This is a genomic window from Propionispora sp. 2/2-37 (genome assembly GCF_001298735.1).
Taxonomy (GTDB): Bacteria; Bacillota; Negativicutes; order Propionisporales; family Propionisporaceae; genus Propionispora.
The window spans coordinates 1-57,671 of record NZ_CYSP01000016.1; the positions used below are offsets into that span (position 1 = coordinate 1).

Sequence of the window (57,671 nt, forward strand, 5' to 3'; positions counted from 1 at the left end):
AGAATCGAGATTTCACCGAAACGTCTATTCAAAATTCTCGTATATGGCTACATGAATGGCATCTATTCCAGCCGCCAACTGGAACAGGCCTGTCGACGAGATGTCAATTTCATGTACCTGCTGGGCCGGGAAAAAGCCCCCGATCATGCCACGATCGCACGGTTTCGCAGCGAGCGGCTGACTGAGGTGGTAGATGACCTATTTACCCAGCTTGTAGGGCACTTGGCCGATGCAGGCGAACTATCGCTGTCAAGCGTATTCATCGATGGAACCAAGCTGGAGGCTAATGCTAACCGCGACAGCTTTGTCTGGAAGAAAGCGACACAAACGAATGAACAAAAGATGCAGGAAAAGATGAAGCTTGAGCTGCCGCCACTGGCGGGCCAGCTCGGGTTGCGTTTTTACGCCGGAGAGAAGATCAAGGCCAAATATCTGAAAAAGCTGCGCAAACGGCTCAAAACGCTACAAGCTCAGCGAAGTATCGTCTTTGCCCGCGGCAAAGGGCAGCGAAAAACGCCGTTGCAGCGGGCGGTGGAAATGGTCGAGGAATATCTGGCCCGACAGAAGAAGTACGACGACTACAACCACAGCTTCGGGGAACGCAACAGCTTTTCTAAGACAGACCGGGACGCAACCTTCCTGCGGATGAAGGAAGACCACATGAAAAACGGTCAGCTTAAACCGGGCTACAACGCAACTTTGGCGGTGGACGCCGAATATGTCGTAGCCGCTAAGATTTCTCAGGAGCGAAGCGACAGCCCAACCCTCATTCCGATCCTCAAGGTGCTCCAAGGACTAGGGTATACCAGGCCCGTAGCCGACGCGGGATTCGAGAGTGAAGAAAACTATGCCTGGTGCGAGGAAAACGGGCAAACCGCGTTTATTAAACCGGCCAATCACGACAAAGCCAAAACGCGCAAGTACAAAAGTGACATCGGTAGGCGGGAAAATATGCCTTACGATGAGAACAGCGACAGCTACCTCTGCTACAAGGGCCACTCCATCCGGGCAACGTATGAAAAGAAGACCCATTCAAAAGCCGGTTGCAACATTGTGACAACGGTCTATACCTGTACTGAATGTGCCGGTTGTCCTTATAAGAGCCAATGCATTAAAGGCAAGAGCAAGACACCGCTCGAAGAGAGAAGCAAGAACTTGTATGTATCGAAAACCTTTCTTAGACAGCGGCAAGAAATGCAGGCGCGCATTCAAAGCGAGGAAGGTATCCTGTTACGTATAAACCGCTCCATTCAAGTGGAGGGAGCCTTCGGGGTACTCAAACAGGACATGGGCTTTCGGAGGTTTCTGCTGCGGGGCAGCGTCAAGGTACAAACCGAGTTTCTTCTGTTGTGCATGGGGTATAACCTAAACAAGCTTCACAACAAAATCCAAAGTGGTCGCTATGGAACGTATTTGCATATTCCCCAAACGGCCTGACAACCACATCCAGACTTTTTCTTAGGGGAAGAGGCTTCCTCTGTTTTGTTGTGCTCGGAAACCGGCGGAGGGTTTCTTTTTTACTTGTTCCCCTATCTATTTTCTGCCTACCCATACAAAAAGAGGGCCGCAAAACGCTTTTTGAAAAAAAGCGTTTTGCGACACCCCCTTTTATGTTTTTTCATAGCTGATTTTGCCAGTTGAGTATTAATAATAGGAAAAATTTGTAGTATTATAAAAGAGATATGATCTAATTGGGGAGGAGAACTTGTGACTAATACCAATGAGAATTCACGTAAGGCAGATATTCAAATGCGGTTGACCGAGTTTGAAATGCCTCCCATGCAGGATGTCCTTATTGTAGGGAAAATGGCTCCCATTGGCCCTGAGGCAGCCAGGCGAATGGTGGACATTTTATCCCCGGATCAATATGAAATCGAAAAAGTGGAGCATGCACTAATTGAAGCAGTGGTCATCCGCAAATCACTTCTTAGCATGATTCGGCGGGACAAACTGGTTGCGCTGATTTTGGAAGAAGCTGAAAAAATCGCTAATGAAAAGATGATTATTAAAGTTCAGATCCAGATTACGCTGGAAGTGCATAAGAGTGTGGAATTATGATTAGAAAGATAGTTGATTTCATGATTACTCCGGAGACCGTCGAGGCAACGGCCGGCCTCCGACAGGTAAAATCTTTATTTTTTGAAAGAGAGCAAGACTGCTTTCCGGTAATTGATGAAGGACAAGTAGTGGGCGTATTGTCTTGGCAAGACACTATGCGGGCGCACCCGAATCGTATTGCGGCCGATGCGATGAGTGGGAATTTTACATATGTAGAACCGGACATGCCTCTCTGGCGTGCTAGGGAACTTATGGAGCAAGATAGATTATCAGCCCTTCTGGTGTGCGAACATGATGTGTTAAAGGGAATTGTAACTCCGACCGTTATAAAGCAAGAATTAGGGAAACATACAGATCTACTTACCGGGCTATATAGGACGGATTATCTTTATTATAACGCGCTGAAACTTATGGCGTCCGGCCAGGAAATATCTATGGTATTTGCTGACATCGATAATTTCGGGGAGATTAACAAGCAATATGGTCACGTTAAAGGTGATCTCATATTGAAAGAATTTGGTGCGCTTCTACAAGCGCATACGCCGCCAGGGGCAATCCTGTGCCGGTATGGCGGCGACGAATTTATCACCCTTATGACATGCTCCCGAGAAGACATTACAACGTTGGCAAATGACTTAAGACAGATTGTGGCCGGGTATCATTTTCCGGATACCATACCGGTGACCATGTCTGTTGGTGTTGCCACCGCAGGCCGGGTAAGTGACCGGTCCCTTTCGCATGGCCGATTATTGGCGTCGTTAATCAACAAGGCCAGCCTTGCATCTACGGCGGCGAAGAAAGACAGTTCCGGACTCAAAACCTTAGAGCAAACAATTGACAGCGAAAGTGCTTGAAGCATTCACCCAAAAGTCTAGTTGCACCTTTACGATGAACAAGATAATACTGGCAAACTTATCGAAAGATAAGGACGCAAAGCCATGGGTCTAAAGATATCTCTACGATCGCCAGGTTGCAACATATTTGTTTATAACCCGGTGTCGATATCCGGGTTTTATTATGTTTACTAGACGAGAAAGGAGATGATCTAAATAATGATTTTTCCTGTAAGTACAAGAAACATTACATCGGGTATGGTACTTGGACGCGATATTATTCTTGACAGCGGAAGAATATTAATCAAAAAAGGTACAATTTTAACTAATGAGCATATAAACTCCTTGATTAACCTGGCTTCCCAAGATATCTATATAATATCTGGGACGGATAAATTGCTTCCAATAGACGAAGATTGCCAAGAAAAGTTCTGTTCAAGACAAAAGATTATTGGCGAACTATTACATGCTTTTGACAAAACTGAGTGCGCGTTAACTCAAATGCCGGTCACACGGATAGTTGGAATCAATAAAGGTAATTCACCATTGATGGAAAGTATAGCTGATACGGCCCATATCATTAACATGGTAAAAAATAGATCTGAGTCTACATACCGCCATTGCGTGAAGGTTGGCGCAATCGCTGCTATAATCGGCAGTTGGCTAGGTTATGACAATGAAGAGGTCGGAAATTTAATGCTTGCTGGGTTGCTACATGACATTGGAAAAGCAATTATTCCGCTAGAGATATTAAATAAGCCAAGTAAATTAAACGGCGAAGAAATGTGCACGATGAGAAGGCATAGTGCGTTTAGCTATAAATATCTATCCGAGATTAAATCAATGCCGAACTCAATTAAAGTTGGAGTCCTGCAACACCATGAGCGGCTGAATGGAAGTGGTTATCCGCTCGGATTAAACACTGAAGATATTCATGACTTCTCGAAAATTATCGCCATCGCGGATATTTACGACGCCATAACATCCGATAGGGTATACCGTCCCCGAATGGCTCATACTGCAGCTCTGAAAATCATACAAGACGAAACCTATGAGGGCAAACTTGACCCTTGGATTGGCAGAGTTTTTCTCGAGAAAGCCACTGGTTGAGTGGAAGTTGTGAGAAGAAAAAGCGATCAATCAAGCGACGAGAGATGAAATTTGCGTAGTTTTATATAAAACTGACTAAAGCCGGAGTCGTTCTCGAGGGCAGGTCAAGGTTTAACTCGTGTTATCTTGATACCAGTGACTGCTTTTGGACACTACTTCCCACGCAGGCCATTAATAAGCTCTTTTTTCAGGCTACAAAGAACATTTGAAAGGTCGACTTTGACGGGATGCGGGTTAACCAGCCTGCGGGATTCGTCCCAGAGAGTTTTCAGTTCACGCGCGGTATATGCCTGAATAGCAGCGAGATTGGTAATCGGGGTGAGCCGTCTACCGCCTTGCATGACAAGGGACAGCATTTCCCGCATTTCATAACTCCCCGCCCTTAAAATCATCTTTTTCCATGGGTGGGTTTCGTCAGCCACTGTCAGGTTTTCTATCTCGCTAAGCGACTCCTGTCTCAGAGTAATTAGTTCAACCTTAATTTTCCCTGCTGCCTTGTCATAAATCCGATAGACGGCTTTTGTCCCCGGATTGGTAACTTTTTCAGGGTTTTCCGAGATCTTCAGTTTTGGGATTTCGTTGCCTGCCTTATCATATTCGGCGGCAAGCTTGTATACCCCGCCGAGGGCTGCACAACCATCGCCGGTAATAAGCTTGGTACCGACGCCCCATTCTGTGATTTTGGCCCCCTGTGTTTTAAGTTCTTGAATGAGCTGCTCGTCAAGGTCATTGGAAGCACTGATAATCGCATTGGTAAACCCTTCGGAGTCCAACATACGCCGGGCTTCGCCAGAAAGGTAGGCGAGATCCCCGCTGTCTAAACGAATTCCGTAACGGGTCAGCTTAATGCCGCGGCTCTTAGCGAGTTGGAACGCTGTTATTGCGTTCGGCACACCCGACGTTAGCGTGTCAAAGGTGTCAACAACCAGTACGGCGTTTTCGGGATAAAGCTCGATAAACCGTTCAAAAGCTTCAAGTTCGCTGGCGAACGACATGACCCAACTGTGGGCCATCGTCCCGACGACCTTTGCGCCGAACATTTTCCCGGCGAGTACGTTGGATGTAGCGTCACACCCGCCGATTATCGCCGCCCGGGCGCCAAACACACCTGCATCCATGCCTTGGGCTCTGCGAAGGCCAAATTCCAGTACAGGGTCGTCCTTGGCGGCCCAACGAACCCGGCTCGCTTTTGTAGCAATAAGGCTTTCATGATTGAGAAAGGTTGAGAGCGCTGTTTCCACCAATTGCGCTTCGATACGACGCGCCTTTACAATAAAGAGCGGTTCACCGGGAAAGGCCACCGACCCTTCCGGCATCGCATAGACATCACCGGTAAATCGAAACGACTGCAGATAGCGCAGAAAATCTTCCTGAAATCCTCCCAGTGTTTTGAGATAGGCGATATCATCGGCGGTAAAAGAGAGGTTTTCCAAATAATCCAGGGCACGATCGACACCGGCAACAATCGTGTATGCACTCCCATAAGGATTTATGCGGTAAAACCTTTCAAACACCGTGATATCGTCGGCTTTACCGGTTTTATAATACCCCTGCATCATCCTGAGCTGATAGAGATCGGTTAAAAGCCCCAGGTTGTTAGATATTGGTCTCACCTCCAGCTCGAAATTTATAACTTCCAAACCACATTTATCAGCTACAGTTTCGGGATGGTTTAGCCTGTTGGTCATTTTCTAAATAAGCAAAGTCCTTTTTACAGTTACGAAAAATTGCGTTTACCACTTCTTGCGAGGATTTTCCACTTGTTCTTTTGGCCCAAATGAGTGTCTGTATAAGCCGGTAAAATCTTATACTTTCTTCTAGGCTTCTCATGGTCATCATACCTCACTGGTCAGAAAATATGAAGTTTTTTGAATACTGCACGCCTTAAAGGCCTTTAGCCATAGCGGCCGGAAAATTACAACAAGCGGGGCAGCAAGCGCCTGCCCCGCAATAAATAATCAAAAATATATTAGTCTACATCATCCCGTCCATTCCGCCGCCAGGCATAGGTGGCGGTTCTTTCTTCGGCTTGTCGGCAACCAAGGTCTCGGTGGTAAGAACCATGGCGGCGATGCTAGCCGCATTTTGCAGGGCGGAGCGAGTTACTTTAACCGGATCGACGATACCGGCGGCAATCATGTCGGTGTACTCTTCCGTCAGAGCATTGAACCCAATTCCTTTGCCGGCTTTTTTGGCGTTTTCAACAATGACCGAACCTTCGAGGCCGGCGTTGTTGGCAATCTGCCGCAGCGGCTCTTCTACGGCGCGTTTTACGATGGCTACGCCGGTCGCTTCGTCACCGGAAGCCTCCACCTTGTCGAGAACAGGCAAAGCATCGATAAAGGCCGTGCCGCCGCCGGGGACAATCCCTTCCTCAACTGCGGCGCGGGTAGCGTTGAGCGCGTCTTCAATACGGAGTTTCTTTTCTTTCAGCTCCACCTCGGTAGCTGCGCCGACACGGATTACGGCTACGCCACCCGCCAGCTTAGCCAAGCGTTCCTGCAGCTTTTCCTTATCGTAGTCGGAGGTGGTTTCTTCGATCTGCGCTTTGATCTGGTTAACACGGCCTTTGATTTTATCAGCGGAACCGGAGCCTTCGACAATCGTGGTTTCTTCCTTGGCCACGCGAACCAACCGGGCCTTGCCAAGGTCGCTGATTTCAACGCTGTCAAGCTTGCGGCCGAGTTCCTCGGTGATCACGTTGCCGCCGGTCAGGATAGCGATATCTTCCAACATGGCTTTGCGGCGATCACCAAATCCGGGGGCTTTTACGGCAACGGCCCGGAAAGTGCCGCGAAGTTTATTGACGACAAGGGTAGCAAGTGCTTCGCCCTCGACATCTTCGGCAATGATGAGCAGTTCTTTGCCTTGTTTGACGACTTTTTCCAGAAGGGGAAGCAAGTCGGCGACCGCACCGATCTTGCGGTCGGTGATAAGGATGTAAGGCTCGTTGAGTACAGCCTCCATCTTGTCGACATCAGTAATCATGTGCGGCGATATGTAGCCGCGGTCAAACTGCATGCCTTCCACGACCTCAAGGTCGGTACCCATCGTCTTGGATTCTTCAACGGTGATAACGCCGTCTTTGCCGACTTTCTCCATAGCTTCGGCGATCAACTTGCCGATTTCCGTATCAGACGCTGAAATCGAAGCAACCTGGGCAATGGCTTCCTGAGTCTCGACTTTTTTGGCGTCTTTCTTAATCTCGTCTACCAACGAATTGACTGCACGCTCAATACCTTTTTTAATGATCATTGGGTTGGCGCCGGCGGCCACATTACGCATTCCTTCGTGAATCATGGCCTGAGCCAGCAAGGTGGCGGTGGTAGTTCCGTCCCCGGCAACGTCATTCGTCTTTGTAGCAACGACTTTAACGAGTTGCGCGCCCATATTTTCGTAGGGATCTTCCAGGTCGATCTCCTTGGCGATGGTTACGCCGTCGTTAGTGATAGTAGGTGCTCCGAATTTTTTGTCCAGCACGACATTGCGCCCTTTGGGGCCCAAAGTAACTTTTACGGTGTTCGCCAGCGCGTTGACGCCTCTTTCCAGGGCCCGGCGTGCTTCTTCGTCAAAAATAATCTGCTTCGCCATATTGCTTTGCCCCCTTATCTATTCAACAATAGCCAGGACATCCCGCTCGCTGAGGATTAAATAGTCCTGTCCATCGATTTTGATTTCGGTACCCCCGTACTTAGAGAAAACAACCTTGTCGCCTTCTTTTACGTCGAGGGGCACGCGCTGACCGTTTTCCAAAAGTTTGCCGGTACCTACCGCGACAATTTTGCCTTCCTGGGGTTTCTCCTTGGCAGTATCGGGAAGGACAATACCACTCTTTGTTTTTTCTTCTCTTTCCAAAGCTTTGACAACAACTCTGTCGCCCAACGGCTTGATCATATGCATAACCTCCTTAGTGTAATTTGTGTTAGCACTCCGGGCTAATGAGTGCTAACACTTTTAATTATAAAAATCTGCCACCGCAAATCAAGAACGAAATCGCTCAAAAAGTTGGATTTAGAGCGGGTTTAGCGAAAAAAATCCACTATTTCTTCAACACGCAGACTGTGGCTAGGGAAAATTCCCTTGCGCTTTTTTGTAATAAGTCATATGAGACAGCACAGCCTTTACTGTTATCGTGGTTGTAGCCGGGTCTGCCAGAACTAGAAAGAGAGTCAATGAGGTATACTGCGTCACGAGTTGAGAAAAACAAATTTTGTTATAAAATTAGTTTTCCGGGTTCTTGACAGGTATATTTTGGGTCGCTAAAATAGAGTTAAAATTACGTTAGCACTCACGTTGCCTGAGTGCTAACACAACCTCCACTGATTTTTTGTGTGATCCATTTACATTCAAAATTGGAAGGGGTTTTTTTATTGACGACGCATTTTCAATCAAGACTACGAAGTGTAAGCAATGACTCTAAGGATAATAGTTATAGGGAATTGTTCAGGCGCCACCCCCAAAATCCTATTTTAACGATAAAAGACTGGCCATATGCTGCGAACACCGTGTTTAACCCGGCGGCAACCAAGTATAATGGAAAGACGTTGCTTCTTGTGCGGGTGGAAGATAGACGAGGCTTTTCCCACTTTACAAAGGCTGTTAGCGAAAACGGGATCGACAACTGGCAAATAGACAGTATGCCCACATTGGAGCCGGACCCGGCAAATCATCCGGAAGAAATTTGGGGGATTGAGGACCCCAGAATTACCTGGCTGGAAGAGCTAAAAAAATGGTCGGTAGCCTATACGGCGTATTCCACGGGCGGTCCGCTGGTTTCGCTTGCGTTGACGGAGGACTTTACGCACTTTGAGCGCTTAGGGCCCATTGTGCCGCCGGACGACAAAGACGCGGCGCTTTTTCCCCGCCGTTTCAACGGTAAATGGTATTTGATTCACCGGCCCATTCCTGGACATTACGGTGCCATTGGCCATATCTGGGTTTCTTGTTCTCCCGACCTAAAGTATTGGGGCGATCATCATATTCTTTTAAAAGCCCGAAACGGAGGCTGGTGGGATTCCCAAAAAATTGGTCTGTCAGCTCAACCGCTCGAGACTTCGGAGGGTTGGCTAATGCTTTACCACGGGGTGCGGCAAACGGCGGCGGGTGCAATTTACAGGCTGGGCTTAGCGCTGCTGGATCTGGAAAATCCATCCCGTGTCCTGAGACGAAGCGACGAGTGGGTCTTTGGTCCGTCGGCACCTTATGAGCGCGAGGGAGATGTTGACGATGTGGTCTTTCCGTGCGGGTGGGTGCTGGACGACGATGGCACTGTAATGATGTACTACGGAGGCGCCGATACGTGCGTTGCGTTGGCAACAGCGTCACTGAGCGACTTGCTCGAATACATAAAGAGCTGTCCTGAATTTGATGCAGAAGGCTTTTAACTGGATAAGGTTTTCGAGGCGTCATTGCAAGGAGGGATTTTAAGTTGAAAGCACTTTTACTGGCTGGAGGGCTGGGGACGCGCCTAAGGCCCCTCACAGACAATATTCCTAAACCGATGGTACCAATTTTGGGGCAACCCCACCTGAAGCGGCTAATCAATTATCTTGCCCTAAGCGGGATTGATGAGGTTGTTGTAACTACGGGTTATCGCGCAAAAGATATAGAACTCGCGTTGGGAGACGGTTCGGATCTAGGTGTCGCGATCCGCTATGTGAATGAAAATACGCCGCTGGGAACTGGGGGTGCCATCAAAAATGCCGAAAAACATTTTGATGGTACTTTCCTTATTTTCAACGCCGACATACTGAGCGAAATCGATGTACAAGCCATGCTAAAACATCATAAACAGCACAATGCGGCTGCAACGATTGCCGTGAAGCAAGTAAATAACCCGTCACAATACGGGGTGATTGAATATGATGCCGATTACAGAATCCGTTCCTTCAAGGAAAAGCCGCCGCCCAGCGAGACTAGCTCAAACTGGATTAACGCCGGCGTTTATGCCTTTGAGCCCGCGATCCTGCGGGAAATTCCGGCCGGTCTGACCGTATCGGTTGAGCGGGAAACCTTTCCGGCGTTACTATCCCAAAACCACAAATTAGTCGCTTACCGGTATGAAGGTTACTGGTTGGATATAGGCACAACGGACAAATACCTTCTTGCCCACCGGGATATACTGGACGGCAAGTGCAGGACTGTCGCCGGACACAGCGGGAGTTATATAAGCCCTACCGCGACCGTTAGCCCCGAAGCTACTGTTGTCGAGCCGGTCTATATTGGCGACAAGGCCATCGTCGATGACAAGGCCGTAATAGGTCCCCATGCGGTTTTAGGTTGCAGCGCTTATGTGGGTTATGGAAGCATGGTCATCGACAGTATTTTGCTGGACGGTGTAAAGGTTGGGCAAAACCTTAAGGTCATAAATTCAGTTGCGGTAAATAACTGCCGCGTTTACGACAATCTAATTAGCGATACATGTTGTGAATTCTGAAAAACTAATAGCTATTTAATAAATAAAACAAAGGAGGCATTGTTTGGATGGGTACCGCCAATCGTATCCGCAACGTAGCCTTTCTGAGCACTTATCCTCCGAGAGAGTGCGGACTGGCTACCTTTACGCAGGACCTGGTACAGGCATTGGACGCTTTTGACGATCTGATCAAGACGAAAGTCATTGCTGTCAGTAACGGGGACTATTATAACGACACGAAGGTAATGACGGTGTTGTCCCAGTATGACAAATGGAGCTACTTGGACCTTGCGAAAAAAATCAATGAGTCAGATATAGACCTGTTGGTAATCGAACACGAATACGGCATTTTCGGCGGATTCTGCGGCGATTACATTCTGGAACTGATTAAGAACCTTCGGGTTCCCTTCATTACCACCCTTCATACGGTGTTGCCAAATCCCACCTTTAAGCAAAAACAGGTACTGACCACATTGGGTGCGGCCAGTGTCAAGGTTGTCACCATGGCCAGAAACACCGTGAAAATTCTCCAAAATGTTTATGGAATTGATAGCGGCAAAATCGAGGTCATCCATCACGGTGTGCCGTTCCGCCTGCTTGAGTCAAGGGATAAGTTAAAGAAGAAGCACGGCTATGCCAATTTAAATATTATTGCCACCTTCGGTCTTATCAGTCCGGGGAAAGGACTGGAATACGGGATCGAAGCGATCGCGCAGGTCGTGAAGGATCACCCCAATACGCTATATCTGATTCTCGGGAAAACACATCCGGGCGTCAAAAGTGAACAAGGGGAAAACTATCGGCAAAAACTGGCTGCCATCACCGGGTGGCTGGGAATCGAAAACCATGTGCGGTTCATTGATAAATACCTTACAAAGGAAGAAATCATCTACTACCTCCGGCTATGCGACATTTATCTCACCCCGTATCTTTCAAAAGACCAGGCGGTCAGCGGCACCCTTGCCTATGCCGTCGGTTCCGGCAGGGTAGTGGTCTCTACTCCGTACTTATACGCGCAGGAGCTATTAGGAGAAGGCCGGGGTCTTCTGGCCGAATTCCGCGATGCCAATTCCATCGCAAAGTGTATCAAGCACGTGTTGGACAACCCCGACAAAAAAAGTGAGATGGAGCGCAGGACGGCGAAGCTGGGCCAAAATATGCTGTGGAACGCAGTGGCCTCCGAATATTTCGAGCTATTTCTTAAACTAACTGGTGACAGCAAAGACACCGGGGCTAAGGTGAGCTGATAATGGGTAATATTTCAGCGCCACCTTTCAATAGCGACCACATTTTTCGGCTGACGGACGATACCGGAATGTTCCAGCACGCAAAATTCAGCGTTCCCGATCCCACTCACGGATATACCACGGATGACAACGCCAGGGCGCTGATCGTGGCGATGCTGTTATGGACGGTATATGAACAGGAAGAATACCTCGATCTAGCCTATAGATATCTCTCTTTTGTTTTGCACGCGCAAACTGAAAACGGGAAGTATCGGAACTTTATGTCTTACGGCCGCCTATTTCTGGAGAAGGAAGGCTCGGAAGACTGCTTTGGCCGGTGCCTCTGGGCACTGGGGTATGTCGTGGCGAACCCCAAGACGCCTGATGGCATGAAGGAAGCTTGCAAAATGCTTCTATCAAAAAGTATGCCTAATGTGCCGAACTTACACTGGCTTAGGGCTAAGGCCTACAGCATTATCGGCCTGAGGTATGTAGCAACTACCCAAGCCTACGACTGTATTCGGGATTTAGCCGGGTCCTTGGCCGACAGCTACAAAAAGCACGCAATAAAAAAATGGCATTGGTTCGAGGATGTTATGACATACAGCAATGCCGTTTTGCCCTGGGCGATGTTTATTGCCGGCAAAGTAGTGAGCAATAGTGAGTGGCTGTCGATAGCCGAAAAAAGCCTGGCGTTTCTGGAAAAGGTAACCTTTTCCGAAGGATATTTCAAACCTGTCGGGTGTCACGGCTGGTACTCGAAAGACGGTATTCCGGCAAAATATGACGAGCAGCCGGTCGAAGCTTGCGAGACAGCGTTGGCTTATCTTGAAGGATATTCCGTTATCCGAAGGATCGATTATTTATCGAAAGCCAAAAAATGCCGGAATTGGTATCTGGGGCAAAATTCCCTGCAAAAAAGCCTGATTGACCCACAGACCGGCGGCTGCTACGACGGAATTACGCCAACCGGCTTAAACCTGAATCAAGGGGCGGAAAGCATTATCTCCTATTGTATGTGCAGCTTAATTATTGATGAGATGAATTATGAAGGGGGAGTGAGTAATGGGTTTAGCCAGTCCGGGAATTTTCCGGCACTATGACATACGAGGAGTATATGGCCATGATTTAACTACTCACGATGCCGAATTGATCGGAAGAGCGTTTGGCACGTTTTTACGCAATAATGGGGAGAAAGCGGCGATTGTCGGACGGGATAACCGAGCTTCTTCTCCGGAGCTTCGCGAACAAATTGTAAAAGGGCTGCGGGAAAGCGGAATTGACGTAATAGATATCGGGGTTGTCGTATCGCCCGTCTTTTATTACTCAACCCATTTATTCGATATATCCGGCGGCGTGATGATTACCGCCAGTCACAACCCTTCGGAATATAACGGGTTTAAAATCCAGTACGACGGCCGGACGCTATATGGCGATGAATTGCTACATTTGAAACGGATTATCGATAAAGGAGAATTTGCCCATGGCGATGGGAGCATTTCTCTGGCCTATCCGGAAGACGACTACATAAGCCATTTAAAAGAGAAGCTTTTACTGGGGGATAAACGGCTAAAAGTCGTTGTTGACTGCGGCAACGGAACCGCCAGCCTCTTCGCGCCCAAGCTTTTTCACGAATTGGGTTGCGACGTGATTCCGCTGTACTGCGAGTCCGACAGCTCCTTTCCCAACCACTTTCCCGACCCGGTCAAGGTTGAAAATCTTCAGCAGCTTCAAAAGAAGGTGCGGGAAAACCGGGCGGACGTCGGACTCGGCTTCGACGGCGACGGGGACAGGCTAGGAGTTGTGGACGAACAGGGAAATATCATCTGGGGCGATATGCTGATGATCCTGTTCTGGCGGGAAATACTGCCCAAATATCCGGGGACCGACGCACTGGTGGAAGTGAAATGTTCGAATCTGTTGTTCGACGAGATAAAACGCCTTGGAGGCAAACCCTTCTTTTACAAAACGGGGCATTCCCTGATTAAGGCCAAAATGAAAGAAATCAAGGCGGTCTTTGCCGGCGAAATGTCGGGGCACATGTTTTTCGCCGACGAATATTACGGCTTCGACGATGCCCTATATGCCGCGGGCCGGCTGCTGAGGATACTCTCGCATAGCGCGGTTCCCTTGAGCCAATTATTGGCCGATGTCCCCAAAACATTTATAACGCCGGAACTGAGGGTGAACTGCTCGGACGAAGATAAGTTCAGGTACGTTGAAAATGCCAAGCGTTATTTTTCAAAAACCGGCCATAAATTTATTGATATTGACGGAGTAAGAGCAATCTTTGAAAAAGGTTGGGGGTTGGTCCGCGCTTCGAATACCGGCCCGGAAGTGATCATGCGCTGCGAAGCGGATTCGGAGCTTGAGTTCACGCGGATTAAAGACGAACTGTTTAAGGCAATAAACTATGTTTAAATATGTTCAAAAATGGCATTATGCTTTTTTCACTCTAAATAGAGACTTTTTGCAGAAGGAGGTAGTTAGTCATGAGTGAATGCATAAGGGCGATCCCCCGGACGGAAAAAGTGAATAAGGTAAGAAAAGACGGATTTGTACCAGGAGTAGTATACGGCGGGAATTTGGCTGGGTCTCAGCCGGTAAAGTTCGAAGAAAAGCGGCTGAAAAAACTGCTGCGACATACCTATGATCCCAGGCTTCAGGTAAAAATTAATAATGAAATTACGCCGTGCGTTATCCAAGAAGTCCAAAGAGACTCGATAACCGGCAAGTTAATCCATATAGCTTTGCAGGTTATAAATGACAAAACCCCCTTGAAAATAAACGTTCCTGTCGTATTCTGCGGTCAAGATGTCCTGCAAAGGAGAAGGCTCGCATTACAGATAACAAGACCGGAAATCATGATCCGGGGAAGACAGGAAGCGCTGCCGGAATACGTGGAAATTGATGTTAGCACCAAGCGGCTAGGAGATAAAATAACGGTTGCCGACGTAACTCTCAAGAGCAACATAAGGGTAATAAATGCCGCAAATGAAATCCTGGCAGTAGTAACCATAGCCAAATTGGGGTTGGCAAGTTAACTTTAAGGGGGATAAATTTACGAGCTTTATCTCAAGGCTCAAGTTTAGCCCCCTTATTCATAATATTTTGGAGGAAGGATCATGTTATATCCGTTAAAATTGACGCCGATATATAAACATTCACTCTGGGGCGGCCGCGCGCTGGAAAAACTCGGGCGCAAGTTGCCCAAGGGCCAGGTTGGCGAAAGTTGGGAAGTATCCTGTCATCCTGACGGAGTAAACGTTATTGCAAACGGCAAATATATAGGCATACCGCTCACCGATTGGATCAAAGCATATAAGGATAAGGCAGTGGGGCGTGATATTTATCTCAAATATGCAACCCGTTTTCCCATACTGATCAAGCTTATCGATGCCAGCGACAAGTTGTCGGTGCAAGTGCATCCTTCCGACGAGATGGCCAAGCAATTGGAAAACGAATTCTACGGAAAGAATGAAATGTGGTATATTCTCTCGGCAAAACCCGACGCCAAGGTTATATGTGATTTCAAGCCGGGATTTAAGCGGTCGGCGGTTAATCGGTGTATTGAGGAAAATCGTTTGGAAAAATGGCTGAACTATATTGATATTGAAGCAACCGATGTTGTATATGTGCCTGCCGGTACGGTGCACTCCTTGGGTGCGGAAATCGTGGCTTTGGAAATTCAGCAGAATTCGAACATAACATATCGCATCTACGATTATAACCGGGTTACCCAATCCGGAAAGCAACGCCAGTTGCATATAGAGAAAGCACTGGAGGCCATGAGTGACCGACCTAATGCTGTGCACGGGAAGATTCGCGGGTTACGGCGGCTGGATGATTCAAACTTGTCGGTGACATTTTTAGTGGCAAATGACCATTTCGCCGTAGAACTTTATGAGCTGCACGGCAATATGGAAGAAACCACCGACGGCGAGTTTTTCATTTTTTCAATAGTCGAGGGGGAAGGTGAACTTGTTTTTAATAAAGATTCCCTACCGATTCAAGCTGTCGAGACGGTTTTAATTCCGGCCGCATTAGGCAAATACCAGTTTTGCGGTAAACTAACCATGCTAAAGACATATGTTCCAAAAATCAAGGCACATATCGTAGAGCCGCTGATACGTGCGGGCTACACCTATGCCGAGATAATGAAAAATGTTCATGGTTGCAAGCTATCGGCTTAGCAAGGTCAGCTCCTAAGCCCAAACAATCAACTACAGGAGGTTGTCCCGTTGAGACTCCTTCCACGGCTGCCTGCCAAAACAATTGTTTCGTTAGTTATATTCCTGCTTGCCCTACAAACTGGTGTGCAGGCAGAAATGGTAGAACTTTCGCCGGACGAATGTGTTGCCCTCGCATTAAAGAATAATCCCGCCGTCAAAATTGCCGAGGCCGATAAGGAGAAAGCTTTCTGGGCCGTCAAAGAGGCCGCAGCCGGTAAAGGGGTTAGCTTCACATATACACACAGCGATACCCGGGAAAAATACCCGCCTTCGACGCTTAGGCCATATTATACCTTTAGTACGACATTTGATAATAACTTCGCGCTTAGCCTGCCGTTATATAGTGGCGGCAGATTGGAAGGATTAATCGAAAAGGCGAGAATCAATGCACAAATTGCTGATCAAGAAGTTAGCAAAACCAAACAGCAAATCATGCTCAATGCCATCACTGCCTACTATAACGTTTTGCAAGCCCGTAACATGCTGCAAGTTAACCAGGAATCGGTAGACAGCCTGGCGGCCCATCTCAAAAATGTTGAACTCCAGTACGACGTTGGTACAGTGGCCAAATCCGATGTGCTGCGATCCCAGGTGGAACTGGCCAATGCCCAACAAAATCTCATCAAGGCCCAGAACGCCTATGATCTGTCACTGGCAAATCTCAATAATGTCATTGGATTGCCGCTGGATAGCCAGATCAAAGTCAAGGAAGAGCTGACTCACGAACCATATACGCTGTCTTTGGATCAAAGCGTGGAATATGCGCTGGCAAACCGCCCGGAATTTTTTCAGGTTAAGGCCACAATCGACAGCGCCCGTCAGGGCGTGAGGGTCGCCAAGAGCGGATTTCTGCCTTCCCTTACTCTGAGCGGCTCTATGGATTGGAACGACCACGATTTTCCCGGCGCGAAAAATAATAACTGGTCGGTAGTTTTGGCCGTTTCATTGAATGTTTTTGACAGTGGGCTTACCAGGGCCAAGATAAACGAAGCGCAGATGGATGTTGATAAGGCAAGAGAGCAGGCAAGACAAACCAAGGATGGTATTGCTCTTGAAGTGCGCCAGGCATATCTCAACATGAAAGAAGCGGAAAAGCGTATCGACACCAGCGGGGTAGCAGTAACCAAGGCGGAAGAAGACTTCAAAATTGCCCAGATTCGTTACAGTGCCGGAGTCGGAACCAATCTTGACGTTATTGATGCACAGGTGGCGCTAACACAGGCTAAGACTAATTATGTCCAGTCGCTTTATGATTACAATACAAGCAGAGCAAATTTAAACAAGGCGATGGGTATCGGTATGAGAAAATAGAACGGACGGTTGTTGCTGCATCATTAGGCAGGAATTTACAACAAATACAAAAAGGGCAAGGGGCCTGGTACTTATTCCAGGCCCCTTGCCCTTTTGCCTATTGCTCTTTTTCGCCGGCCGCTGCCATTAGGGCGGCAACCTTGTTCGCGAAACCGACGGGATCTTCCGGGGCAAGCCCTTCCATTAATAGAGCCTGGCCGTACAGCAGTTCACAGTAATCTTTGAAGGCTTCGGAAGCGGGATTTTTATCGTGCAGTTTTTTCAATACCGAGAAAACTTCATGGTGCGGATTCAACTCCAAAATCCGCCGGGCCTTGAACGGGGCTTTGTCCATTTCGGACAAAATCTGTTCCATGGAAAGGCTGATGCCGGTTTCGCCGCTGACCAGGCAAACGGGGCTGGACTTCAGGCGGCTCGATATCTTGACCTCGGCGATCCTGCCGGATAGCTTCTCCTTGACGGCGTTCAGCAGCGGCTCGTTTTCCTTGGCCAGTTTTTCGGTCTCCTGCTTGGCTTCCGGGGCGTCGATGCCGTCCAGTTTCAGGTCGCCGCGGCTGATGGACTGGAACTTCTTGTCTTTATATTCGCGCAGGGCGTCGATGGCGAATTCGTCGACCCGGTCGAGGAGGTAAAGGACCTCAATTCCCTTTTCCCGCAGGAGTTCCATCTGCGGCAGGCGTTCCGCAGCGGAACGGTCCTTGCCGGTAGCATAATAGATAACCGTCTGCCCCTCCCGCATCCGGGAAACGTAATCCGCCAAGGTTGTTAAAGCATCCTCGGAATTGGAGGACGGAAAGAGCAGAAGATCCTGCAGCTTTTCGCGGTTTTGGTAATCGGAGTAGACACCGCTCTTGATGGCCTTGCCGTATTCTTTCCAGAAGGTTTCATACTTGGACCGTTCTTTGGATAACAGATTTTCCAGCGTTTTCAGCACGCTTTTTTCCAGATTCTTGCCGACCTTTTTCAATTGGCTGCTGTGCTGCAGCAGTTCCCGGGAGATGTTGAGGGAAAAGTCGGGCGAGTCGACAAGGCCGCGGACGAAACGCAGGTAATCCGGCAGAAGGTCTTTGTAGTTGTCCATGACGAAAACGTTTCGCGAATAGAGCCGGATGCCGGATGTGGCTTCCCGCTGGTAGAAATCGAAGGGAGCGTGGGCGGGGATGAAAAGCACCGTGGTGTATTCAACCGCACCCTCGACCTTGGAGTGGATGATCTCCAGGGGGTCTTCCCAGTCGTGGAAGAGGTTTTTGTACAGCTGGTGATACTCTTCCTTGGTGATCTCGTTTTTGTTTTTCGTCCACAGGGGCGCCATGGAGTTTAAGGTCCGGACCTCGACGGTCTGGGTGGCGGGGGCGTCTTCAATGATTTTGCCGTCGGGGTCGCGTGGCTTTTCTTCTTTGACGAAGTTCATCTTGATGGGGGAGCGGATGTAGTCGGAATACTTCTTGACCAGGCTTTGCAGCGTGTAGCGGTTCAGGAAGTTTTCCGCGGGGTGATCGGCGGCGCAGTGTTCATCGTGCAGGGTCAGGATTATCGTTGTGCCCCGCGCTTCCTTTTCGCACTCTTCAATGGTGTAGGCGCCGTCGCCGGCTGACTCCCAGCGCACGCCTTTGGCCTGGCCGGGAGCGCGGGTGATCAGTGTCACTTTTTTCGCCACCATGAAGGCGGAGTAAAAGCCGACGCCGAACTGACCGATAAGGTCGGAGGCGGAGCCGGAGCCGCTCTCTTTCATTTTTTCCAGAAAAGCTTTGGTGCCTGACTTGGCGATGGTGCCGATGTTTTCAACGACTTCGTCATACGTCATGCCCATGCCGTTGTCCGAGATGGTCAGGGTTTTCGTACCTTCGTCGGGAAGAAGGAAGATTTCGAAGTCGGCATTGCCTTCGAGCAGATCCTGGTTGGTCAGGGAGGCAAACCGTATCTTGTCGATGGCGTCGGAAGCGTTGGAAATAAGCTCCCGCAAAAATATCTCCCGGTTGGTGTAGATGGAATGAATCATCAAATCCAGCAGTTGTTTGGTCTCCGTTTGGAATTCGCGCGTTTCCTTGACGGGGGGTGATTGGGTCATGGGAAACCTCCTTTTTATTGAATCAATTCCTAAGCAGCCGTCAGTTCGGCATCTCCGCGACCACCGCGCTGATAGTGCGTTTTTGCCCGTCGCGGATAATAACTAAATTTACTCGGTTGCCAACGGAAACGGTATCAAGCGCTGCCCGCAAGTCGGCCACGCTGTTGACCTCCGTGCCGTTGACCTGAATGATTACGTCTCCAACGTGAATATTAGCCTGATCGGCCGGCCCGCCTTTTTCAACGCGGGCCACATAGACTCCCTGGTCTACGTCCAGGTTATAGCCATACAAAGCCGCCGATTTACTGTCAAGCACGCCGACGCCGAGATAAGCCCTGACTACCTTGCCCTTGTCTATAAGTGATTGCAGAATCGGCCGTGCGGCATTAATGGGGATGGCGAAACCCATACCTTCAACACCGGTAGCGGCAATTTTGACGCTGTTAATGCCAATAACCTGCCCATCGGCGTTGACGAGCGCTCCGCCGGAGTTGCCGGGATTGATGGCGGCATCGGTCTGAATCAGTTTGAACTTGCGGTCGCCGACTTCAATTGTCCGGTTTAAGGCGCTGACGACGCCGACCGTAACGGTGCCGCGAAATTCGAGGCCCAGCGGATTGCCGATGGCGATCGCAGGTTCACCGACCAATAACGAATCGGAATCGCCGAATGTAACTGTCGGCAGGCCGGAAGCTTCCACTTTGACAACCGCCAAATCGGTCGCCGCGTCCGCACCAAGCACTTTTCCGCTCATTGTCCGGCCGTCTGGAAGCGACACGACAATTTCCTGCGCCCCCTCGACAACGTGGTTGTTTGTCGCTATATACCCGTTGGAATCAAAAATTATTCCAGAACCTACCCCTTTTTCGATAAGTACTTTCTGATTAAAAAAATCCCGCACATAGGCCTTGTTGGTAATACCGACAACAGCCGGGCCAACGTTTTTTACAGCTTGCACGACAAATGTATTGCGGGCGGTTGAAGGAACATTATCTTGGATTGGTGGTGGTGACAGATTAGCTACTGATGCTGCATTCCCATTGTTAATCGTCGCCGTTGCGAAAGCCGCAAGTGTGATAAGAATGACTGGCAAGAAAAACTTTTGTTTCACCATTTTTCCTCCTTTACTCAGTAATAGGAATCTAAAAAAAAACCTAGAGATAATTCCAGATCGTTTAAAGGGCAATTAATATACTATTTGTTTTGGACTCACAAGGCTCGATTTCGGAAAGCTTGGATCTATATCAAACTTCCGGAAGTGTTGTTTTAGCACTCGGGCCCCTGGAGTGCTAACAATTTTATATTATTCATCTTCGGCGATTCAATCAACCGTGAAAAAAAACGATTATATAAAAAATTTTAGCGGCTTGGACGATGAAGGTGAAAATTCTTAACTATACACAATAAGATGCGATTTTTCTTTGGTATTGTTACGATCTTGATCTTGAGCCACCTGTACGGTGAATAGCCGGCTTTATTCGCATAGGGAGTATGTGTTTTTACTTTCTCCCAAATAGTCAGAAGCAGGTACAAACGGAATGTTGAGGTTGTACCCCTGCCTGTTTAAGATAATGCCCTTGATAATTACAAGCTCTTCATGAACTTTCAACTCGGCGGCAATCTGGGCATAGGTATATTGCTTACTCGCGCAATCTAAAAAGGCGCTGCTGTCAATAAGCAGCTGGGCGGCGAAATAATTTGCCTCAAGCTCGTAAACATCTATTGTATTATATATATCGTAATCACTCATCAAGCCGGCTTTGGCTTGGCTACGGTGCAACTGATCGTGGCCTAACTCATGGGAACAAACTATTTTTTGCTCGGTTTCGTCCGAGCGGGAACTGATGGCGATAAACCTGTTTCTGCAAATATATTTGTAAAACCCCTTAAGATGTTTAAAATCGCCATATCTTATTGAAACGTTAAGATTCTCGGCGATTTCAAAAGGGTTTCGTGTTTTAAACCGGCGGACTAGACCATCGGCGTGCCTGATTATGTTATCCATAATGCAATCACTCAAAAGTCCAACACTGCTTACTGCTTCAACCTTTTGCGCCCGTACTTCTTATTATTTTTCTTGGCCTCAAAGTACATTTCGGTAACTGTCCGGAAAAAATCGTCCTTGTCCGCCTCGGGAAGTTCGCCACCGGCAAATAATGCTTTTACATCACTTAATATTTCCTGAGCCTGGCGCTTTCCAGAATAACCATACTGCTCGTCGGCCTTTTGGATGAAGCGACCATCCGTTCCGACCAAATAATCAACGGATACATTGAAGACTTCGGAGATTTTGCGGAGCGTTTCTTGCTTTTTGGGGAAACGATTGTTGGCTTCATAATAGCCGACAACCCGGTCCGAAACGCCAATTAAACTACCCAGTTCAACCTGAGTCATATTAGCCGTCTCACGAAGATTTTTTAGTCTATCTCCGAACAGCACATTCGCACACCTCCTTAGAATGGCTGATTTGAGTATAACAAATTGTTCGATAATGGTCAACAAAATTCGAACAAAAAGTTCGATTGACGGGAAATGTCATGTTCGTTAGAATAATTTATAGAACAAAACATTCGGGGGTGAAAGCAAATATGCGCGTGAAAAATGCCAAATTTAAAGAACTTAGAAAAAAAGCCGGGTACAATCAAGCTGAATTAGGAAGGGAGCTTGGCATAACCAAGGATTACGTCAACGCTATTGAGAACGGAAGGCAGTCGCCGGGATTTGCCTTGGCTAAACGTATCGCCGATTTTTTCAGTGTTACGGTGGACGAACTCTTTTTTTGCCAATTTGCCGAACAAAACGTTCGACAAGAGATGGGCGATTTTTGCGCGAATGGGAGGTGAGGTCATGCTGCGTCTGAGGTCAGAAGCCGTAATCGCGCTGACGAATCATCGCGGTTGGTCGCAAAATGAACTAGCCCGCCGAATGGGAGTATCCAAAAGCGCGCTCAGCCGTGCCTTGAGCGGCAAGTCTGGCGCGGGAAGAAAAATAATCGGCGGTCTTTTGCGCATCTTTCCCGGTGAGCCGCTAGAAAGCTTGGTCGCCAAGGAGAAGGTGGAAGATAAGTATGCGGGCAGTTATTGAAAGCGGGCTGATCCACATATTTGACACCTATCTCTACCGCGAAGCCATCAAAGAGATTCCCGGCCATTACTGGGACCAGAACAAAAAGGCGTGGCTGGTGCCGGAAAACACTGAAAACATTGCGCTGCTAAAAATTATCGGCTGCCAATTCATGAACGAGTCCGGCGTACAAGTTAATAGCCGCGAGTACCCAGATATTGATGGCTGGATTCCGGCTGATCCGATTGAGTCCATGCCAATCCGGGCAAAACCATATCGACATCAGGTACAAGCCTATAACTTTGTCGGGCAAATTTTAGGCCTGTTTAAACGAGGTAACGATATATGTCCGGCGCGGGGCTTTTAATGGAAATGGGTACCGGCAAGACGCTTACCGCTATCGGTATAGCTGGCCGGGGCTATCTCAACGGACGGATCAACCGGGTACTTATTGTCGCGCCCAAATCGGTGGTGGCCGTTTGGCAGGAAGAGTTTACCAAATTTGCCGCTTTTGATTATGTACTGGCGGTCCTGGAAGGCGACGGCAAAAGGAAAGCCGGCGTCTTGCAGCAGCTAAAAGGAACCGGTCTTCAGGTTGCCGTTGTTAATTACGAAAGGGCCTGGCGGCTGGAGCCGGAGTTGGCAAAATGGCAGCCGGATCTCATTATTTGTGACGAATCCTCCCGCATAAAAAATCCTCAGGCAAAACAGTCCAGGGCTTTGCACCGGCTGGCTAAGACGACAAAATATCGGCTGATATTGACCGGCACGCCGATCCAAAACAATCCCCTGGACTTTTTCAGCCAGTATAAATTCATTGATGAACAAATCTTCGGGCCGAGCTACTATGCCTTCCGAGCCAGGTATGCAGTCATGGGCGGCTATGGCAACCACCAGATAAAAGGCTATAAAAATCTTGCCGAACTGGTGCGAAAAGCGCACTCAATAGCGTTTCGGGTCACCAAGGCTGAAGCGCTCGAGCTTCCTGAAACCGTGGACGAAATCCGCTATATTACGCTGGAAAACCGGGCCGCAAAGGTCTATACCGATCTTGAGAGAGATTCCTATACCGAACTTGCCAAAGGCGAAGTGACGACGCGAAATATTTTGACCAGGCTTTTGCGGCTGCAGCAGGTTACCGGCGGTTTTATCCGCGACGACGCGGGCTGTGCGGTGGAACAGGTGTCCGACAGTAAATTGCTGGCGCTTGAAGATGTTATTGATGATATATTGGATGCCGGTAAAAAAGTAGTCGTTTTTGCAAGGTTTATTCCCGAGATCGACGCTATCTGCCGGAAGCTAGAAAGGAAAGGCTTGCAGGGGGCTGTCATTACCGGTGCGGTTAAAAACCGCGCCGAACAAGTGCGGCGGTTTCAGGAGGAGGCCGATTGCCGGGTGTTCATCGCCCAGATACAGACGGCAGGGCTGGGGATAACTCTTACCGCGGCGGATACGGCAGTATTTTATTCCCTTGATTTTAATTACGCCAATTATTCGCAGGCGCGCGCCCGAATCCATCGCATCGGCCAGCGCAACAACTGCCTGTATATCCACCTGGTGGCCAAAAACACAATTGACGAACAAATTCTTCGTGCTTTGCAGCGCAAGGAGGATATTGCCAAAACGCTGGTTGACAATTGGAAAACACTGTTTGCGAAAGAGGATGTTGACGTTGGATAACAACGAGATTTTCGAGTTGGCCGATCGCCTGAAGGTTTTCAAAGCTAAGAAAAGTAGCCTGGAAGCTGAGATCAAAGCTGTCAATAAAGAAATTGAACAAGTCGAAGTCCGAATGATTGAACTCATGACTGAGGATGAGCTGCAGTCCTTCAAAAGGGCCGGCAACCTGTTCTATCTTATGGTCAGCGAATATCCGTCTGCCGTCCCGGAACGTAAAGACGAATTGTACCGCGTGCTGAAAGCAAAAGGCTATGACTATCTGTTTACCATCAATGCGCGGACATTGGCTGCCAACATAAAAGAGATGACCGAGCAAAACGACGGCATATTGCCCGCGTGGCTGGAAGGCTTGATTCAGGTTTACGAAAAAACGTCGATCGGCATACGTAGAGCTTAGAAGACTGGAGGAAGGGAACATGAAAAATCAGGAACAGGGAAATAAAGAACTGGTTAAGACTGGCAAAGGATACCTGGCAGCATTGAATGCGGAGATCCATGAACTGATGAATGAAGAACTTGAAGGTCTAAATGTCCGGTTCGACAGAGTAAAAATTCCCGCCGGGGGCGGTTTGCTATTCGAAATGCCCGGCGAAGACCCGGAACAGCCTGACAGCGTCAAGGAAATTACCGGCGTAATTCTGTACCATCACGCCGTAAACAGCTATTACCGCGAACGGTACGCGGGCGGTAACTGCCCGCCCGACTGCGGCAGCATTGACGGCAAGATCGGCCAGGGCAGCCCCGGCGGCGAGTGCCGCATCTGTTTGCTCAACCAGTTCGGCAGCGGCGAAAACGGTAGCAAGGCCTGCCGGAACAAACGGCGCATATACCTTCTCAGGGAAGGCGAGGTCTTTCCGCTGCTCCTTACGTTGCCGACAGGTTCGGTAAAGGTTTTCACCGATTACATTGCCAAGCGCATCGTCGGCCGAGGCCGGCATTCGTATGACGTGGTCACCCGCATCACGCTAAAAAAGGCGACTAATTCCACCGGCATTGTTTTCAGTCAGGCAGTTTTTAGTGTTGATCGCGAACTTGACGCACCGGAGCGCGAGGGAATGAAGATGCTGGCCGGCAGGCTCAAGGAGACCAGCCGCAGGGTTGCGGTGGATTTTGACGCCGATGAGCCTATGTAAGGGGTTGAGAAACCGAAAGGGGCCGGTAAAACGCCGGCCCCGCCATTTAGATTTTTTTAATTATGGGAGATGGAAGCATGCAGGACAGAAAGCTAATTTACATCGCGTCGCCGCTAAAAGGAGACATTGAAAGAAACATCCGCCGGGCTACCGGATACTGCCGCTATGTATATGCGCAGGGCGGCATTCCCCTAGCCCCGCACGTCATTTTCACACAGTTTCTGGAGGACGGCATTCCCGCCGACCGCGAAGCCGGCAGAGCCATGGGCTTGACGCTTCTAGCGAAATGCCAGGAACTGTGGGCATTTGGCGAACCCGTGAGTGAAGGTATGAAGGCAGAAATAGCGGCAGCCGAGGCCAAAGGCATCAAAGTAAGGCGGTTTAACAACAGGTGTGAGCCATTGGAGATGTGATCGCCCGTGCGGCCAGACATCGATCGTCTCATAGATTGGGAGAGTTTTTATCAAAAGTTTATTCCCAGCCTTAAGACCAAAGGGCAGGAGCTCATCGGCCTTTGCCCGTTTCATAACGACCGCAGTCCGTCACTATATATCAACAGGAAGACAGGACAGTACAACTGCAAAGCCTGCTCGGCTTCCGGTAACGCCTGGACCTTTCTCGAAGAACACGCGGGGCTGAGTAAGGACGAGGCCAAGGCCTATTTATTGAATGCGGCGGGCGTTTCGGCCGGGAAGAAACAGAAAAGACCGCAGTTAACCCTTGAAGAATATGCCGCCGCAAAAAAACTGCCGGTAGAGGAACTCAAAAAGCACGGCCTTGTAAACGAAAAGAACAAGCTCGTTATTCCCTACAAAGACGAGGCAGGGCTGGAGGTTGCCAAACGGTTCCGCCACTCGATGCGGGGCAGCGTGAAATTCTCCTGGGTCAAAGGCGCCAGTGTGCTGCCGTACGGGCTGTGGCGGTTGAGCGTCGCCAGGGAAAAGGGCTACATCGTATTGGTCGAAGGCGAAAGCGACTGCCACACGCTCTGGCATTACGACATTCCGGCGCTGGGAGCTCCGGGCGCCGATACCTTTGCGGCCAAACACGCGGCGTTGCTTGGCGGTCTTACCGTCTATGTCTTTAAGGAACCCGATGCCGGCGGCGAGACTTTTGTGAAAAAAGTATGCAGCTCGCTGCTTGCCGTCGCCTTTTCCGGGAAGGCCTACTGTATGCAGCTTCCAGGGGTTAAGGACCCGAGCGAACTGCACATCAGGGATGAGAGCGGATTTTTGGATAAATGGAACACCGCGCTTAAAATGGCCACCCTGCTTGATTTAGAGGCGCTCGGCGCGGTGGCCGGTGAAGTGATTCCCGGCCAGCCGTTTATTCCGCGCAAACCGGACAACTGGTATTATTCCGCCGATGGTGTCTTCGGCTACGATTCCGAGGGCAATGAAAAAAAGATCTGCCCCGTGCCGGTCATCCTTACAAAGCTGCTGCTTGACGTTGACAACGAAACGGAAAAGGTTGAACTGGCGTTTAGGCGAAGCGGCGGCTGGCGAAAAGTCATCACCGAGCGCAGCACGCTGTTTCAGAGGACTAAAATTACGGGCCTGGCGGATACCGGGCTGCCGGTCTCCAGCGAGAACGCCAAGGATTTGGTCCGCTACCTGTTCGACATGGAAGCGGCCAACATGGGATTTCTGCCGACGGCACAATCGGTGTCGAGGTTCGGCTGGATCGGCAAGGATAAGTTTTTGCCGGGAGTCGGCGAAGGTATCGTGCTGGATATCGACTCGAAAAGGAGTATGGCCAAACTGGCAAATGGTTTTAGTGAAAATGGGAACTTTGAAGACTGGAAAACCGCCATTGCCCGGCATATACGAAGAAACCCGATAGCAAGGCTGATGCTGGCGGGGAGCTTTGCCTCGCCGCTCTTGTCGCTCATAGGGCACAGGAACTTTATCCTCCATGTGTGGGGCGCCAGCCGGGGCGGAAAGACTGCTGCGCTGAAAGCGGCCTTGTCGGCCTGGGGTCATCCCGACAGCATCATGGTTTCGTTTAATACCACCATGGTGGGACTGGAGAGAACCTGCGAATTCATGTCCGCCTTGCCTGTCGGCGTGGATGAGCGGCAGCTCGCCGGCGACCGGCAGGAGTATCTCGACAAGCTGACCTACGCGGTCGCCTGCGGCCAGGGCAAGGTAAGGGGCGCCAAGTCCGGCGGCATACAGAACCGGGGCAACTGGAACCTGATCGTCTTAACAACAGGCGAAGAATCCCTGTCAGGCGATACGTCGCATGCCGGGGTCAAAACCAGGGCGTTGGAGCTATACGGCGTGCCGATACCGGACGAACATTGCGCTAGGGAAGTCCACACCTTGGTCAGTGAGCACTATGGCTTCGCCGGGCCGGAGTTTATCCGGCGGTTCATTGCCTTGCTTAAAATAAAGCCGCAGGTTTTGGAGCAGGACTTTAAACACGTGCTTGGCGTGTTGGAAAAGTCCTACCCGCAGCTTATTCAAAGCCACCTGTCGTATCTTTCCGTGTGCGCCGTGGCCGATTTCTACGCTAGCCAGTGGTTATGGAGCTGCAGCTACGAGCAGGCGAAGCTGGAAATGACCGAAATGATCATGGCTGGCATCAAAAGCGCGTCGACATCGCAGGAGGAAGCAGATTACGCGCAAAAAGCCCTTGACTTTACTCTGGGCTGGATTGCTTCAAACTCCGAGTATTTCAAGGATAATGGTTCGACGACGCAGCAATACGGTTTTTTCAAGCCTTCGGGGGAGTGCTGCATCGTGCCGGAAGTGTTTAAGGACGCGCTCCGGAAAGCCGGCTTAAGCGTTAGCCTGGTGCTCAAGGAATTCGCGGAGCGGGGATGGATTGAGACGGAAACGGCCGGCAGCGGCAAGGCGACTTATTCCGTTCGCTGCTATTGGAAAAACAGCCGTGTACGGATGATCGTTTTTACAAGTTGTCGGGAGATTGAAGATGCATTTTGAGGTGAAAGTTGTCCCGTTGTCCCAAATGGGACAACTTCAAAAATGGCTCAAAGCCGCGTGATATATGGGGTTGGCCAACCAGGACAACTTGGACAACCAAAAATCAGCAATGTTATATATGCATCAATATAAATCCCTGGGTTTCTAAATCTTGGCGCCTATATAAAGTATATATTTAAAAATAGTTGTCCTAGTTGTCCTATAAGGGTTCTAAGCCGCGGATTTATTGGATTTTTACCGGGACAACTTATGGGACAACTTTGGGACAACGGGACAACTTTTTTGAGAAGGAATGATATGTAAATGGGTTTAGCCTCACAGGGCAAATTGTTTAATTCAGGAGAATCGGCCGAACTCCGAAGAGAGCAAAGCTCGCGGCAAAATAAGCCGCTGGATACTCCGCTGACCGTGCTGCAGCGTGTCGAACAGCAGGCCCTGAAGCAGCTGAAAATGGAAACTCCCGAACTGGCAAAGCTCGCGTCGAAGGTCATTATTGATCCCGGCGCGGACATTTCGCCGGAAGACAGCGAACTGTGGCTGTGGCTCCTAACGGCCGCAGAGAAGAGGGATACTGAACTGCACGCCAGGCTGTTCTATATCCGGGGCGCCGGCGCAAAGCTTGAAAGACACGCGACATACGGCTATTCGATCAAGCCGATCATCGACCCGGAAGGCAAGAAGGGATGGACAAGCCTGGACGAATACCAGCGGGAGCGACAGTGCCTTGTGGCGTACCGGATGAAGCTTATCGAACTGCTGCAAGAGCTTTGGGCATGGCGGAAAAGAGAATCGTGAAAGGCATTCTGGATTACCTAAAGACGCTGGATGACTGCTTTGCTTGGAAAGAGCACGGCGGCATGTACGGCACCGCCGGGATTCCCGATATTATCTGCTGCTATAAGGGGCGCTTCATCGCCATCGAGGTGAAGCAGCCCGGCGGAAAGCTGACAAAACTTCAGGAGATTACGCTCCGGGATGTTAAGCGGGCCGGCGGCGTGGCGATGGTCGTCTATTCAGTGGCTGAGGTGAAAGCGGGATTTGAGAAAATGGGTGAATGATGGCATCGGGGAAGGGGACAAATCATGAACATGCTGCCGATTAATGCCGAATGGAAACGCCGACGGAGGTGGGAGGAGAAACGGAGAAAACGGCAAAAACCGGCCAAAGCCGTAGTCAAGAGGGATTCGCGTGAAAAGTGATGGTATGGCAGTGAATCAAAAACATTACCAATTCGCGCCAGTGGAACCAATAGAGATTCTGCAGATGTATCTGGACCCGAAGGAATTCCAAGGGTTTTTACTCGGCAATGTCTTAAAGTATTTGCTCCGACTTGGCCGCAAGGATGAGGCCGAGAAAGAAGTTGACAAAGCCTTTCAGTATCTTTTGTGGCTCCGGCAGGCAGTTAACGGTGAGAACATAAATCCGAGAGAGAAATGAAGCAGTTGGGGGAGGGGACTATGAGTATGGACGATATCGGAGCCAGAAGGCTCATTGCCAGTATTCTGAAAAAAGCGTGTGATGATTATGCGAATAATAGAGGCTGCCCCGACTGGTGTCCGTTTAAAGAAACTTGCGAAAAAAACGTGACCGATGCGGTACATTGTGATGCCAGGAGGTTTATCCATTCTGCGTGGTGTGCGACGCTTTGCGACGGGCTGAATATTGATTATGAAGAGTATGTGGCGGTGTGCATTAAAAAGCAAAGGCTGAGTAAGAACACTTTCAAGTATATAGAGCAAGAAATTCGCCAGTATAAAAACAACCTCAAGGAACTTAACCGCCTGAAGAACGATATTATCCTGGCAACTCCTGAAAAGCAAGAAGGAAGGAGCAATTCCATCGGCAATACCACGGCCAGTAAAGCGGTTAAACTGAGCATGGACAAGAAAATCATCGAGCTTGAAAAAACGAAGAAAGCGATTGAGACCACATATCATCGCTTATGCCAGGAAAAGAAAGCCGTAATGGAAGAGTACTGGCAAGGCAGATACACGACTGCCGGGTTAGCTTACCGAGTCGGGGTCAATGAGCGCACGATTCGGAGATGGAGGCAGTATATCGTTTATTCTGTAGCGGTAGAGTTGAATTATTTGTAAAATGTCCGCCAATGTCCGTTTTGAGGGGTTTTTATAATTTACAATATTATCGTGGGACAGTAACACAACCGCCAACACCGAAGGTAGACTTAGCACTTATCGTGAAAGCCGCTCTCAATTCGGGGCGGCTTTCAACTTGAGAGGGATATTATGCCTGTTGTAGTATGTAGCAGGAAAGATTGTCTTAACAATGGTATACAGGTTTGCACGGCAAATCGGATTGAGTGGTATAGCGGCCGCTGCAGCGGCTACATCACCAGCCGGGAGGCGATGAAAGCCAACGTGACTCCGGTCGAGCGGAAAAACGGAATTATAACGCAGAAGCACGGCAGGTTAGTGCGATAGCGAGGTAGGCTCGAATTTCTTGGATTTTCCATTGATTTGGTAATTTATTGCGGTTATATTTGAAGTAATGATGTTTACATGGTACTTTGTAAGCTCGATAACGAGCAGTCGCACGAGGGGGACTTGAAGTGGAAACTAAAGAAGATTCCATAGCCGGGGTGATAAAAGAGATGTACGGCATAGCCAGCGAGCTGTCTATATCAAGGGATAAGGAAACCAAGGTGCTGGGGATGCAGCTCAGGAAACTGATCGAACAGCTGGAACAAAAAATCGGATAACGAGATGAACATGATGAACTCCTGGATAACCGGGAGTTTTCTTTTTGAGATCAAGAATCTGGTTGAGTAGTGGTAACAAGAATCGCAGTGCTTTAAAAAGTTAGCCGGCAGGGGTAAACCTGCGGTTAACCTTCCGGAAAAATAATCACAGGTTATTCAATACATTATTACCTCTTATCCACAGGAAAAACCAGGTGATTATAGATTGATAACAAGTTTATCCACATTATCCACAGGGCCTTTCGCGAGGCCCCCCGGGGTCGTTAGTGGCAAGTGCCAAGATCCGGACCGGAGGCGGGCCACAAATTTTGCGCGTCATATTATTCACGGGTTTTTTGGAAAGGGGAAAGGCGAATGAAAATTAAAAACATGAAGATTGCCGACTTAAAGCCGGCGAAATATAACCCGCGCAAGGATTTAAAACCTGGCGATGTGGAATACGAACAGCTCAAAAAGTCCATCCTCGCCTTCGGTTATGTGGACCCCATCATTGTCAACGGCAGGAATAACGTGGTGATCGGCGGCCACCAGCGGCTCAAGGTATTGGCTGAACTCGGGAACACGACAGTGGATGTCAGCGTTGTCGATCTGGACGAAAAAAACGAGAAAGCATTGAATGTGGCGCTCAACAAAATAAGCGGCGAGTGGGACATGCCGATGCTCCAGGATATTTTGCTTGAACTGAATACCGATGGGTTTGATATGGATGCGATTGGCTTTAGTCTGGACGAATTACCACAGTTTCACTTGGAAGAAGATGAAGGCGAAAGCGAAGCGTCGGAAGATGATTTTGACGTTGACAAAGCTGTTGAGAATAGTAAAGAGCCGGTCAGCAAGCCCGGCGATCTATGGCTGCTCGGCCGGCATCGCCTTCTCTGCGGCGACGCCACCAGGGCGGAAGACGTCCGGCGCCTCATGGACGGCAAGCGGGCTTCCATGATTTGGACCGATCCGCCTTGGAACGTGGATTATGGCGCGAGCAAACACCCCTCCTGGAAACCGAGGCAAATATTGAACGACAGTATGACGCCAGAAAAGTTTCACGACTTTTTGCTGGCGTCTTTTCGTAATATGCGGGCCGTCAGCGAAGCCGGGTGTATGACTTATGTCGCAATGAGCGCCCAGGAATGGGGAAATCTCATGTCGGTTATGCACGAAGCCGGTTATCACTGGTCGTCAACAATAATTTGGGTAAAAGACTCGCTAGTGCTTTCCCGCAAGGACTATCATACTCAATATGAACCGATTTGGTACGGCTGGGTGGAAGGAACACGGCTTTGCCCACTGGAGGACAGAAAGCAAAGCGATGTGTGGGAAATTCCCCGGCCGAAACGAAGCGATGAGCATCCGACCATGAAGCCGATATCCTTGGTAGCTCGGGCTATTCAGAACAGCAGCCGGGCCGGGGATATCGTGATTGACCTCTTTGGCGGTTCCGGTTCCACGCTAATCGCCGCCGAACAGGTCGGGCACACTTGTTATACCATGGAACTCGATCCGGTATATGCCGACGTCATTGTCGCCCGATATATAGCCCAGGCCGGCGACGACAAGGGCGTGTTTTTACTGCGGAACGGGGTAAAGAAGAGCCATGCGGATGTTGCTGAGGAGAACTCAGCGGCATGATGACATTCCTCGATCTTTGTTCCGGCATCGGTGGCTTCCGGCTGGGGCTTGAACTCGCCGGTCATAAATGCGTCGGTTATTGTGATAACGACAAGGCCGCCGTGCGGTCCTACCGGGCGATGTACAAGACTGAAGGGGAATGGTACGGCGATGACGTTACAAAACTCAAACCGGGAGACATCCCCCGTGCGGATATCTGGTGCTTTGGCTTCCCCTGCCAGGACGTCAGTTGTGCAAATGCGAACCGAAGAGGCCTCGCCGGTGAACGAAGTGGAATCTATTATTCGATTATTAACCTCGTCAAAGGCAAAGACGAAGAGGATAAGCCCACATACCTTCTCATTGAAAACGTTAAAAATTTGCTGCACATTCATGACGGCTGGGACTTTGCCGAAGTTCTCGCTGAACTGGACGAGGCGGGGTATGATGCAATCTGGCAGGTTCTTAATTCTAAAGACTTTGGAGTCCCCCAAAGCAGAGAACGTGTGTTCATTATCGCAAATTTTAGAAGCCGAGGTCGACGAGAAATACTACCTGTCGCCGGAGAGAACGGCAATGCTCTTAAGCAAATTGTCGCCGGAATGCAAGGATACCGGGTCTATGACCCAAGCGGGGTAAGCGCTACTGTGACGAATGCCAGCGGCGGCCTTGACAAAGGGGCGGGACTGTATTTGGTCAGGCCGGTTATAGGCATTAACCGGCCTGGAAAACGCCAAAACGGGAGACTGTTAAAAAATCCGGACGAACCGATGTTCACTCTTACCGGGCAGGATACCCACGGTGTGGCGATAGCGAACCCGGATTTCAGAATAAGGCGGCTTACGCCCAAAGAATGTTGGCGGCTGCAGGGCTTCCCGGATGAATTGTTCGAAAAGGCGTGGACCGTAAATCCGGAATCGCAGCTTCGCAAGCAGGCTGGAAACGCGGTGACGGTGAACGTCGCCTATGCAATCGCAAAAACTCTTCCTGAAGCACACAATTGACTTGCTTTCTGCGTGCGTGTCGATCTAACATGTCACTGACAGACGCACAAGGAGGGATTTTACATGAAAAAACACAGTTTTAAGTTTCAAATGCAGGTTGCCGGACGGGAAAGAAAAGAGGTTGCCGGAATTATCGCCGGCCACTTTGGTACCCAAGCTGCCTACAAGGGCGCGCCGGGGTTTGAGTATCTGATAGCAGAACCAACAGGTCGTGAATGGCTTGTCGACAAAGCCGGAATGATTATTACTCAAGGCGCGGAAGAAGATCATGTGGCGGAAATGTTTGCAGTGTTCAAAGTACTCGAAGAGAACTGCGTGACGGTTGTAGGCCAGGCGGCGGTTAACATACCCACGGAAGGCCACAGCGGCGTGACACTCCGTAACCTCGTCAATATCCTGGCAAGCAAGGAGCGACTAATCGCCAAAGCGATGGGTACTCCCGGCATGGTCTTTATCTCGCGGGAAATGGTCGAGGCGGTTAATACGGTGCGGTTGAAAACCGTCGAGGATTTTCTTGAAGCGGCAGGAAGTGAAGCCTTGCCGGGCCTTGTGATTACCAAGGACACCATCGCCTTACGCTGTTTCGCCGCCACGCTGAATCCGGAGGCTATTCAGGCATATATCCAGTTTGTCCTTGCAGCGAATAAAATGGCAATGGCCCAGAAACATTCCTCGCCACGCGAGATGGAGCCGGATAATGAAAAGTACCATTTTCGCGTCTGGCTGCTGAGGCTTGGCTTTATTGGCGACGAATACAGCGTTGCCAGGAAACTGTTTTTGGACAGGTTATCCGGCAATACAGCCTTCAAAACGGTTGAACAAGCCGAGGAAGCAGTCAAAAAGCGTAAGCTGCGGCGGACTGAGAGCTCCATAGGGGAGGTGGCGGGATGAAGTACGCCAAGGGAACGATTTTTGAGGCAAACGACGAGACATACATGCTGGTCGGCAAAATGTATTGCGGTCTCGGGGTTGACGGGTATGTACTGGCCCCTCAAGACGCTAAAAACACCGAGGTTCTGGTTTACACGGCAGAAGAGATCGAAGAAGGAATTGAAGCAGGCTGGTTAACGATAAAATGCTAAGTAATACAAAGCAACACTAGGAAGCCGAACGGCTTCCTAGTGTTGCTTTGTTTTGTCGGGAAAAAAGGCGGCGTGAAAAAATGCAACAAAAAAGATTAAATCTAAACGAGCAGGCGGCTGAGATTCTGCGGATCGCCGAGAAACACGGCGTCGAGCAGAATTTCTTTTTCATAACCACGTTTAAGCGTTATCAGGTGCAGCTTAAGATTCTGAACGAACTGGAAAAAACGATCAACGAGGATGGCGTGCTGGTGACTAAAGAGTATGTGAAAGGCCGTGAAAACGTCTACAGTCACCCGGCCATCGCCGACTATAACAAAACGGTTGACAGCTCGAACCGGACGGTGGCCACGCTGGTTAAAATCATCACCACGCTCCGGCATGGCGATAAAGAGGAAGAGGACGAACTGCTCGCGTTCCTGCGTAAACATTAAAGGTGGTCGCCTATGACCTACTTGGAGGAATATGCAAGAAAGGTTTTGTCAGGTGAAATCGTCGCCTGCCACCGAATCAAACAGGTCTATAGGCTGCTGCTGGACAAGCTGCTCCAGCCGGAGAAATACGATCCCTGGGTTTTCGATGAAAAGCTGACCGAGAAGCCGATCGACTTTATCGAAACCTTTTGCAAGCAGGCCCAGGGAAAGATGGGCACGCCGATCAAGCTGGAACTGTTCCAGAAGGCAAAGCTCCAGGCCATCTTCGGTTTCGTCCATAAAGAAACCCGGTTCCGTCAATATAACGAATGCCTGACGATTGAGGGACGGAAAAACGGTAAATCATCGGAATGCGCGGCCGTTAACCTATACCTATTGATGGCCGACGGCGAGGGCGCTCCGGAAATCTACAACATCGCCACCATGCTGGACCAGGCCAAAATCGGTTTTGAATACTCCTATAAAATGGTGAAACAGTCGCCCATGCTGCGGAAGCATATCCGTAAGCGCATGAGCGACTTATATTTTGCCCACAACATGGGCATCATCAAGCCCCTGGCCAGCAATAGCAACAGTCTGGACGGCCTGAACGCTCATGGTGTCACCATCGACGAACTGTCGGCCATCAAAAACCGCGACATTTATGACCTGATGAAACAGTCCATGTCGTCCCGGCAGCAGCCGCTGCTTTTTTGCATAACGACGAACGGCTTTGTCCGCGACAGCATTTTTGACAGTCAGTATGAGTATGCCTGCAATGTCCTTGACGGGAAGGTTGAGGATGACCGGTTTCTGCCGTTCATCTACGAGCTTGACAGCAAGGATGAATGGGACAAAGAGGACTGCTGGATCAAGGCCAATCCGGGACTGGGAACCATCAAGTCCATCCAGTTTCTCCGCGAGTGTGTTGCCAAGGCTAAAAATGACCCGGCGTTCAAGCCTACCGTCATGGTCAAGGACTTCAATATGAAGGAGAACTCCTCCTCGGCATGGCTGACCTGGGATGAGATCGACAGCCAGGAAGAGTTCGATTTTCGCGGCATGGGATTCCGTTACGGTGTTGGCGGATTCGACGCTTCCGAGACGACCGACCTGACGGCGGCCAAGGTTTTGTGCATGCGGCCCGGCGATAACAAGATCTATGTGAAATCAATGTACTGGATTCCGGAAGAAGTCCTCCGCCAAATGGATGCGGACGGCAACCGGCGCGAACGCGACAACGTCCCCTACCTGCTCTGGGAAAAGCAGGGCCTGCTCCGGACGACGCCGGGCAATAAAATCGACAAGCATTGTATTCTGGAATGGTTTATGGAACTGCGGGACAAGGATGACGTCTACGTTCCGTGGATTGGCTACGACCCGTGGCACATTGAGGATGCGCTCTTGAATGAATTCATAGCCGAGTTCGGGCGGGAAAGCATGATCAAAATCCGGCAGGGCGTGCAGACCTTGTCCTATCCGATGAAGTCGCTTAAGGGCGACCTGGCGGCTAAAAAGATAGTGTTTAATAAAAATCCCATCGATATGTGGAACCTTTCGAACCTGGAAATCAGGACCGACATAAACGGAAACATCCAGCCGGTGAAAGGCAAGGACAACCGCAAAAGAATCGACGGCGCCATGGCACTTATCGATGCCTATATTGTGCTGCACGACAAGATGGACGAATACAGCAATCTGATTTGAGGTGATGTCTATGTGTGATGAACTGATCAACCGTTGGGCCAGGCGCACCTCTTTTTCGTATGGCCGGATTTCGGCATATGTCGCGCGCGCCGGCGCCGGTGCTCCTGAAGAGGTGCTGGTCTATAACATTATAGAAGCTGCCGCGGTGAATATTGACCCGGATATCCTGGGGGCTGCGCAGCCGGTCCTGGAGGATTCTCTTGGCACAGGAGTTTTCTAGGGCTTTTTATCGGTCGGCAGCCTGGCTGAAATGTCGCGCGGCCTACATCGCGTCGGTGTTTTATTGCTGCGAGCTTTGTAAAGAGGCGGTTGGAACAAGCGGAATTTTACACCATAAGATTAGCCTCTGTCCTGAAAATATAAACGACCCCAATATCACGCTTAACTGGGATCATCTTGAGTATTTATGCGTTCGGTGTCACAACCAAACCCACTCCGACAACCTTCCCGTCCGGGGCGACGTCAAGTTCGACGACCAGGGGTATTTAGTGAGGCGGTGATGAATCGGGAATGCAATTAAGGAATATGTTCAACGCTGTTTTTGGGAAAAAGCAACCGCCCACGAATGTGACCCAATACAGATTCTTGAATGACTTTTCGCCGTTCTTTTCGTCCGTTAACGGCAATTATTACGACAATGATGTTGTCCGGACCTGTATTGACGCGATCGCTCGGAACGCTGCGAAGTTGAAGCCTAAACATATCAGGCGGGCCAACGGCCAGGTCCTGCAGGTACCGGACGGGCTGCAATGGCTCCTGGAGGTTCGGCCTAACCCCTATATGTCGTCTTACGACTTCATTTACAAAGTGGTTAGCCAGCTCTACACCAACAACAACTCTTTCGTCTACATTCAGACGGATGCCATAGGCAAAATAACCGGCCTATACCCGCTGTCGTATTCTTCAATTGAGTTTGTGGAGTATGAAGGGGAGCTATACTGCCGGTTTTATTTTTTGACAGGCTTTCGGATGACGGTGCCATACACCGATCTCATTCATCTCCGGCGCCATTTCAACTCCGACGACATCTTCGGGGAGAGCAACCAAAGACCTTTCAAGCCGACCCTGTCGCTCATCCAGACGGTCAACGAGGGGATCATCAACGCGATAAAATCCAGCGCCCGCCTGCGCGGTTTTTTAAAGTTTACTCAAACGCTCCGGCCGGAGGATTTGAAAGCACAGCGGGACAGGTTCGTCGCCGACTACCTGTCGATCAACAATGACGGCGGCATCGGCGCCATAGACGCCAAGGCCGACTTTACGCCGGTCGAAATGAACGGCAAAATGGTGGACGACAAGCAGATGGCCGTGATTCGCGACAATGCCTACAGGTATTTCGGGGTAAACGAGAACATCATCAAGGCCGATTATACCGAAGACCAATGGAACGCCTTTTACGAGAGCGTCCTGGAACCCATCGCCATTCAGCTTTCGCTGGAGTTCACGGAAAAGTGCTTCACCGATCGCGAGAAGGGATTCGGCAATGAAATCATCTTCGAGGCCAACCGGCTCCAGTACGCCAGTAACCAGACGAAGTGCAACCTGGTCCAATATCTGATGCCCATGGGCATCTTTTCTGTTAATGACGTTCTGGAAATGTTCAACATGCCGCCGGTGGAAGACGGCGACCGGCGCATCTTTTCGCTCAACTACGTCAATGCCCGTCTGGCCGACATGTACCAGACCGGGGCGCCGGCGGACCAAAAACCAAACACAGGAGGTAATACGGATGGGGGAAAAACGGCAGAAGGAAATCCGGCTGGCGGAGGTGCGGGCGCTTCCGCTGGATGATACCCAACAGGATATGATCGTCGAGGGCTACGCCATTGTCTTTGAGCAGCCCACAGTGTTGTGGGCCGACCCGGACACCGGGAAGGAGTATAAGGAAATCATCTCCCGCGGCGCCCTGGATGGCGTCGATTTGTCGGACGTTCCAATGAAATACAACCACTCCGACAGCGTGATGATCGTGGCACGGTCGCGGAGCAAGACCCTGACCCTTATCCCGGACGACGTGGGGCTAAAAGTCATCGCAAACCTGGCGCCCACGACCGCCGGCAAAGACCTGTACACGCTGGTTCAGCGGGGCGACATCAACAAGATGTCGTTTGCTTTTTATGTGGCGGACGACGAATACGACCGGAACACTTCCACCCGGCGGATCAATAAGTTTGCCGCCATCGGCGACGTTTCGGCAGTGGACGCGCCGGCGTACGAACAGACAACACTCTCGGCCCGGTCTTATTGCGAGGGTCGGAAAGCCGCGGACGAACTGCTGGAAAAGGAACAACAGGCGGTTGAAAAAAAGAAGCTGCTATTCCAGAAATATTTCGAGAGCCGTCACGCCATTCCGTATGTGAAAACCGGGACCGTGGATGAACCATGGGATGGGGCGAAAATGCGGGCGAACCTCAAAACCGGCCCGGACGTTAAGGCCGATTATTACCGGCAGGCATTCGCCTGGGTAGACCAAGATGCGAATCCGGACGCCAAGGGTTCCTATAAATTCATTCACCATGATGTTTCGGACGGCGGCGCCATCGGTCCGGCCAACATCAAAGGCTGTCAGACCGGCATTGCGGTCCTGAACGGCAGCATGGGCGGTTCGAAAATCTCCGACGAGGACCGTCAGGGCGTCTATGAACACCTGGCCGCACACCTTCGGGACGCCAAGGTCGAACCTGACGAACTCAGGAGTACGGGCAATTGCAATAACGAAGACGAGGACATGAACATGGACCTTCGCCGGAAATTGTTGATTATAAAAACCTATCTGTAAAACTGCGGCCGGATGGCTGCTTTTTTAATGCCTTAAACCGCGAAGCTGGATAGCCTAGCGGGCGCGCTGGACAGGGCGTGGCGGATTCGATCCGATTCGATAACAAAATCGCAACTTGGAGGTAAGCACTCAATATGGACAAGAGAATGAAAGAGATTCTCGCCCGTAAAACTGAAATCCGCAATCTGCTTCAAACCGGCGACGAGTGCGACCTGGATGCCATCCAGGCCGAACTGGAGGCCCTGGAGCAAGAGGAACGCGGTATTCAAAAGCGGCTGGACATCGCCAGCAAACTGAATACCGGCGATGTTCGCGGCAGAATTATCCTGCCTCCGGGTGCCAAAGTCGCCCCGGAAGAAGAGCAGCAGCGCTCCGGCGTTGACACTACTTCCATGGAGTACAGAACCGCCTTTATGAACTATGTTCTCCGCGGCACTCCGCTTCCGCAGGAGTTCCGGGCCGACGCCACCACCATGACCACCGGTGCTCCGATTCCGGAGAATGTCCTCAATACAGTTGTGGACAAAATGCTGGCCAGCGGCATGATTCTGCCGATCATCACCCAAACCAACTACCGGGGCGGCGTGGCCATTCCGAATTCCAGCGTCAAGCCGGTAGCTACCTGGGTGTCCGAAGGTCAGGGCAGCAGCAAGCAGGCCAAGACCACCGGCTCCATCATTTTCGGTTACTATAAACTGCGCTGCGCCGTTGCCGTCAGCCTGGAAGTTGATACCATGGCCGTGCCCGCGTTCGAGGCCATTCTGATCAACAATGTTTCCCAAGCCATGGTCATTGCGCTGGAGCAGGCGATCATTTCCGGCTCCGGCAGCGGCCAACCTACCGGTATTATTTCGGCCGGCACACCGGTCAACGCCGGCCAGGTAATTACCGGCACCCCTTCGCGGAAGTCCTTTATCGCCGCCGAAGGCGCTTTGGATATCGCCTACGAGGCAACCGCGAAATGGTGCATGACTAAGCAGACATGGAACGCCATGCTGGGTGAAACCGATACCGCCGGTCAGCCGATCGCCCGCGTGAACGAAGGTATTCCCGGCAAAACTCCCCGCACTCTGCTCGGTCGCGAGGTTGTGCTGTGCAACTACCTTCCGGCCTTCTCCACCAGCCTGACCGCCGGCACCGTGTGGGCGTTTTTGTTTGATTTCAGCGACTATGTGCTGAACACCAACTACAATATCAACGTCCAGCGCTATCAGGAGATCTGGGTTGGCGACGACTGGGTTACCAGGGCGGTTATGATCGCCGACGGCAAAGTCGTCGACCCCAATTCCCTGGTCACTCTGGTTAAGTAATAACGGGGCGGCATAGTCCGCCTCTACTTTTTCAAGGCGGTGAAACACAGATGAGAAAAATTGACCGTGTGGCAGCGGCCTTTGCCGATCTGAACCACAAAATCATCACCGATATTCTTGCGCGGGGTTATTCACCGACCGATGCGGAAACTCTGGCCACGGTCCGGGAGAATCTCAAAGTCTTGAAGGACTTCGATATTGAGTCCGATCCGGCGCCGGAAGTTCCCGCCGAGGCTCAGGCAAAAGCCAAGGCTGGTGACTAATCATGGCCACGGCTCTCACGCTTGACGACGTCAAGCTTTACATTCGGGTCGACAGCAATGACGAGGATGCGCTCATCCAGGACCTTATGGAAGGCGCCATCGGGTATCTGCAGCGCATGACCGGCAAGGTCTACGACCCGACCGACGGCGTTTGGAAGATGGCGGTCAAGTACCTTTGCGCGCATTGGTATGAAAATCGGGACGACACGGTTGTCGGCCGTGACGCCAAAGTGGACCACACCATTGATGCGCTCATAAACCACATTTCACTTTGCGCGGATTATGCGGACCTTCCCGCCGGTGACCCGGACAATCCGCCAGTTCCGCCGGTGTCGCCATGATTATCGGGCGGATGAAATGGCGGATTACCCTACTTCGCCCTGTTAAAACTCCGGACGGAATGGGCGGCTCGAAAACGACTTACCAACCTGTCGGTAAGGTGTGGGCGGAGTTTAGGAATCCAAACGTCAAGGAGATTCCAGCCGTCGGCACGGTCGTCGGCGATTTGGTCAGGCTGATGTCCATCCGGCGTCGGACGGACATCAAGCGCGGCTGGCGTGCCCAGAATGAAGGCCGAACCTACGACGTGCTGCACACCTATGACATCGATCGGGAAACCACAGTGATTGTTTGCCGGGAGGTTGTGTACTGAGATGGCTGTTTTCACGGTAAATCTGGGCATCAACGATCTCCAACGGTCCCTCGGAGCTTTCAAAACTTACGACGCCCAGACCCAGGCAAAACTGCGTTCGGCAGTTCAAACCTCAACGTCGAACATCATGCTGGGCGCAAAACGGCGGGCGAGGGTGAAGTCCGGAGGGTTGGTAAAAGGCATTTCTATGTCCTACGACGGCATTCGAAACATCGGCATTGTCCGGGCAAAATCTTCGCACGCCCACCTGGTGGAGTACGGCGCCAGGGCCGCGGAAGAGCGGCCAAAAAACAAGAAGGCCCTGCACAGTAGCGCATTGACAGGAAGCGGTTTTGCCGCTGCCGCGAACATTCCGGCGCGGCGGGAGTTTCCTTTTATGCGACCTGCATTCGAGGACGAGAAACCGAACCTGGTCAGGTCGGCTGAGGCGGCGATCAAACCATGATTATCATGCGGCGCATACCCATGACAGCCCTGCAGACAGGGCTGTTTAGCTTATTGTCTGCCGGGCAGACAACGCCAGTATATGACGACGTCCCGGAGAATGCTGTTTTCCCGTATATCACAATCGGCGCTTTTACCTGTAAGCGGCTGCCCGATAAAACATCGGATATCTGGGAGGCGTCGATCCAGATACACATCTGGTCGGATTACAACGGCAAGGCGGAGATCAACGCGGTCGCCAACGACATTGCCACGGTGGTTTCGTCGGCCTCGATCGAGGCGCCTGGCTTTTTTGTCATCAGCCAGGACATCGATTTCTTCGAGGCGTTTGCCGAGGAAGAGTTCGGCTATCACGGCGTTCTCACCGTCGTCATAAGCATTCAAAACACTGGAGGCTGATAACATGTCCGTGAATCTACCGACTAATCCGTCACCGGCCCAGGCTACGGTCGGCAAGGATTATCTGCTTTATATCAACACCGGCACCGCTACGGTTCCGATCTGGACGCTCATCGGCGGACAGCGGGCAGGCACTCTGACCCGGAAAGGCGACACCATCGACGCCTCTGACAAGACCACCGGCGGCTGGAAAGCTTCGCTGGTCGGGCTTCTGTCCTGGTCCATCTCTCTGGACGGCCTGGTGCTGCTCCAGGACGCGGGCATTACCGCCTTGGAAACAGCTTTTAACGCCGGCAAGCAGGTCAACATTCAGTTCGTTTATCCGGACGGAAAGTATCGTACCGGCTGGGGCTCCATCTCCGAGTTGACCATCGACAACCAATACAACCAGGCCGCCACGCTGAAGGGTACCATTGACGGCGTAGGCCCGCTCTCCGATCTTACCGACCCTTCCTAAAGGAGGAATAAAGAAAGGCCGGCCGGGGTCGCGCTATGCGGGCATGGGCATATGACAACTCCCACCGCCTATAGGCGATGGGAGTTGTTACCCCTTAAGGTCTTTTGAGGGTCATGTCATGTTCCCCAATATTCCGCAAATAGACCGTATCAGGCTTGATGTATTGGAAAGAGACACGGACACTCATGTTCACCGATGCCTCAAAAATGTCCGCAGTCCCCTGAATCTTTTTGATGCGTAATGAAGGATGCCGTGGATTCTCTTCGATGAGCCGCAGGAACTTTTCGACCTGTTCGATGGTGAGAACACCCTTGCCGACCAATTTCCGGAGTTCTTTTATGAACTTGTCACTGCGGCTAATCTTGGGCACGTTTGATTTCCTCCAAGAGTTCGCCCGCCGAGTATTCTTTGCCGTGCCCCTTTTCGGCTATTTCCTGTTCCACTTCCTTCTCAGCGGCCTGCCATTCCTTCGACCAATACCATGCTTGCTCCTTAGGAACAAGGGTCTTCGGTGTGATGATGATTTTGCCGTTCTCGATAGTGTACTCCAGTATGTCGCCCTCACGGATTGCCAGGGTCTTGGTTAGTGATTTGGGCAGGGTCACTTGGTTCCGGCTACGTACCTCAATGCGGCCTGTCATTTTGACGCCCTCCGCTTTCTGAATTTCTTACTTTCAGTATATCCGAATTTCACACAAAAAGAAACCCTTCATCCACAATTATTAATCAAGGAGGAAATTATGAAAAAGATAATTCCCTTTGACCACTTTGAGGCCGGGCAAACCATTTACTTCGACATCGTTCGCCTTGCCGAGCTGGAGAAAGTGCTGGGCGATTCCATCATAAACGTGGTCCGGCGCCAGGACGCCGGCATTAACTTCTGCATCGCGGGCTGCCTGGTCGGCCTAAAGCACCACTATAAGCGGCCGACAGCGGCGCTCATGGCTGAGAAGATCGAGGAATATCTCGACAAGGGCGGCAACCTGGACGAGCTGGCGCTACCGATCGTGCAGGCCATCCTGGCCACCGGCATCTTCGGAAAGGTGGATCAGGAAAGAAAAAACGCGGAAGAGCCCAAGGCGTAACCTTCGAGTCTTTTGCGGAGTGGGTTGAATGGGCGGAGCCTTTGGCCTACGGTCAGCTGGAGTTGAAACCTTGGGAGTTCGGCCGATTGCAGCCACAAGAATTCATCTTGCTCCTGGAAGGCTACTCTTGGCGCCGGAGACAGCAGGAAAACATGATCGCCTACTTCGTCTGCCAGTTGATGAACATCGAGGGCAAATACCTGGCCCAGCCGATCGGCGTTGCCGATCTTCTTGAGCCGATCCGGGGCGAGCGCAAGCAAAAACGCAGCGACGATGAGGAATATCTGCGCGAGCAGTTCAAGGATATCCTAAGAAAGGAAAGGGTGTGAGGATTGTCGACTATCGCTGAACTCCTAGTCAAAATCGGGGGCGACAACTCCGGGCTGAAGAAAACTCTGGACGACAGTCAGTCCCGTGTACAAACCGCCTTCTCCACAATCCCCATCACGAACTTCACCGGCGCGATCAGCGGGGCGGCGGACGGCATCGGCGGCATGATCGGCAAGCTTACAGGGTTGGCCACACTTGCCGCCGGCGGCTTCGGCCTGGGCGCCATCGTCGATAGTGCCGTCAACGCCGGCGAGGCTGTTTATCAACTTAGCACCCGGCTCGGCGTGGGCACACAGGAGGCCGCAAACCTATCCAGGATTCTAAAACTGACCGGCGCCGACGGCGATTCATTCGCGGGCGCCATGCTGCGGCTCGATAAGAACTTTAATGCGTCAGGGCAGGCCGGGGAAAAAACCCGTGCCACCCTGGCGCTTTTTGGTGTATCTCTTACCGACAGTGCCGGTAAACTGTTGCCGTTGAACCAGCAGTTGGAGAACCTCAGCAAGGGCTACAAACTGGCCGAAGCCAACGGCCTCCAGCAAGAATTCATCATGGAAACGCTGGGCGTGCGTGGCATGGCGCTCGTCAAAACGCTAAAAGACTACGGCGAGGCTGCCGAAAAAGCCGCCCAAATCCAGGGTATCGGCCTCGACCCTCAAAAACTGCATGATCTGAAACTGAATATGGAAGTCGTGTCGATGCAGGCCGGCCAGATCGGGCTGGCGCTTGCCGGTGCCTTAACGCCGGTAGCGCAGGAGTTGTTTCCGCCGATCATGTCTGGCCTGCAGACGACGGCTGCCTTCCTGAGTGAGAATAAAATCCGAATCGTTGAACTGACAAAGGACGCCCTGGAACTGCTTGCCGCGTATAAAGGCATCCAGCTGGCAGGCGGCGCCGCCAGTGCCATCGCCTCCTTATGGCAGACCGCAGCTGCACAGGCAGCCGCGTCGGCTGCCACGCAGGCTGCCGCTGCCGATGGACTTTCCGCTGCACAGGAAAGAGCTATCGCTCGGGCCGTCGCTGCGAGCGATAAAATGTATGCCAAGATGCAGGCCGACGCGGTAAGAACCGCACAGCAGGCGGGCCTGAGCGCGGAGGAAACCGCTGCGGTTATCTCCGAGAAGTGCGTCGAGATCGCCAATGCCGGCGCGACCGCGGCCGCGAAAATCCGGGCGGATATGACCGCCGCCTTTACGGCTCAGGCCGAAGCAGCCCGAATCGCCGCAGCCGAGTCTGTTGCTGCTAATGAAATGAGCGCCGCTTCCGCGAGAGTGGCCGCAACAGCCGAGGCGGAGTTGACAACCGCAACGGCTGCACGGGGAGTTGCTGCGGTGGCCGCTGGCGAGCAAACGGTCGGCGCGATGGCAACGGCAAAAGTGGCCGCCGGCAACTTCCTATCAAGCCTTTGGGCCTTGGCCGGCGGCTGGGTCGGCGTGGCTGTGGCCACAGGCTTCGCTATAAAAGCCCTGGTCGAGTATTTGGATGGGCTTCATAAGGTTCAGAGCTACAACCCCAGGGCGGAGGTCTGGGACGATCCCAGCCGGCCTGGAAAGCACCTGGTCGGCCGCACCGTAGCCGGCCACTGGGAAGAGGCTCCTGGCACCGAAATGGGCGGCTATTGGGTGCCCGAACATACCGAGCGGGTTGCCATGACGGACGCTGAGGAAGAAGAACATGCCGCCTACACCGCCTGGCGACAGAAACAGGAAAATAACAAGCCCTGGCTCCAGGACGGCAGCAATATTGACCCCACTCTGGCCGCCCAGATGGCCGCCATCGAGGCGGCCGGCCGGAAAAATCCGACCCATTCCGTTCACGACCACCTGGCGCAAATCCAGCGGGCCAACGAGCAGGCGGCCCAGCTCATGGCCGATCTGAATAAACGGATCGCCCAAAGCACCAGCATTGCCTACGAGGCCGGGATGGCGAACATCACCGATGAAGTCCAGCGCATGAACAACCAGGTAGCCGAGATCACCAAGAACGGCGGCGACGCCTCGGGCCTCTCTGAGAAAATCACCCAATACCAGAAGGTCGCGGCGGAAAAAGTCAAGCGGGTTTGGCGTGAAGCGTGGCAGGATGTCAAGGATCAGGCGGCTCTGATGAACGCTCAGTTGCTGAATGATAAGAATGCGGAAGCTGATGCCGAGTATCAGATCGCGCTGACCAGGATCGAGAAGGAACGTCAGGCCGAAATCAACGCCATCGCTCAGAATGGCAACGATCAAGAAGCTATAAACCAGGCGAACGCGGACGCCGAGGCCAAGAAAAAGCTGGCCGCCCGAAAGCGGGATTACGCCAAGGGCGACAATCTGCTCCAGCAGGACCGCGACGCCCTGGAAAGCGCCCAGTTGCAAGTCGCCATTGCCGGCAAAACGCAGGACGAGATAGACGCCATCCGTCAGCAGGGACTCAATCAGTACATTGCCGATCTAAATGACCAGTATGCAGCCGCGACTGGTGATGCGGAGCGCCAGCTCGCAATTCAGCGCCAGCTCGCCGATGCGATTTCACAGCAGCACCAAATGGCCGCCACCAATGCAAAGACGGCCTGGGAAGTCGCTTTCACGGAAATCCGGGATGAACAAACCAACTATGCCGACATTATCGTCGATGCCTGGCACGATATTAAAAGCACCACGACGGACACCTTCACGAAGATGGTCACAGAGGGAATGTCCGCCACCACGGCGCTCCGGAACATTTTTCAGTCCGTCGTTCAAGACATCGAGAAAATGTTCGTCAAAATGTGGGCGGAGCAGTACATTCTGGGTCCGCTGCAGCAACTGATCGGCAGTATGGTCGGGACGCCGGCCGCCGGCGCCGCCAAGACCGCGACAACCGGCGGCGCGGGATTAACTTCCATCCCGAGCCCGTCGGAGGCTTCCGGCCTGGGCTTTGCCGCTCTGGGCGGCGACGTTTCAGGCTGGACAATCGTCGGCGAGGAAGGCCCGGAACTGGCGTATTTCGGCGATACAGCACACGTCTATACGGCCGGCGAGTCGGTGACCATGGCCAACTCGTCTGTCGTACCGACCAGCCCGAACGTAAACGTGAATGTCATAAACCGGAGCGGTCAACAGCTCACGGTATCGCAGCAGGCCCAATACGATCCGGCTACCCACACCACCTTGATGCAGATGTTCGTCGACGGCGTGAACAAAAACCTCGCGGGGTCCCGCGACCTGCTGTTCGGGAGGGGTTAATATATGGACTATCCTTCTTTTCCGGCTATCGCGCCGCCGTCGCTGTCGCCATCCGGGCCGCAGGAGGATGTCTTTCAAGATAACAGAATCAACTCTCCGGTGGACGGCGGCTACATGGTTAGCCGCCCTCGCTATACCCGGAACGTCATGGGCAAGAACTTCACCTGGGTCGCGATGACGAACGCAGATTACGCACTGTTCAAAGCCTTTGTGTTGGCGAACTACGCCAACATTTTTGTTTGGACCGACCAGGACACCGGGCAGCCGGTGAACATGCAGTTCGTTTCCCCGCCTAAAGCCGCGAAGACGCTGCTGGGCTACTGGCATGTGGAAATATCGATTGTGGAGGCCTAACTTATGCCGTTACCGTTTTCGAGCGCCGGCCTGATCGAAAAAAATAAGCTTGCCAATGACAAGCCGTGGATTGTGCTGTTCGAAATTCAGCTGCCTGATGGGACAAGCGCCTATCTGGCGAAAAACAACGAGGTTGTGATCTGGCGGAATATTGTCTGGGAGCCGATTCCAATGCTGCTTTCGGACAACAGTCAGGACATGAAGTCGATGTCAACATTCACCGTTCAAGTATCGAACGTTTCCGGCGTCGTCCAGGCGTACCTTGAGGAATATAACGGTCTGGTTGATTGCGTGATTGTCATTAGGCTGGTCCATGCGGCGCATTTGGACAATACGAATCCGGAGATTGAGGAATCGTTCAATGTGCAAAGTACCTCCTACGATGAAGAGTGGGTCACCTTTACCCTGGGGTCGGATTTCTGGATGTACTACCGGGCTTTGGCGGACAGGTATTTGCCGGACTTCTGCTGCTGGAAGTACGGTTCGATCAAATGCGGCATACCGGCGGCAACACTGGCGCAGTACCCGACCTGCAGCCATACCCTGGCCGACTGCAAGCTGCGCGGCAACACGACGCGGTTCGGCGGCTGTCCTGGCATGGGAGGTTTCTATGCATCTAATATCTGACCTGGTTGGAAGGCGTTTCAAAGAAGGTGCAACTGGACCTGAAGAGTGGGATTGCTGGGGGCTTGCCGTGGAGATATTTCGCCGTTTTGGCATTGAATTGCCGGACTACCGGCTAAATTGCGAGTCGGTTGCCAGCGGGTTCGTAGAAAACCGTGGGGGGTGGTTGCGGTGTGCCGGGGAGATTCCGGTCCCCGCGCTCATTGTTCTTACAACGCAGGGGATATGTGACCATATCGGCGTTTACCTCGGCGCCGGCAAGTTTATTCATGCTCATGAATCAGCCGGCGTGGTGATCGCCCGGACCGACCATGTTTTCTGGAAAAAACGGATCGAAGGCTATTATGTGCCGGGGTGGCTGCCGTGAAGTTGATTTTCGTCCGTAATCCGGTCGCGCCGGACAAGCGGGAAATTAAATACGTGGACGCCGGACCAACCATCGCCGAACATATCGCGCCCATCATCCGTCTGTGGCCGGATACCGACTTTTCCGTCAGCGTAAACGGCCACCGGCTGGAAAAAGAGGAATGGGGCACTTTAGTTCCCGGCGATGAGGACAGTGTGGTTGTGCACCCTGTGCTTGCCAAGGGGTTATCCAACTTTTTCCGGGCTGTTTTCGACATTGCCGTGATGACCTGGTTCGGCAATCTGTTGGCCCCTCTCGGCGGCAGCAGTACGTTCATGCAGGGCTTGTGGCGGGCTGTCGGCACATATATCGGCGGTCGCATCGCCAACGCCATCCTGCCGCCGCCGAAACAGCAGGAACAACAGCAGTCCACCACCTATGGCTGGAACGGCCCGCAGCCTACCGCCAAGCCGGGAACGCCGGTGGCGAAAACCTACGGGACGGTCCGGATATCGCCTGTTTTGCTGTGCCGGTTCGTCACGTCCGACGGGAATAGCCAGTACCTGAACCTGCTCTACTCGGGCGGCGAAGGGCCGGTTGACTCCATTGACAACATCCTGATCGACGGCAACCCTATCGGAAACTACACAAACGTTACCTACGACATCCGGTTTGGCACCAACGATCAAACGCCGATCCCCAACTTCAACGACACGGTCACCGACTACGAGCTTGGCTATGAACTGGATACCGCCGGCGACTGGTCGACTCAGCAGACGATAGGGACCGCAGTGCAAGGTTTGCAGATTACGGTCGAGTTCCCCTATGGCCTTGCCCACATCAACGACGACGGCGGCCTGGGAACGGCTTCGGTAACGGTAGAGGCGCAGTACAGGCTGATCGGCACGACAACCTGGACCGAGTGGCCGCTGACAAACGGCGGCACAACTTCTAACTCAAAAAACACCTCCCTTTGGACGACCTACAGAATAGATAATCTGACGCCAGGGCAGTATGTCGTCCGGGTGCGCTGTGCGGGGAAATCCGGCACATCAACAAGGGACTTGACCCGCGTTTTTTGGATTACCCTGTCCGAGATTATCTATGACGATTTCGCCTATCCCAACAGGGTTTTAGTCGGCATCAGGGCGCTGGCGACCAACCAGCTGTCAAGCTCCGATCCCACCGTAACCTGGGAGCAGACTCGTTCTACTGTTTATGTTTTGAATCCCAATACCGGCCAATACGAGCAGAAGCGGGCTTCAAACCCGTACTGGGCCTGCTACGACCTGATTCACGGCTGCAAGTATCTGAAAAACATCCACACCGGCAAGTACGAGTATTGCATTGACGGCAACCCGGCCAGCCGAATTGATTACAACGCCTTCACAGCCGCTGCCGTCTATGCCGACGGGAAGGTGAACGGGGATTACCGTTTTAGTCTCAATATTTATCTTTCCGAGGACCTCTCATTCTGGGACGCCTTGGCGCGGCTGGCGATTGTGGGCCGGGGCGCGGTCATCCCCAAGGGCACGCTGTACAGTTGTATCTGCGACATGCCCGGCACGTCAACCCAGCTCTTCACCGTGGGCAATATTACGCAAAAATCCTTCAAGGGCCAGTTCGAATCCACCAAGGACCGGGCTACCAGCGTCGAGGTGACTTTTTACAACAAGGAGAAAAACTACGCGGCCGACGAGGCGGTTTACTACGGTCCGGGCTATGAGACGTCAGCCGTTGTCAGCAACCCGGTGCGGACGACCTACTATGGCATCACCGACTACCGACATGCCTACGCCGAGGCGGCGTATTTGTCACGATGCAACCAGTACCTTGTAAGAACCGAGAACTGGGAAGCCGATATTGACGCCATAGCCTGCACCCTGGGCGATATTGTCGACGTGCAGCACGATATCCCTAAATGGGGTGACGCCGGGGGCCGGATCGTTTCGGCGACGGAAACCACGGTTACGCTGGATAAAGAGGTCACGCTGCTTGCTAATCAGCCCTACGCTATCAAGATTCGGCTGTACACCGACGAGATTATCGATGCGCCGGTAAGCATCTGCGGTGAAGATATGACCACGGACAAACTTACAGTAGTGACGCCGTTCGCGGCAGTTCCGCGGCGGTACGATGTCTATGCTTTCGGTCCGGTCGGGCGGGAAACCAAGCCGTTTAAAGTCGTCGGCATCGCTAAAAGCGGCGACCAAAAGGTCAAGATCACCGGAGTGGAGTACGTCGCGGCGGTTTACGATGAGGAAATTGGCGCGCCGGTTGTTAACTACAGCTCGTTTGACACCTCCCCTGTTGAAGTCACCGGCCTGAGCGGCGGCGAGGAAACGTACATGCAAACGGATGGAACCATCGTCTCCGTCCTCCATGTTTCCTGGGCCGCGCCGAAGAACAGCTTCGTCGCGGGATATTCCGTCTGGTATAGCAGCGATAACGGCGGCTCCTGGCTTTTATGGGCGGCTGGCATCCGGTCGGCTAATACAACGATACTCAACGTGAAAGCCCTTGCCACTTACCTTGTGAAGGTCTCAACCGTAAACGGCATCGGCGTTGTATCACCCGGCGTTATCTCCAAACCCTTCTACATCGCCGGCAAAATTACTCCGCCGGCGAGTGTAGAGGGGTTCGCGTATCAGGAAGTAACGGGCGGCTTCTTGCTCTTGTGGCAGGCGAATAGCGAAATTGATCTCGCCGGCTACAATGTCTATCAGGGCGCAAACAACGTCTCAATGGACGCCAGCGTCTTGATCGCCGATAAAATCATGAATACCTGTCTGTTTGTGCCGGTTACTCAGGCGGGTCAATATGCTTTTCACATTGTAGCCATAGACACCAGCGGCAACGTGTCGCCAGCGCCGGCCACCATCCTGGCCTCGTTTAGCGTACCGCCTGATGTGCAGGGGTTTGATGTGGTTCGTATCGGTGACGATTTGGATTTCAGATGGCAGCCGGTTTCCGGGGCCAATATCACCTACGAAATCCGCCGGGGCGCAAGCTGGGAACTGAGCCAGCGTATCGGCAGGACGACGAGTCCTTACTACCGGTGTCTGTTCCCGACGCCGGGTGATCACAGCTTCTGGATCAAGGCCATCGACAGCTACGGCAATTACAGCGTAAACGCGCAAAATAACAGCGTGGTCATTGTGGATTCCGGGAACCGCAATGCCGTGATCACCATCGACCAGGCGGCGAATGGCTGGACTGGGGCGTCGCTGAATACTTATGTCCATGACGGTGGCCTGCAACTCGCCGACGGGGCCATACGCGGCCAGCATATTGTCGAAGTGGATCTCGGAAAATCCTTCACCGCCAGAAACACGATATTGGCCGACATGATTGGCGTGAAGGACACCGGTATTACCTGGGGCAGCGCCAATTTTACCTGGGACGACGCCGAGGCGCAAACCCCCTGGGAACCGGACGGCGACATTACCGGCATTACGCTGGATCATCAGATTTCGCTATTTAAGGGCATCCCTCCGAATATCATCGAGTCCCTCCCCCTTGACGGCACAGCAGATGGCGACCTTGGCACACCTGCGCAGGCGGCCGCGCAAGTTACTTACGCGAGCGGTCGTTTTCGGCAGGGAGCATTTATTCAAGACCTGACGAAGCTTTCCTGGGGAATAAACATACCGGCGATATATAATGTAGTTTTTTATATAAACGTTACCCAGCCAATTGTTGACAACGTGGTCTATATGACCTTCAAGGGGGCGGGCGGCCGCCTGATGGTCGGCTACGACGCGAGTAAGGGAGTTTTTTATCTTGCGGACCATCTGGGAAATCGAAATGAGGCAAGGGTAGAATTCAAAAGCATCGACTGGCTGACGTTTGGAATTGTGCAAACCCAGACCACGAGAAAATTATATGTGTATTCGTTCAGCGCGAATGCGGCAGGAAACTCCGAGGCGGCTTACGGGCCGGTTGGAAGTTTCACAGCCGTTTTTTTGTATCCGAAATTAAACTGATGGAGGCAGATCACGTGGAGAAAAGCGATGTAAAAGTCAAAGGCAGCCTGTGCCTAACCTTAAAAAAAGAAGACGGCACAGTGGAAGTCCGTCGGAAAGATAACATCATCGTAGCCGGCGGCTTTGATTTTATCTGCCAGCAGATCGCCGGCACGCCGGCCAACGTCATGAACGCCATCGCCTTGGGAACCGGCACGAATACCCCGGTGGCTTCGCAAACCGCGCTGACGGCGGAAGTCGCCCGCCAGGCCGCAACCTATTCTCATACCGTCGGGACGCAGGTATTTACCCTGAGTGCGACCTTTAACCCCGGCGTAGCCACCGCCGCCATTACTGAGGCCGGCGTGTTCAACAGCACAACCGCCAACTCCGGCACGATGCTGGACAGGGTTGTTTTTTCGGTGATTAACAAAGGCGCGAACGACACCCTGACGGCCCAGTTCCAGTTCACTTTAAGTTGAGGAAATAGCAATGGCGACAACGGTTAACGTGACTTCATCGCCAGGGAGCGCCTACACCTGGGGAACCGCCAGCTTTGCCTGGAACGATCCCGATGGCGGGAAAACCTGGGATACCGTTTATCCTGTCGGTTATACCTTGAGTGTGGGCGAAGGCTGGGCAACAGCGGATGCCTGGAACCAAGGATACAGCCTGAATCCGCGTGAGAACTGGCATGCGGCGGAACTGTGGTCACAGGCTTTTGCTCACAACAACAGCGAGGTATGGCGAATCAACGAAGGCTGGGCCGATATCTGGCTGCCCATGCTGCGTATTTTTGAAGGGTGGACAACGGTGGAAGCGCCTGTGAAATCCATGTCCATGCCCTTTGCCGAAGGCTGGATGACAGCGGAAACGGCTTGGCGGATGCCTAAAATTCTTAAAGCCGAGGACTGGGCGGCAGATGAGGCCATGAGCCGTGAGGTGATAAAGGTGAACCGCGAAGGCTGGGCAACAGCGGAATTGGCTTCCCGGCTGACAGCGAAGATCAGCCAGGAATTCTTCCAAGCTACCGACAACCAGCCGGTATGGAGCGTAATTCTTGCTGCACTTGAGGCATGGAGCGCCGCCGAGACCTATCATGAAATCACCGAGTTCAATTACCGGGCGATAGAGCATATCGCCTGCGGGGAAACGTCGATGAATAACAGCAACAAACCATTTTTCGAGTCTTTCACCACGGCCGATTCCTATTCCCAGAACGCAAGGAAAGGGCTCGGGGAATTGCTTGCGATCACGGAAGCCCAGAAAAACACCGCTCAGTTCCAGCGAATGCTTTTAGAAGCCTTACATACTGTGGACGCCATCGCCAGCGTGTACCACCTCACGCAAGCGGAGGCGTTTTTTGTTGTCGAGGCCTATTTGCGAAACGCCAACGCCGTTCTAAGCGACATTGCCTTCGGTACAGGCGACCTTTCCCTGGAGGCCTTTCTGAACCTGAATTCGCCTGTCGGCTATACCCCGTTCACCAAGTTTGTTCCCGGCGAGCTGGAATACCAAAAAGCGCTCATTGCCCTTATTCTCACAGGACCTTTGACCACCGGCAGACCGCAGATTACCAACTGGCAGCTTACCGTGGACGTGCCTGACCAAAGAGACAGCGGAACATGCGCCATCCCGGCGGAAAACACCTTCGTTCCGTATAACGTGCGGTTTTTTGCACCTCCCGAGGTACTGGTCCAGCTTCGGGGCGGCAGCATCGGGACGCCGGATATTACCCGGATCACGGACGAAGGGTTTTATGTGCAGATTCAAGACAACGACGGCCAGCTTATTGCCGGGACAATTGTCTGGTCTGCCGACGGCTATTAAAAGGGGAGATGCGAATGCAGCAATTTGTAAATATCCAGAGTACGGAAACGCTGACCAACAGCCGCCAGGAAATACTGAATAATGATTTCACGATCATGTCCTGCAATTCCGGCACTTCTTTCCCGACCACGAATCTTCAGGTCGGGATGCTTTGTTTTCGGACCGATTTAAACCAGATATTTGAGTTGAAAGATTTAACACCGACCTGGGTCTTAATTGCCGACCTGACTAAAACCTATACCAATAAGGAATATGTTGACTCCCAGGTTGCTGCCCGCCTTGCTTTAACCGGCGGCACGCTGACTGGGAATATGTATTTTGATGTCGCGGGTGCCGAAAAAGACATTATCTTTAGCGTAAGCGGCGCAAATAAGTGGGGCATTTACGGGAACAACGGCGGTATCGGTCTGTATGACTGGGTTAACAACCGGAACGTCCTGCAATATAACCCCGTAAACAATAGTTTAAACACTGTCTCGACGCTCCAGGTTTCCGGGAATACCGTTTGGCACGCCGGTAACATGGGGACAGGAAGTGGTCTGAATGCTGACACTTTACAGGGATTAAATCCGGCAAACTTTCTTACCACAGGCGTTCCTATCGGCGGTATTATTCCGTGGACCACAAGCACTTCAATTCCTACTGGCTACTTGGAATGCAACGGGCAGGCGTTAAGCCGTACCGTTTATTCGGAATTGTTCGCGGTGATCGGCACGAATTACGGAGCTGGCGACGGTTCGACTACCTTTAACCTACCCGACCTGCGGGGCGAGTTTTTAAGAGGTTTTGATAACAATCGAGGCATTGACGCAGGGCGTGCTATGGGAAGCTGGCAGGCCGACCTGTTCAAGAGCCATAACCACATTATGCCGTGGGGTGAAACGAAAAATGTAACTACCCCTCCCTGGGGGTGGGCCGCTGGTTATGACGGAGACAATCAAAGGGGCTCCGGCAGTACGGATGCGAATAACTCCTGGTATTATACGTCTTCCACCGGCGGCGCGGAGACCCGCCCCCGCAACGTCGCCCTGATGTTCATCATCAAGGTGAAAAATGTGGTTGGGTCCGATCCAGCCGTGCTGAACGGCAACGCCAACTATTTAGGCGGCGTTGCCGCTGACGGATACGCGCTGGCCAATCACACCCACCCGACGGGCGTGGTGACGATTCTTTCCGGCACCATCGCCCATGGCGGCACGATTCCGCTACCCACCGGCTACACCCAGGCGCAATGCGCCTGGATTGTTTCGCCCTATAACTTCAATACGGCGGCATTTGACGTAAACGAAGGCGGTACTTGGCCAGGTTTCACCTTTCAGTGCTACGCCGACCCGACAACGAGGGTCGTGACGGCGACACACGGCTTTAACGTACAGAGCGCGCAGGCTTGCACCGCCTACTACATGATTATTGGGGTGAAATAATTTGAAATACTTTTTTGACGCCAACGGCCTTTGCAAAGGCGGGGCCATTATCATTCAGAACCCTCAAAATGACGATCCGCCGCTAGGAACATTTGCCTGGGGCAGCAACCCCTTTGCTGCCAAAATAGACGGTTCGGCCGGTTATGATCCCTACAATGTGGTGAATGAAAGCGGCGCGCTCCGCAACAGGAATACGTTTACCCTTGTTGGCGACAGCACGACCAATACAGGAGCAGTCAAGTTTCACGTTTCGTCAGTATCGTACTACCCCGCCAGAGTGTTAGTAAATAGCGTCGCTTATGTCCTTAACAGTACAAGTCCCCTGGAGGTTGGGGGCTTTGCAGCGGGGGCCGCGGTTACGGTTGCGCCAAACAGCAACTATTCAACAGGGAATACGTTAACGCTGTACGCGTACGACCCGTGTAGCTGTTCTTGCTGCAACGGGTAATTTTATTTTAGGGAGAAAACAAATGATAAGTGCTCCAAGATATTCATTCAAGGAGGGGCTGTTCTTTGCCCCTCCCTACAGAAAATATACCTTCCTGGTGACGGACGACTGTAACCTAGAGTGTCAATATTGCTACGAAAAATATAAAGCCCCTAATAGCATGTCATGGGAAGTGGCCAGGAAATTTATCGACCAAATCTTTGCAAAAGATATTCATACCCATCCTTTTCCCGAGACGACTTTTGGCTTCTGCGGCGGCGAAACCTTGCTGAAAGCGGACTTAATCGATCAATGCATTACTTATATCAAAGAAAAAATTGCCGAGGGCGGAGGCGAACAAAACTTCAAACCGATCCGCTACAAGCTGGTAACGAATGGCACCTTGTTTGGCGATGCTAAAGTGAGGAAGCTATTTGAAAACCATCGAATCGAATGCGGCGTTTCTATCGACGGCCTGCCTGCAACCCATAACAAACTGCGCTGCAATTCTTACGACAGGATCGCCCCGCAGGTCGAATGGTGGAAATCGACACAGGACGGCCGTGCTACGGCGATGGTTACCGTATCGAGCGAAAATGTGAGCGATTTGGCAAAAGGCATCCGGCATTTAGTCGAGGATTTGGGGATTTATAATCTATCGCTATCCATTGTCTTTGACGACGAGAATTGGCGGCTAGATCAATACACCGAGATATTTTACGCCCAACTCATCGAAATCGCTAATCTTATGCTGCAGTCCGAGTACTTTTCCAAGGTATGGTGCAATGCCTTTGATATTGGTTCGTTCATGCCGGTGCATGACCGCTACCCTGCTTGCCCGTCCACAAAGACAGGACTTTCGGTGGACTATACCGGCAAGCTGTACGTTTGCTTCCGGTTCAAAAATCCCGAAATGCGCCGGGACTTCAGTGTCGGCGACGTGGATAGCTGGATTGATGAAAGCAAGATGGCGGTATTTCAAAACTGTACGACTAGCAACATACAAGGTTTTGAGGATTGTGCTACGTGCGATATAGGCAGCGGCTGCAAGCGGTGCCCGGCATTAAACGCTGAAAAGAACGGTGGTTTATACTGCGGAACCATTAACCTTTGTAAAGTACACCATGCTCGCTTTTTTGCCACGCAATACCTCATAAAACGGAGGGAAG

At 51.7% G+C, this 57,671-nt stretch carries 63 protein-coding genes and 1 riboswitch (1 of these 64 running past the window's edge); of the genes, 54 read left to right on the top strand and 9 right to left on the bottom strand.

Annotation, left to right across the window (positions count from 1 at the left end; genetic code table 11):
• The 4 genes from P22_RS15865 to P22_RS15880 all read left to right on the top strand — a co-directional run.
• The coding region (locus P22_RS15865) for an IS1182 family transposase (RefSeq protein ID WP_054261212.1) at positions 1–1,437 on the top strand (1,437 nt) is incomplete at its 5' end.
• A gap of 270 nt (positions 1,438–1,707) precedes the next feature.
• On the top strand, positions 1,708–2,058 hold the full coding sequence (locus P22_RS15870; RefSeq protein WP_172675861.1) for a hypothetical protein: 351 nt from the start codon (positions 1,708–1,710) through the stop codon (positions 2,056–2,058).
• On the top strand, positions 2,055–2,912 hold the full coding sequence (locus tag P22_RS15875) for a GGDEF domain-containing protein (RefSeq protein WP_054261213.1): 858 nt from the start codon (positions 2,055–2,057) through the stop codon (positions 2,910–2,912). The genes P22_RS15870 and P22_RS15875 overlap by 4 nt, the downstream gene beginning before the upstream one ends.
• A 41-nt stretch (positions 2,913–2,953) precedes the next feature.
• Positions 2,954–3,036, top strand: a riboswitch (cyclic di-GMP riboswitch).
• A gap of 74 nt (positions 3,037–3,110) precedes the next feature.
• A complete protein-coding gene (locus P22_RS15880) occupies positions 3,111–4,001 on the top strand; it encodes an HD-GYP domain-containing protein (RefSeq protein ID WP_054261214.1) in 891 nt (296 codons plus the stop codon).
• A gap of 152 nt (positions 4,002–4,153) precedes the next feature.
• On the opposite strand, the gene P22_RS15885 is transcribed toward P22_RS15880, so the two are convergent.
• The 3 genes from P22_RS15885 to groES all read right to left on the bottom strand — a co-directional run bounded on the left by P22_RS15885 (position 4,154) and on the right by groES (position 7,895).
• Positions 4,154–5,641 (bottom strand): nicotinate phosphoribosyltransferase, encoded by a 1,488-nt coding sequence (locus P22_RS15885; protein ID WP_216598094.1) that lies wholly within the window; start codon positions 5,639–5,641, stop codon positions 4,154–4,156.
• A 334-nt stretch (positions 5,642–5,975) separates the two neighbouring features.
• On the bottom strand, positions 5,976–7,592 hold the full coding sequence (groL, locus tag P22_RS15890) for a chaperonin GroEL (protein WP_054261215.1): 1,617 nt from the start codon (positions 7,590–7,592) through the stop codon (positions 5,976–5,978).
• Positions 7,593–7,610: 18 nt separating this feature from the next.
• A complete protein-coding gene (gene groES / locus P22_RS15895; protein ID WP_072169816.1) occupies positions 7,611–7,895 on the bottom strand; it encodes a co-chaperone GroES in 285 nt (94 codons plus the stop codon).
• 545 nt (positions 7,896–8,440) lie between these two features.
• On the opposite strand from groES, the gene P22_RS15900 reads away from it, so the two are divergent.
• From P22_RS15900 to P22_RS15935, 8 genes are all read left to right on the top strand, one after another.
• Complete coding sequence (locus tag P22_RS15900) at positions 8,441–9,385, top strand: glycoside hydrolase family 130 protein (RefSeq protein ID WP_235814686.1); 945 nt, start codon at positions 8,441–8,443, stop codon at positions 9,383–9,385.
• Positions 9,386–9,429: 44 nt separating this feature from the next.
• On the top strand, positions 9,430–10,437 hold the full coding sequence (locus P22_RS15905; protein WP_054261218.1) for a sugar phosphate nucleotidyltransferase: 1,008 nt from the start codon (positions 9,430–9,432) through the stop codon (positions 10,435–10,437).
• Positions 10,438–10,484: 47 nt separating this feature from the next.
• Complete coding sequence (locus tag P22_RS15910; RefSeq protein WP_054261219.1) at positions 10,485–11,663, top strand: glycosyltransferase family 4 protein; 1,179 nt, start codon at positions 10,485–10,487, stop codon at positions 11,661–11,663.
• Positions 11,664–11,665: 2 nt separating this feature from the next.
• Entirely contained in the window at positions 11,666–12,745 is a 1,080-nt protein-coding gene (locus tag P22_RS15915; RefSeq protein WP_054261220.1) for a hypothetical protein, read from the top strand.
• Positions 12,708–14,063, top strand: coding sequence for a phosphomannomutase/phosphoglucomutase (locus P22_RS15920; RefSeq protein WP_054261221.1), 1,356 nt, complete (start codon positions 12,708–12,710; stop codon positions 14,061–14,063). The genes P22_RS15915 and P22_RS15920 overlap by 38 nt, the downstream gene beginning before the upstream one ends.
• A gap of 71 nt (positions 14,064–14,134) precedes the next feature.
• A complete protein-coding gene (locus P22_RS15925) occupies positions 14,135–14,686 on the top strand; it encodes a 50S ribosomal protein L25 (protein ID WP_054261222.1) in 552 nt (183 codons plus the stop codon).
• Between the two features lie 81 nt (positions 14,687–14,767).
• Positions 14,768–15,835: a type I phosphomannose isomerase catalytic subunit gene (locus P22_RS15930; RefSeq protein ID WP_054261223.1), complete on the top strand. Its 1,068-nt coding sequence runs from the start codon at positions 14,768–14,770 to the stop codon at positions 15,833–15,835.
• Positions 15,836–15,883: 48 nt separating this feature from the next.
• On the top strand, positions 15,884–17,185 hold the full coding sequence (locus tag P22_RS15935) for a TolC family protein (protein WP_054261224.1): 1,302 nt from the start codon (positions 15,884–15,886) through the stop codon (positions 17,183–17,185).
• A gap of 97 nt (positions 17,186–17,282) precedes the next feature.
• Here P22_RS15935 and htpG read toward each other — a convergent pair whose 3' ends face one another.
• From htpG to P22_RS15955, 4 genes are all read right to left on the bottom strand, one after another.
• Positions 17,283–19,253: a molecular chaperone HtpG gene (gene htpG / locus P22_RS15940; RefSeq protein WP_054261225.1), complete on the bottom strand. Its 1,971-nt coding sequence runs from the start codon at positions 19,251–19,253 to the stop codon at positions 17,283–17,285.
• 40 nt (positions 19,254–19,293) lie between these two features.
• Positions 19,294–20,367 carry a S1C family serine protease gene (locus P22_RS15945; RefSeq protein ID WP_054261226.1) on the bottom strand — a complete coding sequence of 358 codons (1,074 nt, stop codon included), beginning with the start codon at positions 20,365–20,367 and terminating at the stop codon, positions 19,294–19,296.
• A 360-nt stretch (positions 20,368–20,727) separates the two neighbouring features.
• The gene (locus tag P22_RS15950) at positions 20,728–21,258 is read right to left on the bottom strand and encodes an ImmA/IrrE family metallo-endopeptidase (RefSeq protein WP_054261227.1); all 531 of its coding nucleotides are present in this window, start codon (positions 21,256–21,258) and stop codon (positions 20,728–20,730) included.
• A 29-nt stretch (positions 21,259–21,287) separates the two neighbouring features.
• Positions 21,288–21,692 carry a helix-turn-helix domain-containing protein gene (locus tag P22_RS15955; RefSeq protein WP_054261228.1) on the bottom strand — a complete coding sequence of 135 codons (405 nt, stop codon included), beginning with the start codon at positions 21,690–21,692 and terminating at the stop codon, positions 21,288–21,290.
• A gap of 149 nt (positions 21,693–21,841) precedes the next feature.
• Here P22_RS15955 and P22_RS15960 point away from each other — a divergent pair, with 149 nt between their 5' ends.
• The 30 genes from P22_RS15960 to P22_RS16095 all read left to right on the top strand — a co-directional run bounded on the left by P22_RS15960 (position 21,842) and on the right by P22_RS16095 (position 42,911).
• A complete protein-coding gene (locus P22_RS15960) occupies positions 21,842–22,096 on the top strand; it encodes a helix-turn-helix transcriptional regulator (protein ID WP_069972847.1) in 255 nt (84 codons plus the stop codon).
• A gap of 4 nt (positions 22,097–22,100) precedes the next feature.
• Complete coding sequence (locus P22_RS15965; RefSeq protein WP_054261229.1) at positions 22,101–22,337, top strand: helix-turn-helix domain-containing protein; 237 nt, start codon at positions 22,101–22,103, stop codon at positions 22,335–22,337.
• Positions 22,321–22,683, top strand: coding sequence for a hypothetical protein (locus tag P22_RS15970; RefSeq protein WP_054261230.1), 363 nt, complete (start codon positions 22,321–22,323; stop codon positions 22,681–22,683). Before P22_RS15965 ends, P22_RS15970 begins: the two co-directional genes overlap by 17 nt.
• Positions 22,683–23,996, top strand: coding sequence for a DEAD/DEAH box helicase (locus P22_RS15975; RefSeq protein WP_054261300.1), 1,314 nt, complete (start codon positions 22,683–22,685; stop codon positions 23,994–23,996). The genes P22_RS15970 and P22_RS15975 overlap by 1 nt, the downstream gene beginning before the upstream one ends.
• A complete protein-coding gene (locus P22_RS15980; protein ID WP_082378531.1) occupies positions 23,989–24,393 on the top strand; it encodes a gp33 family protein in 405 nt (134 codons plus the stop codon). The genes P22_RS15975 and P22_RS15980 overlap by 8 nt, the downstream gene beginning before the upstream one ends.
• 19 nt (positions 24,394–24,412) lie before the next feature.
• Positions 24,413–25,129 (top strand): hypothetical protein, encoded by a 717-nt coding sequence (locus tag P22_RS15985; RefSeq protein WP_054261232.1) that lies wholly within the window; start codon positions 24,413–24,415, stop codon positions 25,127–25,129.
• 77 nt (positions 25,130–25,206) lie between these two features.
• On the top strand, positions 25,207–25,542 hold the full coding sequence (locus P22_RS15990) for a DUF7768 domain-containing protein (protein WP_054261233.1): 336 nt from the start codon (positions 25,207–25,209) through the stop codon (positions 25,540–25,542).
• Positions 25,543–25,548: 6 nt separating this feature from the next.
• Entirely contained in the window at positions 25,549–28,077 is a 2,529-nt protein-coding gene (locus tag P22_RS15995) for a DUF927 domain-containing protein (RefSeq protein ID WP_054261234.1), read from the top strand.
• A gap of 303 nt (positions 28,078–28,380) precedes the next feature.
• The gene (locus tag P22_RS16000; RefSeq protein ID WP_054261235.1) at positions 28,381–28,872 is read left to right on the top strand and encodes a hypothetical protein; all 492 of its coding nucleotides are present in this window, start codon (positions 28,381–28,383) and stop codon (positions 28,870–28,872) included.
• Positions 28,851–29,135, top strand: a complete 285-nt coding sequence (locus P22_RS16005) for a VRR-NUC domain-containing protein (RefSeq protein ID WP_054261236.1) — start codon at positions 28,851–28,853, stop codon at positions 29,133–29,135. The genes P22_RS16000 and P22_RS16005 overlap by 22 nt, the downstream gene beginning before the upstream one ends.
• A gap of 130 nt (positions 29,136–29,265) precedes the next feature.
• Entirely contained in the window at positions 29,266–29,514 is a 249-nt protein-coding gene (locus P22_RS16010) for a DUF3310 domain-containing protein (protein WP_054261237.1), read from the top strand.
• Positions 29,515–29,534: 20 nt separating this feature from the next.
• Positions 29,535–30,173 carry a hypothetical protein gene (locus P22_RS16015; RefSeq protein ID WP_054261238.1) on the top strand — a complete coding sequence of 213 codons (639 nt, stop codon included), beginning with the start codon at positions 29,535–29,537 and terminating at the stop codon, positions 30,171–30,173.
• A gap of 150 nt (positions 30,174–30,323) precedes the next feature.
• Positions 30,324–30,518, top strand: coding sequence for a hypothetical protein (locus P22_RS16020; RefSeq protein WP_054261239.1), 195 nt, complete (start codon positions 30,324–30,326; stop codon positions 30,516–30,518).
• Between the two features lie 128 nt (positions 30,519–30,646).
• On the top strand, positions 30,647–30,796 hold the full coding sequence (locus tag P22_RS20705) for a hypothetical protein (protein ID WP_156319012.1): 150 nt from the start codon (positions 30,647–30,649) through the stop codon (positions 30,794–30,796).
• Between the two features lie 273 nt (positions 30,797–31,069).
• Entirely contained in the window at positions 31,070–32,422 is a 1,353-nt protein-coding gene (locus P22_RS16025) for a site-specific DNA-methyltransferase (protein ID WP_235814687.1), read from the top strand.
• Complete coding sequence (locus P22_RS16030) at positions 32,419–33,405, top strand: DNA cytosine methyltransferase (protein WP_054261241.1); 987 nt, start codon at positions 32,419–32,421, stop codon at positions 33,403–33,405. The genes P22_RS16025 and P22_RS16030 overlap by 4 nt, the downstream gene beginning before the upstream one ends.
• A 63-nt stretch (positions 33,406–33,468) precedes the next feature.
• A complete protein-coding gene (locus P22_RS16035; RefSeq protein ID WP_054261242.1) occupies positions 33,469–34,296 on the top strand; it encodes a hypothetical protein in 828 nt (275 codons plus the stop codon).
• Positions 34,293–34,487: a hypothetical protein gene (locus tag P22_RS16040; RefSeq protein WP_054261243.1), complete on the top strand. Its 195-nt coding sequence runs from the start codon at positions 34,293–34,295 to the stop codon at positions 34,485–34,487. The genes P22_RS16035 and P22_RS16040 overlap by 4 nt, the downstream gene beginning before the upstream one ends.
• 80 nt (positions 34,488–34,567) lie before the next feature.
• Positions 34,568–34,921: a hypothetical protein gene (locus P22_RS16045; protein WP_072169817.1), complete on the top strand. Its 354-nt coding sequence runs from the start codon at positions 34,568–34,570 to the stop codon at positions 34,919–34,921.
• A gap of 12 nt (positions 34,922–34,933) precedes the next feature.
• Positions 34,934–36,607: a terminase large subunit gene (locus P22_RS16050; RefSeq protein WP_054261244.1), complete on the top strand. Its 1,674-nt coding sequence runs from the start codon at positions 34,934–34,936 to the stop codon at positions 36,605–36,607.
• A gap of 10 nt (positions 36,608–36,617) precedes the next feature.
• A complete protein-coding gene (locus P22_RS16055) occupies positions 36,618–36,827 on the top strand; it encodes a hypothetical protein (protein WP_054261245.1) in 210 nt (69 codons plus the stop codon).
• Between the two features lie 290 nt (positions 36,828–37,117).
• Complete coding sequence (locus tag P22_RS19970; protein ID WP_069972848.1) at positions 37,118–38,398, top strand: phage portal protein; 1,281 nt, start codon at positions 37,118–37,120, stop codon at positions 38,396–38,398.
• Positions 38,337–39,386: an HK97 family phage prohead protease gene (locus P22_RS19975; RefSeq protein WP_069972849.1), complete on the top strand. Its 1,050-nt coding sequence runs from the start codon at positions 38,337–38,339 to the stop codon at positions 39,384–39,386. The genes P22_RS19970 and P22_RS19975 overlap by 62 nt, the downstream gene beginning before the upstream one ends.
• A gap of 134 nt (positions 39,387–39,520) precedes the next feature.
• The gene (locus tag P22_RS16065) at positions 39,521–40,696 is read left to right on the top strand and encodes a phage major capsid protein (protein WP_054261246.1); all 1,176 of its coding nucleotides are present in this window, start codon (positions 39,521–39,523) and stop codon (positions 40,694–40,696) included.
• Positions 40,697–40,746: 50 nt separating this feature from the next.
• Positions 40,747–40,959: a hypothetical protein gene (locus P22_RS16070; RefSeq protein WP_054261247.1), complete on the top strand. Its 213-nt coding sequence runs from the start codon at positions 40,747–40,749 to the stop codon at positions 40,957–40,959.
• A gap of 2 nt (positions 40,960–40,961) precedes the next feature.
• Positions 40,962–41,300, top strand: coding sequence for a head-tail connector protein (locus P22_RS16075; RefSeq protein ID WP_054261248.1), 339 nt, complete (start codon positions 40,962–40,964; stop codon positions 41,298–41,300).
• On the top strand, positions 41,297–41,611 hold the full coding sequence (locus P22_RS16080) for a phage head closure protein (RefSeq protein ID WP_054261249.1): 315 nt from the start codon (positions 41,297–41,299) through the stop codon (positions 41,609–41,611). The genes P22_RS16075 and P22_RS16080 overlap by 4 nt, the downstream gene beginning before the upstream one ends.
• Before the next feature lies 1 nt (position 41,612).
• A complete protein-coding gene (locus P22_RS16085; protein ID WP_054261250.1) occupies positions 41,613–42,056 on the top strand; it encodes an HK97 gp10 family phage protein in 444 nt (147 codons plus the stop codon).
• The gene (locus P22_RS16090) at positions 42,053–42,454 is read left to right on the top strand and encodes a DUF3168 domain-containing protein (protein ID WP_054261251.1); all 402 of its coding nucleotides are present in this window, start codon (positions 42,053–42,055) and stop codon (positions 42,452–42,454) included. The genes P22_RS16085 and P22_RS16090 overlap by 4 nt, the downstream gene beginning before the upstream one ends.
• 4 nt (positions 42,455–42,458) lie before the next feature.
• On the top strand, positions 42,459–42,911 hold the full coding sequence (locus P22_RS16095; RefSeq protein ID WP_054261252.1) for a phage tail tube protein: 453 nt from the start codon (positions 42,459–42,461) through the stop codon (positions 42,909–42,911).
• Between the two features lie 94 nt (positions 42,912–43,005).
• Here the strand turns inward: P22_RS16095 and P22_RS16100 are convergent, their stop codons facing one another.
• Positions 43,006–43,281 (bottom strand): type II toxin-antitoxin system RelE/ParE family toxin, encoded by a 276-nt coding sequence (locus P22_RS16100; RefSeq protein WP_054261253.1) that lies wholly within the window; start codon positions 43,279–43,281, stop codon positions 43,006–43,008.
• Positions 43,268–43,552, bottom strand: coding sequence for an AbrB/MazE/SpoVT family DNA-binding domain-containing protein (locus P22_RS16105; protein ID WP_054261254.1), 285 nt, complete (start codon positions 43,550–43,552; stop codon positions 43,268–43,270). Before P22_RS16105 ends, P22_RS16100 begins: the two co-directional genes overlap by 14 nt.
• Before the next feature lie 99 nt (positions 43,553–43,651).
• On the opposite strand from P22_RS16105, the gene P22_RS16110 reads away from it, so the two are divergent.
• The 12 genes in view from P22_RS16110 to P22_RS16165 are tightly spaced (at most 41 nt apart) and all read left to right on the top strand, a layout consistent with a single transcriptional unit that may run on beyond the window.
• Complete coding sequence (locus P22_RS16110) at positions 43,652–43,996, top strand: hypothetical protein (RefSeq protein WP_054261255.1); 345 nt, start codon at positions 43,652–43,654, stop codon at positions 43,994–43,996.
• Positions 43,997–44,037: 41 nt separating this feature from the next.
• Positions 44,038–44,325, top strand: a complete 288-nt coding sequence (locus P22_RS16115) for a hypothetical protein (protein ID WP_054261256.1) — start codon at positions 44,038–44,040, stop codon at positions 44,323–44,325.
• A gap of 3 nt (positions 44,326–44,328) precedes the next feature.
• Entirely contained in the window at positions 44,329–47,532 is a 3,204-nt protein-coding gene (locus P22_RS16120) for a coiled-coil domain-containing protein (protein ID WP_054261257.1), read from the top strand.
• A gap of 3 nt (positions 47,533–47,535) precedes the next feature.
• Positions 47,536–47,886: a hypothetical protein gene (locus P22_RS16125; protein WP_054261258.1), complete on the top strand. Its 351-nt coding sequence runs from the start codon at positions 47,536–47,538 to the stop codon at positions 47,884–47,886.
• A gap of 3 nt (positions 47,887–47,889) precedes the next feature.
• The gene (locus tag P22_RS16130; RefSeq protein ID WP_054261259.1) at positions 47,890–48,513 is read left to right on the top strand and encodes a phage minor tail protein L; all 624 of its coding nucleotides are present in this window, start codon (positions 47,890–47,892) and stop codon (positions 48,511–48,513) included.
• Positions 48,497–48,877, top strand: a complete 381-nt coding sequence (locus P22_RS16135; protein ID WP_069972853.1) for an NlpC/P60 family protein — start codon at positions 48,497–48,499, stop codon at positions 48,875–48,877. Before P22_RS16130 ends, P22_RS16135 begins: the two co-directional genes overlap by 17 nt.
• Complete coding sequence (locus P22_RS16140) at positions 48,874–52,842, top strand: host specificity factor TipJ family phage tail protein (RefSeq protein WP_054261261.1); 3,969 nt, start codon at positions 48,874–48,876, stop codon at positions 52,840–52,842. The genes P22_RS16135 and P22_RS16140 overlap by 4 nt, the downstream gene beginning before the upstream one ends.
• A gap of 14 nt (positions 52,843–52,856) precedes the next feature.
• A complete protein-coding gene (locus P22_RS16145) occupies positions 52,857–53,303 on the top strand; it encodes a hypothetical protein (RefSeq protein ID WP_216598095.1) in 447 nt (148 codons plus the stop codon).
• A gap of 10 nt (positions 53,304–53,313) precedes the next feature.
• A complete protein-coding gene (locus tag P22_RS16150) occupies positions 53,314–54,651 on the top strand; it encodes a hypothetical protein (protein WP_054261263.1) in 1,338 nt (445 codons plus the stop codon).
• Positions 54,652–54,665: 14 nt separating this feature from the next.
• A complete protein-coding gene (locus P22_RS16155; protein ID WP_054261264.1) occupies positions 54,666–56,075 on the top strand; it encodes a phage tail protein in 1,410 nt (469 codons plus the stop codon).
• Between the two features lies 1 nt (position 56,076).
• Entirely contained in the window at positions 56,077–56,523 is a 447-nt protein-coding gene (locus P22_RS16160; protein WP_054261265.1) for a hypothetical protein, read from the top strand.
• 22 nt (positions 56,524–56,545) lie between these two features.
• Positions 56,546–57,671 carry the 5' portion of a radical SAM protein gene (locus P22_RS16165; protein ID WP_054261266.1) on the top strand. 26 nt of this gene lie beyond the right edge of the window, so 1,126 of the gene's 1,152 nt are visible here — the first part of the coding sequence; it begins with the start codon at positions 56,546–56,548; its stop codon lies beyond the right edge, outside the window.

Excerpts from the sequence above, each read along its gene's own strand:
- P22_RS19975 (WP_069972849.1), top strand. The coding sequence starts at position 38,337 with ATGGGGGAAAAACGGCAGAAGGAAATCCGGCTGGCGGAGGTGCGGGCG.
- groES (WP_072169816.1), bottom strand. The coding sequence starts at position 7,895 with ATGATCAAGCCGTTGGGCGACAGAGTTGTTGTCAAAGCTTTGGAAAGA.
- P22_RS15875 (WP_054261213.1), top strand. The coding sequence starts at position 2,055 with ATGATTAGAAAGATAGTTGATTTCATGATTACTCCGGAGACCGTCGAG.
- P22_RS16130 (WP_054261259.1), top strand. The coding sequence starts at position 47,890 with ATGCCGTTACCGTTTTCGAGCGCCGGCCTGATCGAAAAAAATAAGCTT.
- P22_RS16005 (WP_054261236.1), top strand. The coding sequence starts at position 28,851 with ATGGCGGAAAAGAGAATCGTGAAAGGCATTCTGGATTACCTAAAGACG.
- groL (WP_054261215.1), bottom strand. The coding sequence starts at position 7,592 with ATGGCGAAGCAGATTATTTTTGACGAAGAAGCACGCCGGGCCCTGGAA.
- P22_RS16095 (WP_054261252.1), top strand. The coding sequence starts at position 42,459 with ATGTCCGTGAATCTACCGACTAATCCGTCACCGGCCCAGGCTACGGTC.
- P22_RS16155 (WP_054261264.1), top strand. The coding sequence starts at position 54,666 with ATGCAGCAATTTGTAAATATCCAGAGTACGGAAACGCTGACCAACAGC.
- P22_RS16045 (WP_072169817.1), top strand. The coding sequence starts at position 34,568 with ATGCAACAAAAAAGATTAAATCTAAACGAGCAGGCGGCTGAGATTCTG.
- P22_RS19970 (WP_069972848.1), top strand. The coding sequence starts at position 37,118 with ATGCAATTAAGGAATATGTTCAACGCTGTTTTTGGGAAAAAGCAACCG.
- P22_RS16065 (WP_054261246.1), top strand. The coding sequence starts at position 39,521 with ATGGACAAGAGAATGAAAGAGATTCTCGCCCGTAAAACTGAAATCCGC.
- P22_RS15985 (WP_054261232.1), top strand. The coding sequence starts at position 24,413 with ATGAAAAATCAGGAACAGGGAAATAAAGAACTGGTTAAGACTGGCAAA.
- P22_RS15915 (WP_054261220.1), top strand. The coding sequence starts at position 11,666 with ATGGGTAATATTTCAGCGCCACCTTTCAATAGCGACCACATTTTTCGG.
- P22_RS16135 (WP_069972853.1), top strand. The coding sequence starts at position 48,497 with ATGCATCTAATATCTGACCTGGTTGGAAGGCGTTTCAAAGAAGGTGCA.
- P22_RS15880 (WP_054261214.1), top strand. The coding sequence starts at position 3,111 with ATGATTTTTCCTGTAAGTACAAGAAACATTACATCGGGTATGGTACTT.
- P22_RS16020 (WP_054261239.1), top strand. The coding sequence starts at position 30,324 with ATGCCTGTTGTAGTATGTAGCAGGAAAGATTGTCTTAACAATGGTATA.
- P22_RS16105 (WP_054261254.1), bottom strand. The coding sequence starts at position 43,552 with ATGACAGGCCGCATTGAGGTACGTAGCCGGAACCAAGTGACCCTGCCC.
- P22_RS16015 (WP_054261238.1), top strand. The coding sequence starts at position 29,535 with ATGAGTATGGACGATATCGGAGCCAGAAGGCTCATTGCCAGTATTCTG.
- P22_RS15960 (WP_069972847.1), top strand. The coding sequence starts at position 21,842 with ATGCGCGTGAAAAATGCCAAATTTAAAGAACTTAGAAAAAAAGCCGGG.
- P22_RS15965 (WP_054261229.1), top strand. The coding sequence starts at position 22,101 with ATGCTGCGTCTGAGGTCAGAAGCCGTAATCGCGCTGACGAATCATCGC.
- P22_RS15930 (WP_054261223.1), top strand. The coding sequence starts at position 14,768 with ATGTTATATCCGTTAAAATTGACGCCGATATATAAACATTCACTCTGG.
- P22_RS15920 (WP_054261221.1), top strand. The coding sequence starts at position 12,708 with ATGGGTTTAGCCAGTCCGGGAATTTTCCGGCACTATGACATACGAGGA.
- P22_RS15925 (WP_054261222.1), top strand. The coding sequence starts at position 14,135 with ATGAGTGAATGCATAAGGGCGATCCCCCGGACGGAAAAAGTGAATAAG.
- P22_RS16030 (WP_054261241.1), top strand. The coding sequence starts at position 32,419 with ATGATGACATTCCTCGATCTTTGTTCCGGCATCGGTGGCTTCCGGCTG.
- P22_RS16080 (WP_054261249.1), top strand. The coding sequence starts at position 41,297 with ATGATTATCGGGCGGATGAAATGGCGGATTACCCTACTTCGCCCTGTT.
- P22_RS16085 (WP_054261250.1), top strand. The coding sequence starts at position 41,613 with ATGGCTGTTTTCACGGTAAATCTGGGCATCAACGATCTCCAACGGTCC.
- P22_RS16090 (WP_054261251.1), top strand. The coding sequence starts at position 42,053 with ATGATTATCATGCGGCGCATACCCATGACAGCCCTGCAGACAGGGCTG.
- P22_RS15990 (WP_054261233.1), top strand. The coding sequence starts at position 25,207 with ATGCAGGACAGAAAGCTAATTTACATCGCGTCGCCGCTAAAAGGAGAC.
- P22_RS15975 (WP_054261300.1), top strand. The coding sequence starts at position 22,683 with ATGGAAATGGGTACCGGCAAGACGCTTACCGCTATCGGTATAGCTGGC.
- P22_RS16075 (WP_054261248.1), top strand. The coding sequence starts at position 40,962 with ATGGCCACGGCTCTCACGCTTGACGACGTCAAGCTTTACATTCGGGTC.
- P22_RS15945 (WP_054261226.1), bottom strand. The coding sequence starts at position 20,367 with ATGGTGAAACAAAAGTTTTTCTTGCCAGTCATTCTTATCACACTTGCG.
- P22_RS15910 (WP_054261219.1), top strand. The coding sequence starts at position 10,485 with ATGGGTACCGCCAATCGTATCCGCAACGTAGCCTTTCTGAGCACTTAT.
- P22_RS16070 (WP_054261247.1), top strand. The coding sequence starts at position 40,747 with ATGAGAAAAATTGACCGTGTGGCAGCGGCCTTTGCCGATCTGAACCAC.
- P22_RS16125 (WP_054261258.1), top strand. The coding sequence starts at position 47,536 with ATGGACTATCCTTCTTTTCCGGCTATCGCGCCGCCGTCGCTGTCGCCA.
- P22_RS16035 (WP_054261242.1), top strand. The coding sequence starts at position 33,469 with ATGAAAAAACACAGTTTTAAGTTTCAAATGCAGGTTGCCGGACGGGAA.
- htpG (WP_054261225.1), bottom strand. The coding sequence starts at position 19,253 with ATGACCCAATCACCCCCCGTCAAGGAAACGCGCGAATTCCAAACGGAG.
- P22_RS16000 (WP_054261235.1), top strand. The coding sequence starts at position 28,381 with ATGGGTTTAGCCTCACAGGGCAAATTGTTTAATTCAGGAGAATCGGCC.
- P22_RS15950 (WP_054261227.1), bottom strand. The coding sequence starts at position 21,258 with ATGGATAACATAATCAGGCACGCCGATGGTCTAGTCCGCCGGTTTAAA.
- P22_RS16150 (WP_054261263.1), top strand. The coding sequence starts at position 53,314 with ATGGCGACAACGGTTAACGTGACTTCATCGCCAGGGAGCGCCTACACC.
- P22_RS16055 (WP_054261245.1), top strand. The coding sequence starts at position 36,618 with ATGTGTGATGAACTGATCAACCGTTGGGCCAGGCGCACCTCTTTTTCG.
- P22_RS15970 (WP_054261230.1), top strand. The coding sequence starts at position 22,321 with ATGCGGGCAGTTATTGAAAGCGGGCTGATCCACATATTTGACACCTAT.
- P22_RS16040 (WP_054261243.1), top strand. The coding sequence starts at position 34,293 with ATGAAGTACGCCAAGGGAACGATTTTTGAGGCAAACGACGAGACATAC.
- P22_RS16110 (WP_054261255.1), top strand. The coding sequence starts at position 43,652 with ATGAAAAAGATAATTCCCTTTGACCACTTTGAGGCCGGGCAAACCATT.
- P22_RS16050 (WP_054261244.1), top strand. The coding sequence starts at position 34,934 with ATGACCTACTTGGAGGAATATGCAAGAAAGGTTTTGTCAGGTGAAATC.